We start from the raw sequence: 41,051 nt of genomic DNA on the forward strand, positions 1-41,051 counted from the left end.
GGAGTTCCTCGCCTGATCCACTTTGGCACGAGAGGAGGCCATCTCGGCGGCCTGGTCGGGGTCGATGGTGTTCCATCGGCGTAGCGCTGCGGAGTAGCCGGCCTCGGCCTCCTGTACTGCCGCCTCGACGGAACGTGTCTCGGCGCCCTGATCGCTGTCGATAGCGTCCCACTTGCGCTGTGCGGCGACCCGGGCGGCCTCTGCCTGCTGAACCTGGGCTTCTGTTGCCGCCAGTTCGGCAGCCTGGTCGTCCTTGACGGTGCGCATCCGCTCCTGGGCGGTATCGAAGGAAGCCTGCGCGGAGTCCCGCGTGTTCTCCTTGTCCTGGACGGTGCTCAGGGAGACGAAGCCCTTGTCGTAGAGCGCCTTGTAGCGCTTCACTTCGCGCTCTGCAGAGGTGAGGTCGCTGCGGGCTTTGTCCAGGGAGGCCTGGGCATCTATGACGGCCTGGGGGTGCGTAGCCTGCTTGAGGCGTGCGAGGTTCTGCTGAGCCTGGCGCAGCGCCGCGTTTGCCTGGTCAAGGCCGGAGCGCGCCTCCGCCCGTGAGACGGGATGGGTCGCAACCTTGAGCCGCGACAGGTTCTCCTTGGCCGACGTGAGCGCGGCCTTCGCCTTGTCCAGGTTCGTCCTGGCATCAGCGCGGTCTCGAGGCTGGGTCGCAGACTGCAGTCGCCGCAGATCCATCTCGGCGGCCTGATAGGAACCCGCAGCCTGTCCGATAGAGGCTCGCGTCATGGCGGGCTGCGCCTGTGCCTGCGCCTGAGCCGAAGTGAGCTGGGCCTGGCTGCTCTCCATCCCGGCCAGGGCCTGGGTGTATGCGGTCTGCGTATCGGTCGGGTCGATCTTCGCGATGAGGTCGCCCTTCTTGACCACATCGCCTACGTCGACCGCCAACTCGATGATCTTGCCGCCGGCGTCCGACTTCACCGATACGGAAGTGAGTGCCCGGAGGGTGCCGTCGGCCGTGACCGTCTTGAGCACCTTGCCCCTGGTCACGGTGGCCATCTCCGGCCCTTCGGCCTTTGGTTTGCTTCCAGCCCGGTGTCGCACGATCCCAAAGACGAGCAACCCCAGGAGGACTACTGCGCCCACAAGAATCAGTCTGCGTCTCATCATTCTCTCTCCGCCTTCGCAACCTCTACGCGTTCAGGCTTCTGACCTGTCCTTCGGACCGGGGAGCGTCCTGCCGTGAGCCCGGGCGTACTCCTGCGCGGCCTTACGCAGGGTCAAGAGGCTCTCACGAAGGCGCTCCAAGTCCTCATTGCTGAGACTCGACAGCACGGCTTCCAGTTGGGCACGCGACTCAGCCATATGTCGCTGGTGGTTCTTGCGCCCCTTCGCAGTCTCCTCAACACGCACTACACGCCTGTCTGACGGATCCCCCCAGCGCCGGACCAGACCGTGCGACACCAGGCCGTCCACCAGCACCGTGACCGTACTCGGATGTACATGCAGCTCTGCGGCGACCTCTGACATGGAGGGCTTGCCGAGGTGGGCGATCGCGCCCAGACAGTGCATCTGTCCCATCGTAACGTTCATGTCCTGGCTCGCAGGCATCTGCGGCCTCATGCTCTGCTCCAGGAACTCCCTCAGCAGGTCATCGATTGCGCCGATGGTCTCGTGCCGCGGCTTGTTACTAATCGGTATCACCGATTATCGCCCTCTCAAATAATTGGACTCACAAAGTATTATAGCACCAAGGTACCCACTGTCAAACACTGGGTTCGCGGCGGAGGGTAGAGGACCCGGCTCAGGGGCGACGGCCGGCTAACCGTCGCCCCAGTCAGGCACCTTGAGGGTCTCGCCGTCGCGCAAGGCCGACTGATGTGCAGCTACTCCCATGGCCATGTAGCGGACGGCGTCGAAGACGGAGATGGCAGGCCTGCGGTTGTGAGCCACCGCGTCGACGAACTCATGAGCCAGGTAGGCGTGGGAGCCGCCGTGGCCTCCGTAAGCCACAGTCTCGCCGTCGGTCTGACGCCAGGCCGCAGCGACCTCCGGCGGCAGCGGATCGCGCATCTCCTCGACAGTCAATTGCCGTGTCTCAAGTGGCTTGGCGGTCAGGGGCTCGATGCGATAGTTGGTCTGCCAGAGGCCGTCGCGATAGCTGCCACGAGTCCCGAGGACGCGGAAGGTCTCGTCGGCGCTGCGACCCACTTCACGGAACTCGCAGATGCGCACCGTCGCACCGTTGGACATCAGAAAGAGTGCCGTCTCGTTAGTGAAGGCGCTACCCGCGGAGAACGGATCGTTGGTCCTGTTGGCATAGCCGTAGCAGGTCACCTTCAGCGCATGGGAGTTCATCACCGACACCGGGCCGCTGGTCGAGTGGGTCGGGTAGTGCATCGGGCCGCCGCGCAGGCCCTTTTCGCGGTACTTTCTGCTTGCCTCAATCCACTCCTGGCCGGCCCGACTGGCCAGACGGCTCTTGTTGACCTCGCGCAGATTGCAGGCGTCATCCACGTCGTGGAAGTACTCACCTTCAGCATAGACGAAGTCACCGAAAGCGCCCGCGGCGGCCATCCGGCGACAGAACATCGTCTGCGGACGGTAGAAGGTCGTTTCGCCCAGCATGTAGTGCAGCCCGGTCCGTTGGCACGTTGACACGAGTCGGTCGCACCACTCGAGGATCTCGTCGTCGTCGGGGATCGAGATGATCGGCACCGCACTGTACACATGCTTTCCCGATTCCATGGCTTGGATGCACTGTGGGGCATGGAGCCAGGGCTGAGTGATGATGACCAGGGCATCCAGATCGGCACGACAGATGTCGTCGAGCGACTCATAGGCGTCGCGCGGGTCGAACTTGTCCTGCCAGGACTCCAGCTTGGCGAAGCGGGCGACTCTCTCCGGCTCACGGTCACACAAGGCGATGCGGTCGACCAGCGGATGGCGCTTGAACAGCTCGGCGAAACCGGAGCCGAAGCTCCCGAGACCTACAAGTCCCAGGCTGATTCCCATGGGGTACCTCTTCCTGTCTGAGAATGAGCGACGCCGGCAGCCCTCCAGGCTGACGGTCCCAATATCCGGGTAGCGTGCCGACTTCGCCCAGGCGTTGCTTTGTCCTCCTGGCGCAAGCAGGGGAGAAGGGAAGCCTCAGGCGCTGATCCAGCAACACCCGAGGCTTCCTGAGACTCTCCAGGGAGTGACTCGATCACGGCGCCGGCTGGGGGATACACTTGACGTTGTAGAGGATGCCGTCTCTCACCGCCAGGTACTCGAGCATTCCGTCCTCGTGGAAGGAGAAGTGCTCACCCCACATCTGGTCCCACGCCGGGCTGGCCATTGCATCGAGCGTCACCACGCACTTTGGGTCCTTGCGGAAGACCAGGGCCACATGCTTGCCGTCGGGGCTGAAGAGGGGAGGGTGGTCTGCGCTACCCCAGTAAGGCGGGTCGTAGTTGGTCGCACTGACGAAGGCACCATCCACCATGAGTCCTCGTCCGTCGCCGTAGAGGGCCGCTGGATAGGCCATGCGCTTCCCATCCGGGCTGAAGGCGATGGGGCCGACTGAGTAGAGCTTGTCGCCGGCAACGCCATCGACAACCAGGTACATTCCGTCGGGCACCTGGCCACCTGCGTAGGCCATCTTGCCGTCTGCGCCGAACTCGACTTCGCCGAAGATGTTGGGGAAAGGCGGCCCTGCCACGCCATCCACCACGGCGCACCAGCTGCCACCCTTCACGGCAGCCGCCTTGTAGGCGACGTGCTTGCTATCGCGGCTGAACACGGGGCACCGGCACATGCTCATGCAGTCGCAGGCGGGACCGGCGACGCCATCGACAACCGCGCAGAGCTTGCCCTGGAGGCTCGCCCGAAAGGCCACGTGCTTGCCGTCGGGACTGAACTGCAGGCTCCCCCCATCTACCAACCCGTAGGCGGGCCAGGGGACGCCGTCCACAAGGAGCAACTGCTTGCCGCCAATCCACCCCGCGTAGGCCACCCGGGAGCTGTCAGGGCTGAAGAGGATCGGCCAGAGACGAGGGGCAAGGGGGTCGCGTGCTATGTCCTCCAGATTCCCGAGTTGGTTGAGGGCCGGTCCTGCAACACCGTCCAGGTAGACGTGCGTCTTGTTGTCTCCTGTCGGAGCGGCTGCATAGGCGACCCGCTTGCTATCGGGGCTGAAGACTATCGGGCTTCCCTTCTGGTCGTATCTGGGGCCTGGGACTCCGTCCACCACCGGACTCCAGCAGGGAGCACCGAACATCCCCGTGCCGCCGCTCAGCTCGAAGGAGAACTCGACCTTCTCACCCTTGCGAAGCTTCTCAAGCGCCTCGGCCGTCTGGGCTGCTGTCAGGCCGGGAAGTGCGCTCTCGTCTTGCTTCCCGGGTTCCGGAGTCAGCTTTGCCCAGTAGGCGACGCGTTTGCCGTCGGGGCTGAACACCGGTCCCTCGAGATCGACCTCCTCGTAGGCCGGCGAGGGAACCCCATCAAGGACCGCACAGGCTGCCGCGCCCTTGCGGGCGGCATAGGCAAGATGCTTGCTGTCGGCGCTGAAGACCAGGCTGTCCTCTTCTACCTCGTCCCACGGCGGCCCCTCCCGGCCGTCGGCTACTACGAACCAGCGACCACCCTTCTGGGCCACGTAGGCATAGCGCGACTCGTCCGGAGAGAAGAGAATGAGAAACGAGACCTGGTCATATGCCGGGCCTTCGACGCCGTCCACCGTCGCGGTCCACTTGCCGTTGTGCTGCGAGAAGTATCCGAAGTGCCAGCCTTTGATGCCGAAACACCACCGCGCACCCTCCGGCGGCAGTGGTCCGATGCGGGTCTCCTTGTACGTGTAGCCCCCCTGCGCCCACACGTTGGCTATGCATGCAAAAGCGACGAGAAGCACGAGCTTCGCCGGCTTGCTCATAGGGAGCGCTCGCCTCCTCTACAGGGATGTTTTCGTGCCCCCCGAAGTGACGCCACCTCGTAGTTCGGCCCGGATAGGCCTTGCCACGCTCACCGCCGTTGTTCGCCATTCAGGTTCGGCTTCCTGTCGTCTATCCGCGAGGGCATCGCCGAGGGAGGCGCAGGCAGAAGGTGGCGGAAGGCGCAGCGCCTTCCGCAGAGAGGTGTTGTCGGGGATTGGGTCAGCGCTCGGGGATCGATCAGGCCCTCTCGGTCATCTCGAGGCCGGTGCCGGTGATCCACTGGGTGATGTCGCAGTGCCGTTCGACCTGGCTTCCCACGGTGTACTCATCCACTCGCTGGACGCCGGGCCTGCCTGCGGCTGCCTCGGCCTTCTGCACCGAGGCCATTCTGAGGGTAACGTGCATGGGCAGCGCGGGCTGGAAAGGCCGGCAGTCCCCGGCGCGAAGACGGTCGAGAGCCTCCGTCAGCTTCGCCGCTGTCAGGCGGTGAGCGGTCGCCAGGTCGGGGCCCTCGCAGGTGTCGTGGTCAACAGAGCGCTTGACCGCCGCCGTCGTGATGCCGGGGAACATGGCCTCGGCTTCCCGGCAAGCCGTCTCGTCGCCCTGGGCGAAGATCACCGGAATGCCCCAGTGGCCGGCGAAGCAGGCTTCGATGCCCATCTCTCCGACGCTTTCCCCGTTGATGCGGAAGTCGCCCCAGTCCCCGTTGCAGGTGTGAGGCAGGAAGGCTCCCGCTGTGCCCGCCATGGCGTGGTGTCCGGGGACGAGAAAGCCATCGACCGTCTCATCGAGCCCGGGCATCCACCGATACTTGCCGTCCTGATACCCCCGGGATCGCTCGAGGTAGGTGATTCGAGGGTCCTGAAGCATCTGGTCCAGCAGGATATTGCCGCCGCCACGATGGGTGTCGCACACGATCAGTTCATCGACGCCGGCCTCAAGGGCTGCGGCTGCGGCCGAGTTGATATCGGCGATGAGAAGGTGCTGGCCCTCGCTTGCAACTTCTTGCGGCACGCCCTCTTCCCAGAACCAGACTTGCTCGCGCCTGTGGATCCCGCTTACGCCCTCCATGTCCCAGTGCATGAAGATCCTCATGGACAGCGGCTCCTTCCGACCTCCCAGATTGGCGCCGGACAGGCCTCGGGCCATCGCGCGAACCACTTCGCCGGGAGCGAGATGAAGGCCTGCCGAGGCCTGACTCCTCCTCGGCCAGGTCCCACACGGTTGGGCCCAGATTTACACCCGCACCTTGCACAGTGTGTTAGAATTGGCCGTCGCAAAAACGATAGTAAGGACGGTGACCTGTAGTGCGTCGTGGCTTTACGCTGATAGAGTTGTTGGTCGTCATCGCCATCATCGCCATCCTGGCGGCGATCCTCTTCCCGGTTTTTGCCAGGGCTCGCGAGAAGGCCCGGCAGTCTGCCTGCACGAGCAATGAGAAGCAGATTGCTCTCGGTGTCATGATGTACGTTCAGGACTACGACGAAGTGCTTCCTGCCTACTACAACTTCGAGGCCTCTGTTCCTGCCGGTGCCCGGTACTGGCAGGAAGTCATCATGCCCTATGTGAAGAACAACCAGGTCTTCGTCTGCCCGAGCTACTCCAACCAGTCGATCACTGCCAGCTACGGCTGCAACTACAACTGGGCCTTCTCGAACTTCGAGGAGAGCGCGTGGCCGCCGGAACACGGTGACGCTCTGGCGAACATCACCCGTCCCTCCGAGACGGTCATGTTCCTCGACTGCACGAGCTATATCAGCACCTACGATCCGGGCGTCAAGTCCAGCTCCGGCAGCTACTACGGCAAGGTTGAGGGGCGTCACAACGAGCAGACCAACGTGGCCTTCTGCGATGGACACGTGAAGTCGTGTGTCCGGCAGGAGATCGCGAACCCCGCCAACGCGGCGAAGTACTGGAACACCCCTTAGGTGCATCTGGCCTCGGTCTCATGACCGGGTGGAACTCAGAAGCGAAGGAAGCGGCAGGCCCCCGGGCCTGCCGCTTGTCGTATCCGGTGGCTGGTGAGGGGAAGGATGGAACCGCTGAAGCACGAAGTGACTGGGGCGCTTGGAGCCGAGCACCACTGTTACGCTTTTCAGGGCATCCAGCGGAGGGCTGACGCATGGACGGCATGGCCAGGTTCGGTGTGCTTCCGGTTCGGCAGCAGGCGAGGATCCTGCGCGAGGTGCTTGCTGAGCGTCTGGAGATCGTGCTGCCTGCGGCGATGCGCAGCGCCGGTCTCGATATGTGGCTGGTCCTGTGTCAGGAGGATGATCTCGACCCGGTCTTCTCAACACTCCTGCCCATGGACAGCTGGTGCCCGATTCTGCAGATGCTGCTCTTCTACGATACGGGGGACCAGATCGAGCGCCTCAACCTGTCCATGACGAACACGGGTGGGCTCTACGAGGCGCCCTGGCAGGGACGCCGACACGAGGAGCAGTGGCCACTCCTGGCGCAGCTCGTCGCCGCCCGCGATCCGGCACGAATTGGGATCAACATCGGAAGCGTGCAGTGGGCTGCCGGCGGGCTCACGCACAACCTCTACAACCAGCTCACCGAAGCGCTGGCGCCCCGGTATGTCGAGCGGCTGGAGTCCGCCGAAGCCCTCGTGACCCACTGGGCGGCGAAGCTGTGCGATCGCGAGATCGAGCTGTACGGGCATGTGGTTTCGGTCGCGCATGGGCTGTTGGCCGAGTGCCTGAGTTCGGCCGCTATCGTTCCGGGGGTGACGACCACCGAAGACCTGGAATGGCACTACTGGCAACGGGTCGCCGATCTGGGGCTGGAGGTCGCCTTCAAGCCCTTCTTCAACACCGTCCGAAGTAAGGCCGACCGCGACAAGTACGGCCCCGGCGACAGGGTGATTCGTGGCGGCGACATCGTCCACTCCGACGTGGGCATCCGGTACCTGGGTCTGAACAGCGACCACCAGCAACTGGCCTACGTGCTGCGACCCGGGGAGCGAGAGGCGCCACAGGGACTAGGCGAGCTCGTCGCCCAGGCGAACCGGCTGCAGGACATCTTCCTGGGCCAGTTCGGCTTGGGCTTGAGTGGTAACGAGTTGCTTCGGCGCATCCTCACCCGAGCGCGAAGCGAAGCCATCCCCGGGCCTCGCGTCTACTCACACTCGCTGGGGCACTTCCTGCACGAGCCGGGGCCACTGATCGGGCTGCCCTGGGAGCAGACCTCGTGTCCCGGTCGTGGTGACGTGCGGCTCGAGCACAACACCAGCTTCACCATGGAGCTGTCGGTGACGGGGCCACTGCCGGAGTGGGACGGCCAGGAAGTCACGCTCTCGATGGAGGAGGACGTGGTGTTCACCCCGGAGGGCTGTCGCGTCCTCGGCACGCGGCAGACGGAGGTGTACCTGGTGTGACCCGCCACGGTGGAGGCCGACCTGACCTGTCCCATCTCCTTCGGTCGCGCACTCCGTTGTCTCAGCTACTCGGGCCGTCCGCCTCGCTGACCTCCCGGGGCAGCTTCGATCCGGAGCAGGCCGGCGTTCTCGAGCTTCCAGGTCGGGCCTTGCGTGCCGACCCAGTTGATCCACTCGCCCGGTTTGCTGCGATATACGCCCAGGTTGAAGGGCACCTCCGACTTCCCGGTGCCAAGGCCCAGCGCACTCAAGGGAATCGACCACTGAGCGCGCCAGCCACCCTCGCCGACGGTTGCCCGGAAGGTCGACGCGGCTGCGAGAGCCTCGACCGCCGCCTTCGGAGCACCGGCCTCGGTACTGCCTTCGAGGGTCCCGTCGGCGAAGCCATGCAGGACCCAGGTGATCGGGCTGCCGTCGGTGGTCTTCCCGCCGAGACAGACCTCCGCACCGTCGCTTACCCGCCACTCAGCGCCTTTCGCGATGGCGTTCGTAGGTGTTGGGATGTCCAGGCGCACCAGCAGGTTGCGACTGTCCGTGGCAAGTCGCGCAGAGCAGGGCTTGCTGCCGAGGGGATTGCCGTCAGGGGTCTCCTGCAGGGAGATGGCAGCAGGCCAGTCGGCGTCAGCCACCGTGCCATCAGGCGCAGGAGCCGTCTTCAGCGGTGCAGCAACGGCCACAGCTTTTTCCCTTGGCGTCGCTGCGCTCTGGGGGGCACGGAATATCGCGCGACCGCCACGGGTGAGGTCCCAGGTGTCGCCGAGGCTTCCGGCCCACTGGAGGAACTGAGCATCCTCGCTGCGGTAGGCGGTGACGTTCAGGGGCAAGGTCGCTCGATCGGTCGGCTTGAACCGCAGCGCCGCCAGCGGGAGGCGCCACTCCGAGCGCCAGACAGTCTTGTCCACGGCGGCACCGTAGCCCACTGCCTTCGCGAAGGCATCGGCCTCCGCCTGCGAGGCACCACCCACCGGAAGACTGCTGAAGGTGCCGTTGGTGAAGCCCCGCAGAACATAGGTCACCGGGGTTCCGTCTTCGCGTGTGCCCTGGACAGCGATCTCGACACCCTCGTCCGTGCCCCAGGTAGTGCCGGTCCTGCGGTCCTCCGGGAACATGCTGACGACCACCACGCCCACATACAGGTTCGAGGCGTCGGCACAGAGCTTCGCGGTGACGGGCGCTCCACGGGCTTTGCGCTGGTCGGGAAGGTCACCGAGACTGATGCCGCCGGCGGGCCACTCGTCACCCTCCATCTTGCCGTCGAGAGTCGGAGGCGTGGCGAGGGTGACCACGTTGCCATAGACCGGATTCTCGCGTGGCGTCCTCGCCGGGACGGGCATCGCGTCACTGATGGCCGGAGTGGCCCTCTCGCCCTGGATCACCAGGTTACCCGACCACTCGGCGACCGCGTCCGGATCGCCCACGTTCAGCTTCCCGTTGAGCTGGAGGGTGTTGCCAAGACAGCGGATGCCGGAGCTCCGTGCGAAGGATAGCTCCATGTCACCGTCGCAGAGAAACACGTTGTTCTGCACGGTGCAGTTGAGGGTCATATGGGTGAGAGTCGGCCGGGCGACGCCGATCGAGACATTCCCCTCGATCACGCAGTCGCGGCACTTCTCGTCGAGGTAGTAGGCCGAGACGCCGTAGCCCTCGCCCATCTTGACGACATCCCGCACCATGTTGCGGCGGAGCACATTCCCTTTAGCCCCGCTGACGTAGATGGCAGCTCCGTCCTGAAGTTCCTGCATGCACCGGTACAGCAGGTTCTCCTCGATCACCGTTCCGTTGCCGCCGATAGCCATGCCCGAGTAGGGCGTGTCATGAATCTCGTTGCGACGGATCAGGTACTTCTCCGGGCCACCTCCGCCGGAGAGAGCAATGGCGCTGGGGTAGATCAGCCCGACGTGGTCGATATGGTTGCCCTCGATGGTGCCGTTTCCGCCACCGGAGCGCAGACCACCGGCGCCGAGGTCGTGGAGGTGACAGCCCTGGATCAGCAGACCCTTCGTGCCGTACTCACGGATTGCGTGCCCGGCCGTGTTGGTGATCTCCACGTCGACGACTTGGAGGTTCTGGCAGGAGGTTGCCTGCAGAGCGCCGCGGTAGTTCGAGGCGCCGAATCCACCTGCCGTGCAGGGCGTGGTTGTGGTCGAGAGAGTCAGCGACCGGACCGTGACATCCTTGACGGGACTGCTTGCCTTGCCCTGCAGGTCCAGGAGGGTCTCCACCGTCGGCGCAACGACCAGCGCGGTCTCCAGGTTCTCCTCCGGCAAGGGCCAGTAGACGATTCGGCCCGCGTCGCGGTCCAGGTACCACTGCCCGGGCTGGGTCATGCCTTCGCGCACGTTCCAGACCACGTAGGTCTTGACGCCGAAGGCGCCTGGCGGATGTGCGGAGGGATTGGCGAAGGTGAGGGTGCGAGTGGTCGGGTCATGGCTTGCCAGCCCGATCATCGATTCGTCCCACATGTGGTAGACGGTGACCTCAGCGTTGCGCAGACTCAGCCAGGGCCCGAGGTCGCCGACCTTGTACTGCATGGTCGTGAGTTCCTGCCGGGTCGGCTTGCGCTCCCAGCCACCACCGGCGCTGCTCATCCAGCGCACCGGGAAGCTGGTCTCGTGAGTGAAGCGGCCGGTCTGAGGAAGGCGTGCGCGAGGGCACAGCCTGTCGTTGACCACCAGGGCACGGAAGTCCCAGGTGCCCTCCTTGACCTGCGGCACGTCGGCTGCCCAGAAGTGGTCGCCGTCCTTGTGCCACCCGGTGATCTGGCGTCCGCCATAGATAGTCGTCTTGCCGGCGCCGGCCCCCTGGAGGGTGAGACCGGAGTCTTTGGCGTCCAGTACGATCGGCTTGTCGAGGTAGTAGCGTCCGGCGGCGATGAGAATCTGCCGGGGTTGCTCGGGGTGCTGACGACTCGCCGCAAGCGCAGCCCCGAGCGTGGCAAAGGGACCGTCGGTGCCGTCCTGGTTAGGCGCTGCCTGCTGCCCGGACCAGGTGTCCTTGCCCTCCGGAGAGACATACCAGGTCAGCGTCTGGGCGTTCGCGCACATGACGGATACCCCCAGGATCAGTGTCCACAGACTCGGCTTGATGAGCGATACCATGCCAAGGGTCCCCTCCTGCAAGCTTGCGTGGGCGAAGGCAGTCTGTCGGTCGGCCTCAGTCGCCGCCTGAGAAGGGCATTCGCGCCTTGTGTCCCGACTCCTTCCACGCCCGGCGCGGTCAGAGGACCCGGGAAGGAGGCCGGCCAGCGTCGGCGAAGGAAGGACTTCGTGACGCACAGGCCACCGGCGGGGAGACGAGGCCCCACGAAGCCTGGTAGCCCACAGAAGGGGGCACTGCCACGATGGCCTTCCTCCGCCCCATGCTCGCATCCCTTTGGGTAGCCCTCTGGGTGCTCAGTGGTTTCCCCGCTGCACAGGCTCAGCCTGCGGACGATATCAAGCCCGTCGCGGCCTGGACCTTCAACCAACCCACACTCGGCCTTGCGCGGGACGTTGCTTCGCAGACTCACCACGCACATCTTCTATCGACGCCACGGTATGAGCCTTCGCCGGGCGGCAAGGCCCTGGTGTTCGCGGGTCCTGCCTCCCGGGTGGCAGTGGCCGACCATCCGACTCTCGTCATGACCGACAGCGTCACCGTGGACGTCTGGGTCAAGATCGATGACCTCAACCTGCCGGAGCCGCAGACCCTGGTGGACAAGGGTGGAGAGCGTTACCGTCTGCAGGTCGAGCCCGGCGGCGGCGTCCTCTTCGGACTCAAGAATGATACGGGACGTTTCGACCTGACCGGCGGCCGCATCGAGGCCGGGAAGTGGGTTCGCCTCACCGGTGTCTTTCAGCGACCGGCTGCCCGCCTCTACATCGATGGGGTGCTGGTGAAGCAGGGGACCTGGGATCAGCAGATCGGCCCCGGCGCTGACCTCAACCTCGGCTCGAAGGGCGGCGTGACCTACTTCACCCACGGCCAGATTGATGAGGTGCGCCTCTACCGCGAAGCCCGGGAGCCTCGGGCCGACGACAAGCCGGTCACGGGCACCGGCGGTGCACAGGCAGGTGAGGCCAGGATGACGGTGACCCAGGACCAGAAGGGCCTTCTGAGCATCGACACCGGGGCAGCGACCTTCACCGTGACGGCAGAGGGCATCGTATCGGGCATCTTCATCGGCGGCAAACGCGTAGTGGAGGGCAACACCGAGCCGCTGCTGGCGGCTCAACTGCTGGAGACGAAGGGGTGGTCGGGCTGGAGCGATCTGGCCCCCGGCAAGACCATCGAGGGCATCTACCGACCGGGCCAGTTGACCCGCAAGGAGCAGGAGGGACGCCTGGAGCTGACCGCGGACGGTCGACTGGACTTCGGCGACGGCGACGCGATCCTCACCCGGATGGTGCTGAGCTTCCAGGCCGGGAGTCCCTTCCTGTCGGCGACGGTGAGCCTCGAACCTCAGGGGGCCTTCCGGGATCGATTCCTGCGCTCGGTCGCGGTGCAGATGCCGCTGGCGCTGGACAAGCGCAAGCGGATTGTCCAGGGCGGCGACCGCGGAGTGCGCTGGAACACTCGGCACTGGTACCAGTTCATCGTCGACCCCACGGGCAAGCTGATGGAGGAGCCCGACCACAACCTCTGGCGCAACTTCGTCATCGATCAGGTCACTGACCATGACTACCACCTCTGGCGCTCCGAGAGCGACTTCACCTCGCCCCTGTCGATGCAGAGGGGGCTTGCTGCGCCGGGGTGGATCGCCGCCTATGACCAGCGTGCCGGACTCCTGGTGGGCTACCGTGACTTCGCCTTCAGGGCACCAAAGACGCTGTGGGTGGAAGCCGACGGTCCCGGCAAGGCCACGGTGTTCCTATGGAGTCCGACTCGTCCGGCCTTGTCGCCTGCCTCGCCCGAGGCGGCTGCTGTGTTCGGCAAGCCCCACATCATCGACTTCGAGCCCTTCGGCGACGACTTTCGCTTCAGCCAGCCCGACCTGCTCCTGCGCGAGCAATGGGGAAGGGAGGGCCTCGCGAGTGATGAGCCACCGCGAAACGAGATCCCGGCTGACGGAGTGCCGCAGTGGTCCGAGCCTGCGGCAGATGACCGGGCGCCTCTGGTGTCCGGCGGAGTGCCCTTCCCGCGAGGCGTGTTGACCGATCCGGGCAACGTACGGCTCATGAAGGGTGAGGCCCTTGTACCGCTTCAGACCAGGGCGCTGGCCTACTGGCCCGACAAGTCGATCAAGTGGCTCCTGCTCACCTTCCCGCCGGACGGTGGGCAAGTCTCGGACTCCTCGCCCGGCGACAAGTCGCTGAGCTTCGAGCTGACGCGGCGCTCCGGACCGGCGGATTCCTACCGGCTCGAGTACGGGGGAGAGGCGAGACCGGGTCGGGCTGAGCGGACACTCACAGCCGAGAAGTCGGGCGGCCTTGTGCGCCTCGACACCGGTCCACTCTCGGTCGAGCTCAGCACCGGCGAGGAGTGGCTCCGGAGCGTGAAGCTCGCCGGTCGTGAGATGCTGGCCGCAGGTGCCAAAAGCTACGTGGACTTCCTGCGTCCCGATAAGCCTGTGTCTTGCGGCAGGACGCACACCACCGGCCAGGTTGATCCCGGCACCTTCCTGCCGGAGAGCCTTGAACTGGAGGAAGCTGGTCCGCTGCGCGCCGTGGTGAGACTCGAGGGCATGACGAACTCCGTAGAGCCGCAGCGGCTGATCCTCCGACTGGAAGCCTACGCCGGGCGCAGTTGTCTGCGAGTGTTCCAGACGGTCGAGTTCCTGCACAAGGACCCCCGGGTCGCCTTCGTCCGCCGCATGGGAATCGACGTGCCCCTCGTAGGATCTGCCGAGGCGACCGTCTTTGCCGGCGGTCAGGAGGGACCCGTGGAGCTCGGTCGCGGGACTCCTGCAGGCCTGCGTCAGCACAGCCACCTGGGCTATCGCGCCTGGCGGCAAGACACCGGGCAGCGCTTCACCCAGACCGTGGAAAGCAAGGCTCGCAGTCGTGGCTGGGTCGATGTGTCGGGGCCTGAGGGCGGGCTGGCCGTCTGCCTCCGCGAGATGTGGCAGCAGTTCCCCAATGAGATCTCGGCCAACCTCCCGGCGGGCACCGTGACCCTGGGCTTCTGGCCCGAGAGTATTGCGCCGATGGACGTGCGGCGCTACTCGAACTACCCGCACCGGTCGCAGGGCGAGTCCGCCTCATCCCCGAGTTCCTGGGTGACCGACAACTGGTACCCCCAGGACTGCTTTGTGGGCGTCTCGAAGACGCACGAGGCGCTGCTGTACTTCCATGGCCCCGCTGAGAGTCCAACACAGGTCGGTGCTGTCATGGCCGACTTCCAGCGTCCGCCTCTCGTTTACGCGGGCAGGAAGTGGTACCACGACACCGGCGTCGTCCAGCCCGAGTTCGCGATGGCCGAAGAGCCCTCACTCGCGCGTTGTGATGCCAACCTGTATCACTTCGCCAAGTTTTGGCTCCAGCACCAGAAGCTCTGGGGCTGGTACGGACTGTGGGACTATGGCGACGTGGGCCACTACTTCAAGGGCGGCTATGGGAGCCTGTTCCCGCCCGACGTCCTACGCACCCTTCTGGCTGGCGGAGAGGCAGCCAAGAGCATCGACCTGACTCGTGCGCGGTTCCTCGATTACGCTCCGAACCAGGACTGGGCCTTCGATAACGGTCGCTGGGGCTGGAGCAACACCGAGGGCCTGACGAACCTGTTCCTGCAGACCGAGTACCTGCGCACCGGCGATCGCGATATCTTCTTCTTCCTCGAGGCCATGGCCCGGCACTTCCGGGACGTCGACATGCGCCACGACGGCAAATGGTTCGGCTATGGCACCCGCCACGGGGTGCAGCACTGGAGCGACGGCAACCACGAGGAGCGCCAGACGACCCACTCCGAGTTCCGCTACCACAGCTACCTCACCGGCGACCTGCGCAGCCGCGACTTCGCCCGCCAGCTTTACGAGCGCGTCTACAGCCGCCGGGATGTCACCATACACGCCGCCCACTCGGGGCGCATCCAGGGCCTCCTGACGCAGTGGGAGATGACGGGAAGCGACGAGGTGGCCGATATCCTCGCTCGCTACATGCCCACCTTCCACGTGCCGCAGGGGCTTGTTGAGTCTCCTCGCGTCAAGTTCCCCGAGGTCCTGCGTCTTGCTGCCGACGCCAACATCAATGAGGGCAACATGTTCTTCTGGACCTTCGGCGGCGGCCACGGGATGATCGAATACTACGAGCTGACCAAGAACGAGGACGTGCGGCAAGCGCTGATCAAGACCGCTGATGATGCTCTCGCAAGTGGCCGTATCGGGCTTCGTCTCAAGGCGGTGGCCTTCGCGGCCAGACACGCAGACAACCCCGAGCCATACCTGAAGGCAATCCGCGAGTGGGCTGCAGGCGATGGCCGTCGCTACCTGCTGCAGATCGTTCCGCACAACCCGGAGTTCTACGCCGGTCCACAGGGGCTGCTGCGGGGCTCCACGGCGGGTGCGCTGTTCACGATGAACGACCTGCCCTACGTGATCGGCCTGCTGAGCGAGGACCCGCCGATGGATGACGAGCTGCGGCGGATCGACGCAAGTGGCGGACCCTTCTACCGCGAGCCTGTGCTCAGTTGGCAGTCGGAGTACGACCTGCCGGAGTTCGCCGAGTACCTGCGCATCAAGCACCCCCAACCCTAAGGGTGCATGGAGGCGATGACGATGAGCGGCCCGGTCCTATCTGTGGCGACAGTCGCGCTGGTTCTGTGCTCCCTGCCTGTTGCGGCGCAGGAGCCCTGGGTTTGTCCGGAGTGCCGCTACCGCACTCAGATCACCGCGCCCACGGTGTCGCGGGAGGCAGAGTCCAGGCAGGTCGAATGCGCCCTTGACCTGCCGCAACTGTTGCAGCAGGCCGGGGTTGAGGGCAAGTTCGACCCGGCGTCCCTCCGCCTGGTCGAGGGTGGCAAGCAGGTGCCCTTCGTCTACCGCACCGAGTACAACCCTCGCCTGCGTCACGACGAAGCGTACCTGGCCTGGACGTCCCGCTCACGTCCTGGGGAGACCTCGACCTGCGATGTCTACTGGGACACGGAGGAGGCGGGCGTGAAGGCTCTTACCTTCGCCCCGGCCGCCTTGCCCGTCGAGAACCTGCTGCGGAACCCCGGCTTCGAGCAAGCCGAGGGAAACCGGCCCGTCGGCTGGGAGGTCAGCTCACCGGCCCTGGTCAGCCTGGGCTCCTGGGCGAAGGGCACCGGGCAGCGCTCGCTCCGGATCGCAGTGGACGACACCACGCCCGCCGAGGCCGACCGGACCCTATACCTCTCGCAGACGGTCGACGTGGCACGCTTCGCGGGTCAGGAGTTTCTCTTCGAGTGTGACCTCCTGGCAGAGCGGGCGGCCTACGGATGCCCGGTCAGTGTGCGGATCGAGCAGTACCGCGCCGACGGCTCGCGACTCGGGTGGTTCGCGATTCAGCCCAGGTGGCTCACCGTCGAGCTTGCGCAGGGCCAACTGGTGCAGCTCTCTGAGCGCGGCACCCTCAGCCCGCAGACAGCGACGATCAAGGTGAGCATCGCTCTGCGTTGCTACGTGAACGATGCCGACACCGGCCGTCGCGTTGAGGGACCGGAGTCACACTTCACGGTCCGGCTCGATCGCCTCGTTCTGCGTCCTGGTCAGCGCTGGCCCTGGCCTGGCCTGAGTCACGCCGGGTTCGTTGCGGGAGCACTTCCTTCCGCTCCGGTCAACCACGCCTTCGAGTTTCGCGGGAAGCGTCGGCTGGCTTTCAACGGGGGTTCTGAGGGCACTCGCACGAACAACCTCGAGGGTGACGCCTCCACCGTCCACTGGGGACTGGAACGCGGCACCCTTGAGCTCTGGTGTCGGCCGAACTGGGACGCTGAGGATGGCGTCGAGCGAACGCTCTTCTATGGACTCGCCTACAACCATCGCCTGCAGTCACAACTGCGCAAGCGTGGCAGTGACGGCCGGAATGCCCTGGAGTTTGCGATCGTCGATTCGGGCGGGACCCGTCGCAGTGTGAGCGCACAGGCCGAATTCCGGGCAGGAGTCTGGAGCCACCTCGCAGCGACCTGGGACTTCCCGCGGGCACAACTCGAGCTCTTCGTCAACGGACGGCTGATCGCCTCAACGGGACCGGGCGACACGCCCTGGCCTTGCAGCCGCGAGCATACCGTGGAGGGCATGGCTCCCGGAATCGGCATCTCAGAGACCGACACGCGCAGTCTGCCGATGCAGGCCTTCCTCGGCGGCGACCGCAACTGGGACGAGCCTGGATCGGCACAGGCTGCCATCGATGAGTTCCGCATCTCCGATAGCGTGCGCTACCAGGGAGACTTCACACCGCCACGGGAGGAGTTCGCGCTCGATGGAGCTACCCGTGCGCTGTTCCACTTCGAGGACGATGGCCAGGGCGTGCATGCTGCCGACGATGGCATCGTGGGTGGCTACCTGGGTTGCGATGTGGACCCCCAACTTGAGCAGGCACCGCTTGAGGTGCGCAAGGGCGACACGATCACCGAGCAGAAGGTGACGGTCAGGCCGCATGCCTCCGAGGCGCTGTTCCAGTCCAACCGTGCCGAGAACCGCATGAAGGTCACTCGGCCGGTTGAGCAACTCCCCGATCCGCGCTTCATCGACTTCCGCACCCGCAGCGTCGAGCGTGTGGTGAAAGGCAACGGCGAGGAGTTCCAGCTGAGCGTCGGCGGCGACTACCAGCCCTTGATGCGTGCGATCACCTTTGAGCACGCCGCGGCGGAACAGTCCAGGGCAACACTCCTGCCTCGCTGGCGGGCCAACGACAACGTGGTCCCCTTCAGCTTCCAGAGCCTTGCCCAGACGCTTGCGCCGGGGGCCAAGGACGATGCGGAGAAGGCCTTCGAGGTCTTCCGCTACGCGCTGCAGAGCACCAACTACTACGATGCCGGCTACTGCGAGACGCTCCCCACACGGCATCGCGAGCGGGTGTCCTACACCCTCCTCAAGCACCTGAACATCTATCCCTTCGACCAGTGTGGGCCGCTCAACTTCACGATGCGCAAGCTCCTTCTGGCCGCGGGCATCTCCTCCAACGACGCGCCCGGCACCCATCACCAGTTCGAGCAGGCCTTCTACGACGGCAGCCTGCGCCTGCTTGACCTTTCGCCACGCATGTACTGGCTGAACTGGGACAACAGGGCCCGACTGAGCCTGAGGGGACTCGAGGAGAACCCGTACCTTAAGGTCAGGCAGGGGGGAGATGCGAACGCGTGGCTCCCGGGACGGCGCAGTCAGGCCTCCTTCGGCACCGCAGAACGGCCCCACAACATGGACTTCAACCTGCGACCGGGGGAGCGTGCCAGTGTGTCTTGGCACAACGAAGGCCGCTGGTTCGAGTTGACCGAGAAGCGTGAGCCGATCCGCCTGGAGAAGATCCCGCCCTACTTCGGCAACGGGGCACTCCTCTGCGATCTGACTGCCGACGGTGGCGCCTGCGAGCGCACCAACCTCTCCGCTGCAACGACCCCGGAAGGACCTGCCCTTTCTCTTGCCCGAACCGACGCGCCCGGCGTCCTCCTCTACAGGGCGCAGTGCCCCTACATCCTCTCAGACGGCAAGCTCACGGGCGAATACTCGGCGGCGACGGCAGGGGACATCACGGTCTCCCTCTCTTTCGATGAGGGCAGGTCCTATCAGCAGCTATGGTCGAACCCCGGCGCAGCGGGCGCTCTGTCAGTGGACCTGCGCGATCAGATCATGGCGCGGTATGTCTACTGGCTGAAGCTCGAGCTGCGCGCGGGAAGCAAGGCCCGCGTCCTGAGCCCGCAGGTACGCAGCGTGTTCGTGGTGTCGCCGCTATCGCTTCCCGGGAAGCTGCAACTGGGCGACAACCGTATCCGCTTCGTGGCCGGGCCGGTGACCAGCCCCATCAAGACCTCGTGCCAATGGACCGAGCGCTACCTGACAGACCTGGGGATCGACCTCAAGGCTTTGAGCTACTACCACAACAGCGGCGAGGCGCTGCAGAATCTGTTCATCGTGCGGCCCGGCGAGACGTGCCCGGTCAAGGTGTCGCTGCTGGGACGTGAGGCGAAGGGGCAACTGTTTGTGGAGCCGCACTCGCGACTGCTTCAGGCCGGTGCGCCGCAGTCGCTATCGCCGGGCAAGCAGCAGGCCGAGTTCACGGTAAGCCTGCCGGACGCTCCCGAGGGCAGCATCGAGGCCTTCGACCTCGTGCTGCGTGAGGGAGACTCCGAGAGGCGAGTGACGGCGCAGGTGCTCGTCGCTCAGTCGGCCCTCACCTGTGAGGCCGAGGACGCCGCGAAGCTGTCTGGTGGCGCGCTCATCTCACCGCTGGCAGAGCTTGGTGGCGCGAAGGGTGTTCGGTTCGAGAGCCCGGGCGAGATGGCCTTCGAGGTAGACGCGTCGAAACAGGGGGAGTATGCGCTGTGGCTTCGTGCCCGCTGGGAGCCTGGGAGCAGGACGTCGATGACGCTGACTCTGGACGGCGGCAAGGCCCGCCAACTGCAGGCCGAGGCGATGATCGGGTTCAGCGACTGGACCTCGGAGTCCCGAGCCCACACCAAGATGTTCGCCCACTTCGGCGAGCAGTACGGGCAGTGGTCGTGGTACCGTATCGGCGGCGTCAACCTGACGCCGGGCAAGCACACGCTGGCACTCGGAGCGCAGAGTGGGGCCTTCTTCGACTGCCTGACTCTGCTCCCCGCGACTGACGCCATGGACCGGGCGGCGATGAACCTGTTCCAGAACTGGAACTTCGCGCCCTGGTGTGAGCCGCTCTAGTCCTAAGCCGACTTGGCGGCGGCTGCGAAGAGGCCCATCCCGAGCGCGACGGCGACGATGGCCCCATATTGCATCGGTGTGAGGCTGGACTTGAACAGCAGCGCCAGGGCGCCCTGGGCACACAGGAAACCGCCAGCGGTGCCCAGACCCAGCGCAAGATTCGGGTTCATGCACTTGTACAGCAGCATCAGGAGCCAGATGCTAGAGGCGCCGAAGACGTTGCCGAGGATGAAGCAGGGGACAAAACGCTGCGGGGCTGTGCTGCCGTAGTTGAAGATGATCTGGGCCGCGGCCTGCATGGCCCAGTAGATGACCAGCCAAAGGATGTACACGAACTGCCTCCGTGATGCGCTGCTGTTGTGATACATCGGCCGGGTCTGCGGAACCCACGGTAGCCGATCAAACTGCAAACCGCCTCGCACGTCAAGGGGCCGAAGTGCCCTGCGTCGTGCCGAGAGGGTCGTCGGGAGCCAGTATGCCCTTGTGTCGATGTGGATCAGGAGGGAACGGACGGTGTGTGACCTTCGTAGCCAGGCTCAGCCCTACCTCGACTTCGTCTGCCGCGAGTACGGCCACAAGGACAGGGCACATGACTTCCACCACATAGAGCGCATCGTGAGTCGGCTCCCCATGCTGTCCGAAGGCCTATCCCCGCAGTGGGATCGCCTCTACTTCCTGGCCTGCTTCCACGGGTTGCATGCACGGATCCAGAACGAGGAAGCCTTCCGTGAGCGCGTCGAGGCCTTTCTGGGTAGCTTGGGGTGGCAGGACACTGCTGATCTCTTGGCGAGCCTTGCGCGCCACCTGAGAGCTCCTGTGACCGTCGAAGAGCAGATCGTGCATGACGCGAACTACCTGCAGTTGCTCGGGGCCTTTGGTGTTGCCAAGGCCTTCCTCACCGGCGGGGCGCTGGGGCAGTCCTTCGAGGAGACAGCGGACATCTTCGAGCACCAATATCTCGATCGGGTGGAGTTTCTGACGCCTGTCGGCAGGAGGATGGCCGCCGACAGCCGGGCGTACACCAAGGACTTCCTGCGCCGTCTGCGCGAGGAATGGTAGAGGAGTACGCCCGTCTGCAGGTCGTGCGGGGTTACCTCTCTGTCTTCTGCGTCCGTCGGTCTTGCTTCGGAGGCGCGGGCTGACACTCCGGGCATGTGTAGACTGCGCCGCCCAGGAAGCTCTCCTTGAGGATCGCCGCCTTCCCGCAGGCGGGGCAAGGCTGACCGGCCGCTGCGGCGCTCAGCAGACGCGCATACCCACCGGTCTCGTCGAAGAGGTCATGCTCATCGGTCCGGCCTTTGAGCCCGATCGCGCGCTGGATCACTTGCACGACGGCCTTGTAGAGCGCAGTGCGCTGCGCCTTGGTCATATCTACCGCTCGGTAGCGTGGGTGAAGTCGTGCGGCCAGGAGGATGTCCTGCAGGTAGCCGTTCCCGATGCCCCAGGCGCCGGGCTCCGAGATCAGGAAGAACTTGATGGCCCGTTTGTCATCGGGCGTCAGATTCGCAAACAGGCTCTCGAAGTACTCTCGCGTGAATCCCTCATCGGTCGGCTCCAGTGACCGCTTCGCGTACCACGGGTACACCTCAAGCCCTTCCGGTGTGAAGAGCTGGCACGACCCCCAGCCCTGGACCTTGACGCTGAGGAAGGTGCCGTCGCTGAAGCTCAGCAGCAACTGGTGCTTCGCCGGCACCGTCTCTGCCGAAGCGTGATATAGGATGCGTTCCCCACCACCGCCGAGAAGCACCACATGACCGCTGCTGACGCGGACCAGAATCAGCGAGCCGCTCGCCTCGGACCCAAGCACCGACTGGCCCTGGAGGATGCTCGCGTACTCCTCCGGCGGGCGGTTGTAGAAGGCGAACTTGTGCGGCGAGTTGCCCCGCATCGCGGACCCAATCTTCTTGCCCGCCAGCGTCTCGGTGATCTGTCCGGCAAGGGTCACGGCTTCCGGGTGCTCAATCATGACGTGCCTCCACCAGGGACTGCTCGATATGAGAGACTGCCTGCGCATCGGAGTCGCGGATCTCAAGGAGGGTCTGCGCATACCGCTCGCGCACCTCAGGATCGAGGAGCCGTTGCTGAGCCTCCTGCGAGAAGTCGCTCTTCAGGATGTCCTCGAGCTGGTACCTCAACTCGCAGCTTCGTTCATAGCCTTCGGCGGCCAGAAGCAACTCTGTCCCGCCTCCGGGCAGCGCTTGGGCCGCATCGCGCAGGAAGGGAGCCGCCGAGGTGTGGTCGTCGAGCATCATGTTGTAGCAGAGCACACAGAGGTAGCGGAACCAGAGACCGTTGTCCTCCCGCTCCACTTCCTGGGCGAACTCCGGGTTGCGTAGGGTTGACGCCAGGACCTCATAGGCTTTGAGCCCGGCGTGGCGACCACCAATCTCCGGCGTGCGTACCAACTCCACGGCCAGTTGCAGGGCCTCGGTGTAGACGAGCGGCAAGGGCAGCGCTTCGCACTTCGCACCCAGGGTAAGGTACTCTCTCGTCTGCCCGTGCCAGTCCTTGATGACGTCATAGCCCCTGAACCTATTGGGCCCGCCGTAGGGACTCGACCCCAGGAGTATGTCGCCGCCGCTCTCATAGCCGGTGATGAGTACCCAATCGGAGGCGTCCACCACGTGCCCTCTCAGCATCACAGCAAGGCCGCGGCTGATGCTGTCGGTGATGCGCTGAAGGTCCTCGGCCCGGTTGCCCCTGGGGTGCCAGCGGTACCTGTAGCCGACCGCGTCGAAGGCACGGCGGAACAGGTCGTGCACATCGGCTGAGACGCTCTCGAACCCGTAGAAGCCAGGGTTCCACAGCTCATGGCCCATGGTGAATCGAAAGGCGACGCCGGTCACGCCCATGATGCTGTGGTACGGCACCTCCTCACCGACACACTCCACCATGCGGGTGAGAGCCGAGGCGAACTCGCACATCTCGCCAGTGCTCCAGTCCAGGGGCCTGACGCCCTCCAGGTACGTCCTGTTGCCCTCGGTCTTGAGGCTGATGGCTCGTGACACCGTGTCCCGCTCCTCTCTTGGTGTTGGGGCCTTCCCTCACAGGTGCCGTTGCCGGTGCTCCTCAGTGCTCCTCAGCCCGGTACTTCTCCAGGGCCTTGCGCACCCCCGTCTGCATCCAGCCGTTCTGGATCCACGGTATCGCCTCGAGCTGGCTGCGAATCGACTTCCCTCCGCTGCCGCAGTGGGGCTCGAAATCCGCCACCTCGCGGTCAAGCATCTCCGCAGGGACGCCAATCGCCTCGGCACAGGCCATGGCTGCAGCAACCAGGGCCCTCGCGATCTCTTGCGGTTGTTTCTGGTCGCATCCCAGCAGGGACCGGAGACGTATGATGTCCCGCTGGGCGCCCTCGGGGTAGTTCCAGAACCGGCTCAGGAAGTCGCCGACACACACATCCTCCTGGTAGTCGGACCTGGCCTCATACTCGCCTGCATACAGGTCGGGCTGCAACGCCTCCATCGTCTCGCAGGCATCCAAAACGCCGTTCATCACCGTCCGGAGGAGCTTCCAGTCCGTGCTCATCTGTCCTCACTTCCTCAAAGGTACGGGGACGCCGCCATCCCGCGGTCGCTACGCCGTCTCACCACGTAGCCACAGCCTGCCGCAGGGCCTCGATCCCTGCCCGTTCCTCCGCGATGCCCTGGTCCAGGAGCGGCAGCATCACCACGAGGTGCTCCGGGTCTCGCGCGAACTTGAGGACGTTGGTCTCCATGGGGTCACCGGCATGGGCTGCGACGCGGTAACGCTCATACAGCGCGAAGGCCTTCGCGTAATGCTCGGCGGCCTCAAGGAGCGGCTGTCGGGCGTCGTCGCCGAGGGTGTCGGCTGCTTGACGAAGCCACTCGGCGCAGCACTTGCGGGCACTGAGGCGTTCGAAGGTCGCCCAACAGAACCACTCCGCGCGCTTCTCGAAGCTCTTGCTTGAATCCGCAACGTCTCTGCGGTACGCCTCCAGCGCCGCCAGGCCCTGGGCCACACCCCCATGCTCATGAGGTGAGGCCTTCTGCAAGGCCCGCTGCAGGGCCTCCCTGTAGAGCTCCTTGTGCGGCCTTGGCTTGCCGGTGCGCTCAAGAACATAGACCCAGGCCGGCTGCAGGTCGCCGAGCGCAAGCCAGCCACGCCCGACGGGTGCCTCGAACCAAACCTGCCTCACGCCGTCTTTCTCGCGGTAACCAGTGAACAGGCCGCCGTCCCACTGCTCACTGAGGACAGGAGTGCCCGCGTCCACCTGCGGCTTGACGAAGGCCCAGAGACGATCGGCCTCCTTGACCGGCACACCCTTGTAGGAGTAACCGAGACGCTGCGTAAGCCAGCGGAAGACCTCGTAGGGGCCATCGGCCTTCGGGTTTCCGCACACACCGAGGAAGGCAGTCGGCAGGCTGTCATAGCCGTAGCCGAAGCTGAACGCCCAGCCGGTGCCCGCCGTGAACTCGGCAAAGGTGATCGGTGTTCCGGCGTGGTTGAGAGCTTGAACGTGCGCCAGTGGCACCCCGGCACCCAGATAGGGTACGCTCTCGTCCGTCAACTCACGGCCTGCGGGCGCCGACAACGCCTCGGGTCGCACCTGTCCCGGAAGCACCTCCGCAGCCGCCAGCGCCTCTTCCATACTCTCCGCGGCAGCCGCTAGCTCCTTGCGGAGGGGCACCAACACCTGCTCGGCGTGCGCCTTCTGCTTGTCGAGTCTGCCCACGAGCTGCTCCAGCCTCTCGCCACCCTCACCTGTCAGGGACGGGTGCAGAAGCGTCTGGGTTCGGTCGTAGTGCTTCGCCGTCGCCTCCAGACAGGGGCGCACAACAGCCGGGAAGCTCAGCGCTCGTTGCCGCAGGTAGGCCGAGACCGCCCGGGCACCGGCATCCATCCGGACAGCGTTGTCACGGGCATCGGTCCAGCCCTTCTGCGATCGCTGCTCACACTCGGCGCAGAATCCCGGCACCTCGGACATCTGCTTGATCCACAGGTCCATCGCCTTCAGGCCATACACCGCCTGCCGGGTGCGACCGAAGGGCCTCTCCCCACGTATCCTGGCGACAGCCAGGCGCAGCATCTCCAGGTCGGCATCGAGCGCCGGTGTCGTGGTCCGCGCCGGTGACAGCGCCCAGGCCCCCGAGACGTAGGACACCGGGTTGTCCAGGTAGCCATTGAGGCAGGCGCCGAGGAGCCTGCCCGTCTCGGGATCGGCCTCGGTGATGATCCCGGCCCAGGCCCAGGGGACAAAGCCATGGGGCCCCTTGGTCTCCCACTCGCGCTCGATAAGTATGACGTGGCCCGCACGCATCTCCTTGTGGAACACCGCAGCGACTGCTCGGCGATGCGCGAGCAGGGCCTTCGGGTCCGGGCTCTCTGCTTCGGGGAGACGCAGCTTGCGGGCAGTCAGCCCCAGACTCCTTGCGAGTGGGCGGATCGCAGGGGTACTCAGCCACGAGGCAACATGCCACCAGGACGTGCAGGGCTCGCAGGGGTCAAGACCGGGGCAGAAGGCACTCGCCGACCGACAGAAGACCGTCTGGTAGTCGCCGTCGCGACCAAGCAGCCTTGCGGCCGCCACGAGCGATAGCGACACGGAGTCTTGCGACATCCCTTCGCCCTTCAGGCTGAGGGAAGCGTAGTCGGGTACTGCCGATCCTCCATCACGGCAAGTCGAGTCGCCGCGAGCAGTTCCGCATACCAGGGCCAGAATGAGGACAGTGGCGAGAGCCTCGCACACCGTTACACAGGTTGTCACATCGCACCTCCCACTTGCGCGACACCGTGTGCCGCTTGCCCCCGCGCCTCCCTTGACGGGCGGCCAGGCAGTACCCTTCCGCGTCTGGCGTCTGCTTCCTGCCTGAGGAAGGGCCTTGCGGGGGACAGCAGGGGGCAAGGGCGTCGGAAGTGCACAAGGAAGAAGGAAGTTGAAGGACCTTCTCTCAATGTTACTCTGTATATGTGGTCAACGTAGCCCGGTGGCACTCAGCAGGTGCTGGAGTGGACGTGACCCGCTCTGTGGGCCTGACTGGGCTCTGGCCTCCGTGCGCGCTCTCGTGTTGAGGGTTCGCCTCTGTGTACATGCCTGCACAACCTCCAGCGCCAGTGCCCCTTCGGGAGTGAGAGCAATGAGTGCCACTCGCCTTTCACTGACCCTTGTGGCCATCTTCGCTATCGCCTGGACTACCGGGTGCTCTCGCGAGGAACAGCCTCCCGGACTCCAGCCCGAGGTCGCGAGCAACGGCGCCGAATCCTCTGCCGAGACCGGCGCGTCGTCTGGAGGTGCCTTGCCCGAGCAGCTCGCGGTCCAGGCGATCGCCAGCGGCAACGAAGGCGAGTTGCGCCGTCTCCTCGCTGGCGGGCTGGACGCGAACACTCCTCTTGGGGTGCGGAAGGGGACCCTCCTACATCAGGCGGCGATGTCGGGCAAGGTTCACCTTGCCGCCGTCCTACTTCGCGCGGGCGCCGACCCGAACGCCAAGAAGACCGATGGTCAGACGCCGCTCCAGGCAGCCGTGTGGGGTGGTCATCCGGAGCTCGTGAAGCTGCTGTGTGAGAACGGAGCCAGGGCAAAGGAGCGCGGGCAGTCCGGGCAGACGGCTCTGCACACAGTGGCCCTGCGGGGCAGGCAGTTGTGCGAAGAGGAACCCACGATCGGCAGACTCGCCAAGTCGGAGAGGAGCGCTCAGCACGCGGCTGCTGTGCAGGCCAACCTGAAGTCACTGGAGATACTGCTGGCTGCCGGCGCGGACGCCAACGCGGTCGATGCCGAGGGCAATACGCCGCTTGCCCTCGTTGAGCCCAGCAGCCCCTTGATGCGGCTGGACGCCTACACTCAGACCGTCAAGGCACTGCAGCAGTCGGGTGGCCGCAACTCCAACAAGTACAAGGACCTCAGCCCGACCGAGGCGGCCTGCGTGGCTGCAGGGACTGGCGACACCGACAAGCTCCGTGCCTTGCTTGCACAGGGCCTCGACCCAGACGCGCAGTTGCGCTCCTACTCTCAATGGGAGACCGTCCAGAGGAAGATCGATTGGCCCTCCACAGACCCTGTGCCGATGCACCCCCTTGACGCAGACAGGGAGGTCAGCCGGCCCCTGCACTGGGCCTGCGCGGCCGACCAGATCGGTGCCGTCCGCCTCTTGCTCGAGCATGGTGCGAAGGCGAAGGCCCTCGACACAGATTCCACGGCACCCCTTGGGACCGCTATCGATCACGGCAGCGTTGAGATGGTGAAGCTACTCCTCGCCCAGGGCGCCGACCCGAACACTTCCCGTACCAGTCGAGGCACTGCGCTGTGCAATGCGGCAATGGTGCGAGGAGACAAGGGCGTCGAGATGCTACGCGTGCTACTCGCCGCCGGGGCCGATCCAAACAAGCAGACCAGCGCGGGTGTGGCACCGATTCAGTTCGTCGGCGAGGGTAGATGGGGCCAGCGGAAGGCCGAGTTACTTCTGGACAAGGGGGCGCGACTGACCCTAGAGACCGCAATCGTTCTGGAGCGGACGGACGATGCACTCGACCTGGTCGCCAAGGGACAGGGCATCAAGGAGACCGTGACCCAGGCGCCCTACCCTCTGACGATGCGCGATTTGGCGCACCTGCATCACCAGCCCCAGGTGGCCGAGGCCCTCCAGAAGCGCGGAGTGCGGATGTCCATGATCTACGCCATCATGTTCGCCGGGGACGCGACGGAGGTCGAGAGGCAACTGCGCGCCGGTGCGGTTGCCCGGGGCTCTGCAGAGATGGCGGACTACCTGCGCGGGGCGATCCTCAAGGGCCACGTGGAGATAGTGCGCGTGCTCCTCGAGTACGGGGCCAACGTCAATGAGCCGGACCAGAACGGACGCACGCCGCTGGACTACGCTCGGCTGAGCAACAAGCCTGAGATGGTCGAGCTGCTCCGTAGCCATGGGGCCAAAGAGGGCAAGGGCCGGCGGCGCTAGCATCCCAGTTCCGCAAGCCGACAAAGCTCCGCCTTGGAGACACATGCGGGCCCGCTGCCAGGGCGGTCGGTTGCCGAACCGCGGGAAGTGGGCCCATGCCAGAGCGGATGCCGCGTCTGATGCCCCTGGCACCCTTTGAGGCAGTCGCCGTGACCGGCCGCGACTACGTGTGGTCGCGGAGCATCGCCCCGGACCCAACGTAGACCTGCCCCTTTCAGAACCGCAAGGGCCGCGGACACAGTCTCGGTACTCCTGCGGCCTTCCTCGCGTTGGGGGCAGCACGTGCTTGTCCTGCTTCCGCGTTCCGGTCTCGCGGTCTACTCGCTCTGCTGCTGTTCCTCCTTCTTCTTCTCGGTACCCGACAACTCTGCAGTAACGGAGCCGAAAATGTCGGTAATGTCAAAGGTCACGCCATATCCCAAGGCCGGACTCTCGCCGCCTCCAAAGGCGCCACCGGCAGTCAGGCTGAAGCGATCAGCGATGTGGCGAGCCACCCCTAGGTAGAATGGCCTGTCCGCGCCACCCATGCCGTACCCGGCGACTAGCCCCCATGTGGGCTCGCCTGGCTCGCCGGTCACGGTGAAGATGCCCTTGGCCGGGAGCGTGACAAAGGCCTCAACAAGGACTCGAGCCGGTGCGCCGTCACCAACGCTATACTCGGTGAAACGCCACCAGGTGGTGCAGGTGAGATCGGCCTCCGGATCCGGCGTGTAGATCGTGTGGCGCGATCGCGGTAGCCACGCGCCTATGCCGACCAAGACAGTGACGTCCTTGTCGACCACCACGGTAGCGAGCTCGAGGGGACTGTTGGGGCCAGCCAGTAGCTTAAGGAGCGAAGCACCGATCAACCCCCCGCTTCCTCCGGGGGAGGGCGCCCCCTCCCGCGTTCGGTCTGAGTAGCTGAAGGTGTAGTTGCCGCCCTTGATAGTCAGGATGCCGCCCATGTATCTCGTGGCCACGTCGACGACGTCTTTGGTCTTAGCGAGGTTTTCGCCCAGCTTTGTGACCGCCGCCGTCTTTGCGTCTCCCGTGTCGCCTCCCAGCGCGGTAAACTCATCGGGCCTGAGCGTCGGTGACGTCTTGCCCTTGCGCACTGCCGCACGTAGCACCTTCACTCCGCTGGGACTATCGGGCCACACGACCTGACTGAACTCAACCATCCCTCCCGGCAGGTGACGGATCACAATCGGGTTCGCGACCGGCTCCGCGACCGGCTCCGCATAGGCAGAAGCCACAAGAACAATGCAACACAGGCATACTATCAGGCAGATCCGCTCCACGACCATCACTCCCTCCAGATATGGGCCGAGCAAGGGTGTTCCGTATCTGTCCACGGGTCCGGCAGCAGGGCCTACGGCTACGACAGCACCGGGTTAGTCACTCTCGGCGGCAGGAAGGCGCAGGGCGGCAGTACCGTCGGCCGTGGTGGACCCAGGGGGCAGCAAGGTACCGGGATCTGGTCCTTCTGCTGGCCGCATACTGCCACGAACAGCGGTCGCTAACGGACTGTGCGGGCGAATAGAGGCTGGAGACATGGAGAGGTAGGACCATGAGGACGACGGGAAGACGCACATTTGGTCCACTTCACACCAAAACTGGTTCCTTCCGTCGCCGCCTATAATAGCGCAAACAAGCGCATAATGTCAAGATCGAGCGCACGTCGGCCGAATTGCCGTCACAAGACACTGATATACACGGAAATGCGCAGATCGCGCCCCTCGCCGTGGTGGCACTGCCTGACAACAGGCAGACATGGATGGCTGGCAGCTATCGGCCTGACGGACGGGTGCTGCGCAGACGGGCGTGAAGAAGGTGTCCCCGGCTCGGGAGGGAACACAGAGGCATGACAGCGGTTGCGATGCCGTGAGGCGCCGACCCAAAGCCTTGTGCAAGGCTCCAGAGGAGATGACTGTTCGTGAACGAGTCCGTCCGACGTGCCCGAGAGGTGGCCCTGGGAATCCTGCAACCCAGCGAGCGCGACCTGGCGCACGGTCTGGAGTTGCATGCCAACTCCGTCGTTGTTGATGCCTACGGCTTCTCGCCCAGTTCCGCCGTCGACGGGGAGGCCGTGAAGGCGGCGGTTGAAGCCGGTGCCTCAGACTCCGAGCTGCAGGACTTGCTCGAGGACATGAGGATGACCCGCTGCGTGACCGATGCCCGCGAGCGCGAGGAGTTTGTCGGCGCCTGGGAGGCGGCCGGGGTCAACTGCATCGTCCAGAACTCGGGCGAGGAAGGCCAGGCCGTCGACCGCCTGCTCAAGCGCCTGGCCCGCTTCACCTACCTCACCGACATGATGCCCGAGGTCGTGAGCAAAGCCGTGCGCCCGGCCGATATCCTTGCGACAGGCAAGGCCGGAAAGCGCTGCCTGTACTTCACGGGCAACGGCGTGCCGCTCGCGCAGAGCTGGGAGTCGGCGGAGTCCGAGCTAAGGTACATCCGCACCTTCTTTGAGCTCGGAATCCGGATGATGCACGTTACCTACAACCGGCGCAACATGCTCGGAGACGGCTGCGCCGAACCGGCGAATGGCGGGCTGAGTGATCTGGGGCGGATGGCCATCGCCGAGATGAACCGGGTCGGGGTCATCGTTGACGTGGCCCATTCGGGCTGGCAGACGAGCCTGGAGGCAGCGCGTGCCTCCAGCCGGCCGATGGTGGCGAGTCACTCGGGGTGCTGCGCAGTGAACGTCCACGCGCGCTTCAAGCCCGACGAGGTGATTCGGGCGATCGTCGATACCGGCGGCTACCTCGGCATCTGCTGCGTCCCCGCCTTCCTGGGGCGCAGTGGCGACATCAACGCCCTTCTCGACCACATCGACCACGTGGTGAAGACCTTCGGCGCCGACCACGTGGCCATCGGCACGGACACCGCCTACACCTCCTCCTTCGCCGGTGCTGAGAACGCCAAGATACCGGCCAGGCGTCGTCAGCGCAGCAGGTTCGAGAACTTCTGGCCGCCGAAGGACCCGCTCTTCTCGCCGGAGTGGCAGAAGCCGCACATGTCCCAGAGCCTGGCGTGGACCAACTGGCCCCTCTTCACGGTGGGCATGGTTCAGCGGGGCTACTCGGACGAGGATATCCAGAAGGTACTCGGCGGCAACGTGGTGCGGGTGGCGGAGGAAGTGCTTTCGAGCGGCGCCTATGCTCCGCTTCCGGCGGGCAAGGGAAACGCTGCCTCCGCCTGAGGTTTGCAGGGTCTGCGAAGTCGTCAACCCCGGGGCCGCTGAAGAGGCGACCCCGGGAAGGTCTCTGTCTCTGCTACAACGCAAATCGCCCCGACAGGTCGCCGTCGCCCGTGGAGAGCATCCAGGACAGCGCCTTCGGGGGCTCGAAGGACTCCCTTACAAAGCCCCGGTTCCGCACCTGCCGTATCTCCCACTCGACGCGGTCATCGTACACGCGAAGCATCCGGTACCCGTTGGGCCATTCGGCGAAGGCCGGGTTCACCAGGTGGTCCCGGTCGCCGGGCCGGTTGAACTCGGTCCAGTGAGTGTGCCCGCAGAGCGCCCCGCGGAAGTTGGGGGCACTATTGAGAGCCTCCAGGACCTCCTTGCCGACGGCACACTTGGGAATCCGGTAGCCACAGGAAGAGACGCCGGTGTGGTTGAAGAGCGGGTAGTGCCAGACGAACAGTGTCGGGGTCTTCGTGTCCGCCGCGAGGGTGTCGCGGAGCCACTGGATCTGCTCAGGCCTGGCGCACACACCCCGTGAGGTCTTCGGGTCGTAGAAGTTGCTGATCGTGCCATCGGCCTGGTACCAGTAGGAGCCATCGAGGACGATGAACCGCAGCGGGCCTTCCTGGAAAGTGTAGCTGGTGGCGTGACCGGGGAACATGCCCGCGCACAGTTCCAGCGCATCGTTGCGCGAGGAAGCCAGGAACCCGTCGTGGTTGCCGATGCAGCCGTACACCGGGATCCCGGCCTCGCTGCAGATGCGGCCCAGGCTCGCGAACTGGGGTTGCGTTCCGTTATCGGTCATGTCACCGGCGATGAGGGCGAAGCGGGTCTTCTCCTCGCCCAGGTCGGCCAGGGTCTCGGCAAGCTGCACCTGCGCCGGACCGTTGAGCTTGTTGTTCATCCAGTTCGAGCGCCCCGTGCCCAGGTGGGTGTCGCCGAGGAGTGCGAACTGGTACACCGGGTCTTGCACCGGACGGTTCAGGCTGCGCAGTTGGAGCCGCAGGAAGCGTCCCGCCGGTCGGAAGTGCGGACCGGCGACCATGATCGTGTGCCTGCCCTGGGGCATGAGCCAGGTGACGAGCTCGACGCGACTCGGTGGTCGGTCGCCGGTGCATACCGGGGCCGGTCCGGTCAGCGCATTGCCTTCGCCCTGCCAGCCGGGGGCGTAGTTGACCATCGGCGCAGCAATCACCGTATCGTCGCACAGTACCGTGGCCCGGAGACCGGGACGAAGATCGGCGTCCGGCTCAAGCTCCAGGGCACCGGTCACGTACATCGGCCGGGGTGCATCGACCGCGAAAGCCAGCATGCCGTCGGCCGGGATCGCCGGGCTCGGTTCGCCCGCCGACCAGTCCTCCGCAGACTCGAACCCCGCTGCCAGAACCCCCGACCGCCCATCCAGGGACAGCTCGCCTCCGGGCTGCAAGGTGACGGCGCGCCGGTCGGTCTGCGAGCGGAGAGTGGCGGCGATGACCGGGTAGGTCGTGATCGGCGGCTTCGGCAGACGGGTCTTGCGCAGCACCACATCGTCGAACCAGCTCTCGCCCGAAGTCACCATCGCCAGCATGACCTCGCGGTCTGTCTTCCGCCATTCCTCGCCGCGCAGGGCTCCCGTGATGAGTACCCAGCGGCCCTCGATTCCGCCGGAGGACTGGGCCTTCGTATGGCGCTGGCTGGTGCCGTCGCTCGCGGAGACGTAGAGCTGCACGCCTCCGGTCATCGCCGCCCACACCCAGGCTGAAAACACGTAGTCGGACTGACCGTCGACGATGCCGTCGAGGCGGAAGTACGCCCCGCCGGAGCCTTCGGTCGGGGTCACACGCAGGGAGTGCTCGCCGGTATGAGCGCGAATCGTGTCGCCTGCGTAGGCCGCACGGTAGGTGTGCAGGTCCGGAATCTGGCCCTCGAAGCCCTCGCTGAGGACGATGCCGGTGTCACTCTTCGTTGCGGCCTCAAGGGCGGGGTCGGCCTGGCTCAGGGCGGCCAGCAGACCGTCTCCCGTCGCGGCAAGGCCGACTACGGCGACCAGGTTCTTCCCGAAGGTTCGCCTGTCCACGAGCTATCTCTCCCGTCGCCCCCGATCGGCGGGGCTTTGCGTTGCAGCACGTCGGTCTTCGGTGCCCTAGACCGGCATCAGATGGGGCCGGTTGGTGCAGACGATGTCCGCGCCAAGATCGACGAAGCGCGGCCACAGGGCCGGGTTGTCTACCGTCCAGACGCAGAGGCGGACACCGGCTGCACGGGCCTTCTCGACCAGTGCCGCATCCACCTGGCGGTACTCGATGTTGAAGTAGGGCAAGCCCTTGTCGATGGTGGTCTGCAGGTCGGTGGCCTTCCCTGAGATCAGGGCCAGCAGCGGGACCGTCGAGTACTTGCGGACCTCAAGCACCGCCTGGAGGCCGAAGGAGGAGATCATGCTCTGCTCGAGGACGCCGCCCTTGCGCAGGATCTCGACCACCTTCTGGGCTGTCGCGGCATTGCCCGAGGACTTGATCTCCACGTTGATGCGAAGACGCTTGCCGAGAAGAGCGACGACCTCGGCAAGGGTCGGAACACGCTCACCGACGAACTCCGGCTTGAACCAGCTCCCGGCGTCGAGGGCCTTGATCTGGGCGAGCGTCATCTTGGCTATGGGGCCCGTGCCGTCGGTGGTGCGGTCGACCGTTCCGTCGTGCATGACGACGACCTCACCGTCGGCTGTGAGGTGCACGTCGAGCTCCACCCACTGCGACTTCGTCTCCAGGGCCTTCCTGAAGGCAGCCAGCGTGTTCTCCGGTGCAAGGGAGGAGGCGCCACGGTGGGCCATGAGTGCCGGCGTCTTGGCCTGAGGGGCCTGACTGAGCGCAAGGTCGGTGCCGGTCTTCGTTGCAGTCACGCCGACCGTGTCGGCGTGACTCAAAGCTGCCAGCAGACCGTCTCCCGTCGCGGCAAGACCCACTACGGCGACCAGATTCCTCCCGAAGGTTCGCCTGTCCACGAGCTATCTCTCCTGCTCCGCTAGACTGCGGGGTTATGTGACGTCTCGCGTCGGTTCTCGCTGCACTCTATCGAAGGAAGTACTCCTGGCTGGTCGGCTCCGCATCTGTCGTCATCACGATCCCCAGCTTCCGGAGTCCCAGGTTGTCGCCCGGTCCCGGCTGGTGCGTGAGATGCATCTGCAGGCCGCGCAGACGGGTAATCTGGTCAACGCCGGCCTTGGCAGCAGGGTTGGCGTCCGCGCTGATGCCCAGTGCAACCAGAAGCTCCTGGACATTCAGGCTCGCAGAACTCGAGGCCAGGCAGGTTCGCTTGAACTCGGTGAGGCTCCTTACCATGCTCTCGGGGAGCAGGTTGAGCCCCTCCGGCAGACCGGCAAGGCGCTTGATCCCGTTGAGAATCGCCGCCGAGGCCGAGTGCAGCAGGGGCGAGTTCTTGCCCGTGACCATCGTCCCGTCGGGCAACTCCAGGGCGGCGCCGCAGTAGAACCCGTCACTGCCCTTCTGGGTGCGCTCCGCCTCCTCAGCAGCATCCCGGGCCGGCTGGACCACACTCCGGTCCGTCGGGGTGAGAGACAGACGCACCATGAGCTTCTCGGCACGCTCCAGTACATGCCGCGACGCCAGGCCACGACGCGCTTCCCACAGGTGGCGGAAGTACCGGCGGATGACCTCCTGCTTCGAGGCCTCGCGGACCACCTCGTCGTCGGTGATGCCCGCTCCCGCCCGATTCACACCCATATCCGTCGGAGACTGGTACTGGAAGGTCTTGATACCGTGGGCGGTGATGCGGTCCAGAATCGCCTTCAGGATTGGGAAGGCCTCAATGTCCCGGTTGTAGTTGGTGGTTGTCTTGCCATAGGCCTGTAGGTGGAAGGGGTCAATGAGCACCAGGTCGTCGAGGTCCACCGTCGCGGCCTCGTAGGCGATGTTGACCGGATGGTCCACCGGCAAGTCCCAGATGGGGAAGGTCTCGAACTTCGCATACCCCGAGCGCCGGCCCTGACGGCAATCGTGGTAGAGCTGCGACAGACAGGTCGCCAGCTTCCCACTCCCCGGTCCCGGAGCCGTCACCACGACCAGCGGGGCAGAGGTCTCGATGTAGGGGTTCCGCCCGTAACCCTCCTCCGACACAATGAGGTCCACGTTGTTCGGATAGCCCTGGATGACCCGCTGCGGATACACCGGAATGCCCTTGGCGGTGAGCCGGCGCATCAGTCGCTCGGTGGTAGACCCCTCCTGAAAGCGGGTGATGGCCACCGACACCCGGGTGATGCCCCACTCGCGCAGGTCATCGAGTGCCTTCAGCGTCGCCCTGTCATAGGTGATGCCGAAGTCGCCGCGGATACGGCCCTGCTCCAGATCGCCGGCATAGACGCAGAAGATCACCTCGACCTTGTCCTTGAGGCCCTGCAGGAGACGCATCTTCACGTTCGGATCGTAGCCCGGCAGGACCCTTGCGGCGTGCATGTCAAAGGTCAGCTTGCCGCCGAACTCCAGGTAGAGTTTGCCTGCCGCTCGGTCCACACGGTCCAGGATCGCCTCGGTCTGCTGGTCAAGGTACTTCTGGTTGTCGAAGCCAACTGAGAACATCAGTTCCTCCTGCAAGGGCGTGTCTGCCCGGAGGTTCGTCCCTACGGGCGGGATACCTGCCCGACTTGCCGTCACGGCATCCTGCCTCAGATTCTCTGCGTCTTGCCGATAGGCCGGGAATGTCACTGCGGCTCGAAGGGCGAAATAGCACGGCGTGGCTACCCGGTCAGTGGTACGCCAAGCTCCCAGTATACGCTCTTTGACCAGACCACCTCATCAGGAGCCAACCATGCCTATCCTCAAAGCTGAACTGCCCGACCTGTTCACCTTCGCCGACGGCACGCATCTTCAGAAGGCCGCAGACTGGCCGCAGCGTCGTGCCGAGTTGTACGAGCTCGCCGTGGGCCTCGAGTACGGTTGTATGCCTCCGACGCCGACCGCCGTCCATGCCGAGTTGCTCCACCCGAGCACCATCAAGGCGCCTGTGAAGGCCGCCCACAAACAATACCGCCTGAACGTGGAGGGTGGCAAGCGCCCCTTCTGGTTCATCCTCGATCTGCTGATCCCGGAGGTCGAGGGTGGTGGCGACCACAAGCTCCCCGTAGTCATCAACGGTGACGGCTGCTGGCGCATGATCACGGACGAGATCGTGGCGGAGGTTCTGGGCCGCGGCTACGTCCTCGCCACCTTCAACCGCACCGAGATCGTGCCGGATGCCTACCGCAACGAGCGGGACACAGCCTTGTACCTCGTCTATCCGGACCTGGAGTTCAGTGCCCTCGCCGCCTGGGCCTGGGGCTATCACCGGGTCGTCGACTTCCTCCTCACCCAGGACTTTGTCGATCCCGCATGCCTCGCAGTGGTCGGCCATTCCCGGGGCGGCAAGACCGTGCTGCTTGCCGGGGCGACCGACGAGCGCATCGCTCTCACCGCTCCGAACGACTCCGGCTGCGGCGGGTCAGGTTCCTATCTGTGGCAGGGCGAGGGTTGCGAGAAGCTGGCCGACTTGATCCGTGCGGTGCCCTTCTGGCTTGGACCTCGCGTCGCCGAGTACGTCGACCGTGAGGAACTCCTGCCCTTCGACCAGCACTTCCTCAAGGCCCTGGTGGCGCCCCGGGCACTGCTGTCCACCGAGGCGCTCGGCGATCTGTGGGCCAATCCCTCCGGCACCTACCAGGTGCATCGGGCTGCTCGCGAGGCCTATCGTTTCCTCGGGGCAGAGGATCGCATCGGCATCTGGTATCGCGAAGGCGAGCACCGTCACGGAATCGTCGACTGGAAGGCCTTCCTCGACTTCGCCGATCTGCAGTTCCGTGGCCTGCCGACGAGCACACCCTTCGACATGAACCCCTTCCCTGAGATGCCGGCTGCTTTCTCCTGGTCGGCGCCGCTCTGAGGGACGAGGAACCCTTACAGTAGCGTCGGATAGAGGCGAGTGGCGCAGATTGCGCCGAGCCTCTACCTCGAGAGAAGCAGAGGAAGGAACCGCGGCGCATCCTTGTGGGTGCGCCGCTTCTTTTGTGGTGGATATAGCCCCTTCGGGAAGGTGTAGAGGTGGATCGTCACTAGACATCTTGTCAGCGAAACCACTTATGGTAGTAGTGTGAGGGAACCTTTTCTATATCTATATCCTTCATGTATATGGTACTGTGTACATGAGGGTCTGGTGAGGTTCGACGGCGTCCTCGTGTGTGCCTCTCCGCCAGACCCAACCGGGCGAGCAAGGTCTCCCTCGTCCCCTCAAGGTTCGGAGGTGGGTAGATGCGCAAGCGCCGTCGCCTACGCATCGAGGTCATAGTCTACGTGCTCGCCCTGGTGGCCGTGGTCGGCCCGCACTGTCTCGACAACTGGTCGAGAGTGGCACGCGTCGCCGCCTTCATGGGGGTCAGTCCGACGCAGGTCCGGCCTGACCGCCATTACGGCTGCCCGTATTACTGGCTCCTGACGCTTGCCACGCCCTTTGCGTATGAGGTGTTCAGCGAGGATGGCAGGACGGTGGCATCCGTCGACCTGTTCAGCACCAACGATGTCCTGAGGGTGGCGTTCGAGAAGGGAGCCGGCCCGACGATGCCGATGGAGCCCACACGAGCATCGGAACGTGGGAAAGAACTCCTGGCGCGGTACTATGGTGTGGCGCCTATAGATCTTGAAATCGTCAGTACTGACGTGGGAAATGGCTACACCATCGTGCAGTACCGAAACGTGGCCACCGGAGAGAAGTACAAGGTGGAGGCCTACGGAGGCCGGGCAATCAGCTTCTACAAACCCCGTCACTGAGGGGTGCCCTGGGCCGCCAGCCAGCCCTGAGCTCCGACCGCAAGCCTGTTGAGGACGCAGTTTCGATCCTTCTACGCTGTAGGGAGCGTGAACGGTATGACGAGTGCAAAGCTGGGCGTTCCTGTCGCAATAGCTCTTGTGTGTGCCCTGGGTGCCTGTCAGCCGCAGACGGGAGACCAGCCGGGACAGCCGCAAAGCCAGGCGACTGAGCCCGGCGGCGCTTCTGCGCAGCCCAACAACGAAGCGACCACGCCACAAAGCTCCACGGCAGAGCCAGCCGCGTCCGCGGCACAGGAAGGGACGCAGGCGACTTCGACGGCGAAGCGCTCTCCCGAGCAGATCGTCGCTGACTTCCTTCAGTGCAAGCCGGAGGACCTCACCCTCAAACGCGAGGAGGGAGGGGCCAAATCTAGCCCCTCGCACGGCGCCTTCCGATTCGAACTCGGAGCTGCCACACAGCAACGCGAGACCGGATCCGTTGTCGTCGACGTCGAGCGCGGGTTCGTGACCCAACTTCGCTTTGCAAGCCGCTTCCCGAGAGAGGCCGGTATGAAGTCCACTCCGGAACTGGATGTACGGTGCAGGAAGCTGGCAGAGCCTTGGCTGGCTCGCGTCTGTCCGCTGAAGCGTGACCGGCTGGGTGACGGCGAAACCACGGTCATGGGTGGGCGAACCTATTGCATCAGGTGGGAAGAGGGGGCCGGCGAGCCCGGAGTGTGGACCGGCAGCCGGGTCCTGATGGGCTTCGACATGACCAGGGGCCAGCTCGTGTCCTACCTTCTGCGCGTCGCTCCGACGAAGGTGCCGAAGCCGAAGCTCGGAGAAGCTGAGGCGCGACGGGAGGCCGAGGCAGTCGCCAGGAAGCTCGGTGAGCAATACAGCGTCGGCCCTGATGCGAGGCTCGTGCTGTCCAGTGCCTATGCGCCTGAGGAGGGGCCCACCTGGGAGTTCACGCTCCATCACGGGACCGGGACGGACGCGGTCGTCATCGATGCCGTCAAAGGTTCGGAGGTGAAGCCCGGATGGACAGCGCCCACCGTCCCGCGGTAAGGGTGTGGTGGTGGATCTGGATGATCCCACTCTGTCTGCTGTGTTCAGGGTGCCCACATCCCCTGCTGCCTGTGGAGGAGGAGCGGCTGTCCGTCCAGGAGGAGCGACTCGCTATCAGCAAGGCGCTCAACCTACCTCCAAGCCGTCTCATCGGCACCGGGGCGGTACTTGACGTGCCAACAGGTGGTCGCATGTGGGACATACAAGGGGTAGGGGAGAATGCCAAGCCTGTCGTCGGGACCGTCTTCACGCTGTTCTCGCAGGTCTGGAGCTACACTGTTCATCAGAGCGCGGACCCCAACAACAGGTGGCCTCTCATCGACAGCCCGCATCCTGTCAACTCTCAGACTGTGGTGCCTACCGCTCACAAGCTGGCTTCGCGTCTATGGGGTCTGCAGCCCAGCGATATCGAGAGGGAAGCGGTGCGCACCTCTTACGGTATGGCGCAGGACGGATCGCAGGTCCCCTATCTGAGTGTGAAGATGACCTTCCGACGTGAGTCGCAGCGGTCGCCCCTGCATGTCACGATCGACTTCGATGAGAGCACTGGTGCTTGCTTCAACGTGCAAGCGCTGTTCAGCGAGAAGGGCCCCTAGCGTCCATAGGTATCTCGCCTGCCTTCCTTGGTATGGCCGTGACGCGCGAGTTCCCTGCAACGAATCGCACCGCCACCACTCGCTGCGGAGCGCGAGCCAAAGGACTTGCCGGAAGCTGGGTTGTCGTGCGCTGTGCCGTGTCACAGGCCGGGAGGGCGCTGCCGTTCAACGCACTCCCAGGGTGCGGCGTATTCCCATCTCTGCGATGACTGCGAGGATGAGGAAGCTCACCGCGTAGGAGAAGGCGTTAGCCACGGCGGTCGCCTTCAGAACCAGCTTCGTGTCGCGGTGCTTGCCGACGGAGAGAACCAGCACGAAGGCCTCCACACACAGAGTCACCGCATAGGACCGCAGCATGAGCAGTAGTGCCCGGCCGTACTCGTGCTTGACCATGGCGGTCTTCCAGCCACCCTCGAAGGCGCCCGCTACATACCAGGCCAGACTCACGAGCGCCGAGGCGGCGTTCGCCAGTACGGCGTAACCGAAGCCCTGGCCGGTCGTGAGCGTCAGCATGGCCTTCAACACCCAGGCCTCCAGCAGCACCGTCACGAGCACGTACAGCCCGAAGCCGATCGCCGCCGCAGCGGCAGCGACGAAGGCCAGACCGAAGACGTCGAAGCCCGAGGAGAACCACATGTCGTCGGCATAGGCGACGGTGGCCGACAGCAGAAGACCTGCACCCACGCCGACGAGGAGGGCGGACTTCCACCAGAACGCCCGGCGACTACCGCCACCAGCCTGCTCAGAACCCACCACGGCTTCCACCCCCCAGGGAAGGGCGCGTTGTTGCATCCCTACTGTCGACGCTTCCGTGCCCACCGTCTCATGTCATTGCCCCGGAAGGCGCAGTGGGCGCATCGGGATCGTCTTTTGGAGCGCTCCGGCGCGCACCTTCACACTCACCGGTCTGCTCTTCGTGCCGATGGTGAGGGTGCCTGATCCGTCGGCCAGACTCGGCGATCGGACCACGTAGTGCCCTTGAGCATCCGTGCGGGTGAGGAAGGTCCTGCCGGCCACCGTCAGCGTCACGTACTTGTTGCGTGCAGGGCTGCCGTCCTCGTTCTGAGCAAGGCCATCAAAGATGGAGTCGTGCCCCGGCGCACCACCAGACTGGAAGGCCCAGGTCCCGAAGGCGCGGTCATAGTAGACATGGACCACCAGCCCGGTCGCAGAAGTCAGGCTCACGGTCGTCGAGAAGGACTGACTGCGCCGGTTGTTGGTCATGTAGGTGCACTTGGAGCTGCTGCGGATCGTCTTGTTCTCGCTCTCACCGATCCCCAGGAAAGACAGCCAGCCCTTGCTGTGCTTCTCGACGCAGGTCGTGAAGTTCGAGGAGCCAGTCCAGTCGCCATAGGTCACGGTATGGCTGGCGATTCTGCCGACGTTACCCCCGCCGACGGTGATGGGACTGTAGTTCGCCTCGACGAATCGCCCGGGCACCGTGTAGTCAAGAGGCCCGATGTTGGGCCCCCAGGTGAAGGGATCCTGCCTGACCAGCGACAGGATCGCGTCGGCCGAGAG

The 41,051-nt window shown here is 65.1% G+C and carries 28 protein-coding genes; 11 read left to right on the plus strand and 17 right to left on the minus strand.

Annotation, left to right across the window (positions count from 1 at the left end; genetic code table 11):
* The 5 genes from ABFE16_19005 to ABFE16_19025 all read right to left on the minus strand — a co-directional run.
* A partial coding sequence (locus ABFE16_19005) for a biotin/lipoyl-binding protein (protein MEN6347388.1) occupies nt 1–1,116 on the minus strand: 1,116 nt, incomplete at its 3' end.
* A 30-nt stretch (nt 1,117–1,146) separates the two neighbouring features.
* Nucleotides 1,147–1,650, minus strand: a complete 504-nt coding sequence (locus ABFE16_19010) for a MarR family winged helix-turn-helix transcriptional regulator (protein ID MEN6347389.1) — start codon at nt 1,648–1,650, stop codon at nt 1,147–1,149.
* 117 nt (nt 1,651–1,767) lie between these two features.
* Nucleotides 1,768–2,961, minus strand: a complete 1,194-nt coding sequence (locus tag ABFE16_19015) for a Gfo/Idh/MocA family oxidoreductase (protein ID MEN6347390.1) — start codon at nt 2,959–2,961, stop codon at nt 1,768–1,770.
* A 193-nt stretch (nt 2,962–3,154) separates the two neighbouring features.
* Complete coding sequence (locus ABFE16_19020) at nt 3,155–4,858, minus strand: hypothetical protein (protein ID MEN6347391.1); 1,704 nt, start codon at nt 4,856–4,858, stop codon at nt 3,155–3,157.
* Nucleotides 4,859–5,096: 238 nt separating this feature from the next.
* Nucleotides 5,097–5,954: a M55 family metallopeptidase gene (locus ABFE16_19025; protein ID MEN6347392.1), complete on the minus strand. Its 858-nt coding sequence runs from the start codon at nt 5,952–5,954 to the stop codon at nt 5,097–5,099.
* Nucleotides 5,955–6,166: 212 nt separating this feature from the next.
* Here ABFE16_19025 and ABFE16_19030 point away from each other — a divergent pair, with 212 nt between their 5' ends.
* Nucleotides 6,167–6,787 carry a DUF1559 domain-containing protein gene (locus tag ABFE16_19030; protein ID MEN6347393.1) on the plus strand — a complete coding sequence of 207 codons (621 nt, stop codon included), beginning with the start codon at nt 6,167–6,169 and terminating at the stop codon, nt 6,785–6,787.
* A 194-nt stretch (nt 6,788–6,981) separates the two neighbouring features.
* Nucleotides 6,982–8,238: a M24 family metallopeptidase gene (locus ABFE16_19035; protein ID MEN6347394.1), complete on the plus strand. Its 1,257-nt coding sequence runs from the start codon at nt 6,982–6,984 to the stop codon at nt 8,236–8,238.
* A gap of 65 nt (nt 8,239–8,303) precedes the next feature.
* Here ABFE16_19035 and ABFE16_19040 read toward each other — a convergent pair whose 3' ends face one another.
* Nucleotides 8,304–11,336, minus strand: a complete 3,033-nt coding sequence (locus tag ABFE16_19040; GenBank protein MEN6347395.1) for a right-handed parallel beta-helix repeat-containing protein — start codon at nt 11,334–11,336, stop codon at nt 8,304–8,306.
* A gap of 242 nt (nt 11,337–11,578) precedes the next feature.
* Here ABFE16_19040 and ABFE16_19045 point away from each other — a divergent pair, with 242 nt between their 5' ends.
* A complete protein-coding gene (locus ABFE16_19045; GenBank protein MEN6347396.1) occupies nt 11,579–15,907 on the plus strand; it encodes a LamG-like jellyroll fold domain-containing protein in 4,329 nt (1,442 codons plus the stop codon).
* A gap of 21 nt (nt 15,908–15,928) precedes the next feature.
* Complete coding sequence (locus tag ABFE16_19050) at nt 15,929–20,008, plus strand: LamG-like jellyroll fold domain-containing protein (protein MEN6347397.1); 4,080 nt, start codon at nt 15,929–15,931, stop codon at nt 20,006–20,008.
* A 2-nt stretch (nt 20,009–20,010) separates the two neighbouring features.
* On the opposite strand, the gene ABFE16_19055 is transcribed toward ABFE16_19050, so the two are convergent.
* On the minus strand, nt 20,011–20,340 hold the full coding sequence (locus tag ABFE16_19055; GenBank protein ID MEN6347398.1) for a hypothetical protein: 330 nt from the start codon (nt 20,338–20,340) through the stop codon (nt 20,011–20,013).
* Nucleotides 20,341–20,521: 181 nt separating this feature from the next.
* Here ABFE16_19055 and ABFE16_19060 point away from each other — a divergent pair, with 181 nt between their 5' ends.
* Entirely contained in the window at nt 20,522–21,067 is a 546-nt protein-coding gene (locus ABFE16_19060) for a hypothetical protein (GenBank protein ID MEN6347399.1), read from the plus strand.
* A 31-nt stretch (nt 21,068–21,098) separates the two neighbouring features.
* Here the strand turns inward: ABFE16_19060 and ABFE16_19065 are convergent, their stop codons facing one another.
* The 4 genes from ABFE16_19065 to ABFE16_19080 form a co-directional block, all read right to left on the minus strand.
* Nucleotides 21,099–21,974, minus strand: a complete 876-nt coding sequence (locus ABFE16_19065; GenBank protein MEN6347400.1) for a hypothetical protein — start codon at nt 21,972–21,974, stop codon at nt 21,099–21,101.
* Nucleotides 21,967–23,016: a hypothetical protein gene (locus tag ABFE16_19070; protein MEN6347401.1), complete on the minus strand. Its 1,050-nt coding sequence runs from the start codon at nt 23,014–23,016 to the stop codon at nt 21,967–21,969. Before ABFE16_19070 ends, ABFE16_19065 begins: the two co-directional genes overlap by 8 nt.
* A gap of 61 nt (nt 23,017–23,077) precedes the next feature.
* Nucleotides 23,078–23,536, minus strand: a complete 459-nt coding sequence (locus ABFE16_19075; protein ID MEN6347402.1) for a hypothetical protein — start codon at nt 23,534–23,536, stop codon at nt 23,078–23,080.
* 58 nt (nt 23,537–23,594) lie between these two features.
* A complete protein-coding gene (locus ABFE16_19080) occupies nt 23,595–25,736 on the minus strand; it encodes a hypothetical protein (GenBank protein ID MEN6347403.1) in 2,142 nt (713 codons plus the stop codon).
* Nucleotides 25,737–26,106: 370 nt separating this feature from the next.
* Between ABFE16_19080 and ABFE16_19085 the strand changes: the two genes are divergently transcribed.
* Nucleotides 26,107–27,924, plus strand: a complete 1,818-nt coding sequence (locus ABFE16_19085) for an ankyrin repeat domain-containing protein (protein MEN6347404.1) — start codon at nt 26,107–26,109, stop codon at nt 27,922–27,924.
* Nucleotides 27,925–28,241: 317 nt separating this feature from the next.
* Here the strand turns inward: ABFE16_19085 and ABFE16_19090 are convergent, their stop codons facing one another.
* The gene (locus ABFE16_19090; GenBank protein MEN6347405.1) at nt 28,242–29,210 is read right to left on the minus strand and encodes a hypothetical protein; all 969 of its coding nucleotides are present in this window, start codon (nt 29,208–29,210) and stop codon (nt 28,242–28,244) included.
* A 629-nt stretch (nt 29,211–29,839) separates the two neighbouring features.
* Here ABFE16_19090 and ABFE16_19095 point away from each other — a divergent pair.
* Entirely contained in the window at nt 29,840–31,108 is a 1,269-nt protein-coding gene (locus ABFE16_19095) for a membrane dipeptidase (protein MEN6347406.1), read from the plus strand.
* 73 nt (nt 31,109–31,181) lie between these two features.
* Here ABFE16_19095 and ABFE16_19100 read toward each other — a convergent pair whose 3' ends face one another.
* The 3 genes from ABFE16_19100 to ABFE16_19110 form a co-directional block, all read right to left on the minus strand.
* Nucleotides 31,182–33,155: a metallophosphoesterase gene (locus ABFE16_19100; protein ID MEN6347407.1), complete on the minus strand. Its 1,974-nt coding sequence runs from the start codon at nt 33,153–33,155 to the stop codon at nt 31,182–31,184.
* A gap of 66 nt (nt 33,156–33,221) precedes the next feature.
* Entirely contained in the window at nt 33,222–34,076 is an 855-nt protein-coding gene (locus tag ABFE16_19105; protein MEN6347408.1) for a glycerophosphodiester phosphodiesterase family protein, read from the minus strand.
* Between the two features lie 67 nt (nt 34,077–34,143).
* Entirely contained in the window at nt 34,144–35,667 is a 1,524-nt protein-coding gene (locus tag ABFE16_19110) for a DUF1846 domain-containing protein (GenBank protein ID MEN6347409.1), read from the minus strand.
* A gap of 229 nt (nt 35,668–35,896) precedes the next feature.
* Between ABFE16_19110 and ABFE16_19115 the strand changes: the two genes are divergently transcribed.
* The 4 genes from ABFE16_19115 (at nt 35,897) to ABFE16_19130 (ending at nt 39,530) form a co-directional block, all read left to right on the plus strand.
* On the plus strand, nt 35,897–37,003 hold the full coding sequence (locus ABFE16_19115) for a hypothetical protein (protein ID MEN6347410.1): 1,107 nt from the start codon (nt 35,897–35,899) through the stop codon (nt 37,001–37,003).
* A gap of 365 nt (nt 37,004–37,368) precedes the next feature.
* Nucleotides 37,369–37,884, plus strand: a complete 516-nt coding sequence (locus ABFE16_19120; protein ID MEN6347411.1) for a hypothetical protein — start codon at nt 37,369–37,371, stop codon at nt 37,882–37,884.
* A 96-nt stretch (nt 37,885–37,980) separates the two neighbouring features.
* On the plus strand, nt 37,981–38,934 hold the full coding sequence (locus tag ABFE16_19125) for a hypothetical protein (GenBank protein MEN6347412.1): 954 nt from the start codon (nt 37,981–37,983) through the stop codon (nt 38,932–38,934).
* Nucleotides 38,935–39,125: 191 nt separating this feature from the next.
* Nucleotides 39,126–39,530 carry a hypothetical protein gene (locus tag ABFE16_19130; protein MEN6347413.1) on the plus strand — a complete coding sequence of 135 codons (405 nt, stop codon included), beginning with the start codon at nt 39,126–39,128 and terminating at the stop codon, nt 39,528–39,530.
* Nucleotides 39,531–39,695: 165 nt separating this feature from the next.
* On the opposite strand, the gene ABFE16_19135 is transcribed toward ABFE16_19130, so the two are convergent.
* Together ABFE16_19135 and ABFE16_19140 are read right to left on the minus strand one after the other, a co-directional pair.
* Complete coding sequence (locus ABFE16_19135) at nt 39,696–40,283, minus strand: hypothetical protein (protein ID MEN6347414.1); 588 nt, start codon at nt 40,281–40,283, stop codon at nt 39,696–39,698.
* Nucleotides 40,284–40,358: 75 nt separating this feature from the next.
* Nucleotides 40,359–41,051, minus strand: a 693-nt coding sequence (locus ABFE16_19140) for a hypothetical protein (protein ID MEN6347415.1), incomplete at its 5' end; no start/stop codon positions are given.

The organism is Armatimonadia bacterium (assembly GCA_039679385.1).
GTDB lineage: Bacteria > Armatimonadota > Zipacnadia > Zipacnadales > JABUFB01 > JAJFTQ01.

Bases quoted from the DNA above. Each gene is read 5' to 3' on its own strand.
- ABFE16_19110 (MEN6347409.1), bottom strand. From the start codon at position 35,667: ATGTTCTCAGTTGGCTTCGACAACCAGAAGTACCTTGACCAGCAGACC.
- ABFE16_19025 (MEN6347392.1), bottom strand. From the start codon at position 5,954: ATGAGGATCTTCATGCACTGGGACATGGAGGGCGTAAGCGGGATCCAC.
- ABFE16_19115 (MEN6347410.1), top strand. From the start codon at position 35,897: ATGCCTATCCTCAAAGCTGAACTGCCCGACCTGTTCACCTTCGCCGAC.
- ABFE16_19040 (MEN6347395.1), bottom strand. From the start codon at position 11,336: ATGGTATCGCTCATCAAGCCGAGTCTGTGGACACTGATCCTGGGGGTA.
- ABFE16_19015 (MEN6347390.1), bottom strand. From the start codon at position 2,961: ATGGGAATCAGCCTGGGACTTGTAGGTCTCGGGAGCTTCGGCTCCGGT.
- ABFE16_19090 (MEN6347405.1), bottom strand. From the start codon at position 29,210: ATGGTCGTGGAGCGGATCTGCCTGATAGTATGCCTGTGTTGCATTGTT.
- ABFE16_19045 (MEN6347396.1), top strand. From the start codon at position 11,579: ATGGCCTTCCTCCGCCCCATGCTCGCATCCCTTTGGGTAGCCCTCTGG.
- ABFE16_19125 (MEN6347412.1), top strand. From the start codon at position 37,981: ATGACGAGTGCAAAGCTGGGCGTTCCTGTCGCAATAGCTCTTGTGTGT.
- ABFE16_19065 (MEN6347400.1), bottom strand. From the start codon at position 21,974: ATGATTGAGCACCCGGAAGCCGTGACCCTTGCCGGACAGATCACCGAG.
- ABFE16_19120 (MEN6347411.1), top strand. From the start codon at position 37,369: ATGCGCAAGCGCCGTCGCCTACGCATCGAGGTCATAGTCTACGTGCTC.
- ABFE16_19035 (MEN6347394.1), top strand. From the start codon at position 6,982: ATGGACGGCATGGCCAGGTTCGGTGTGCTTCCGGTTCGGCAGCAGGCG.
- ABFE16_19085 (MEN6347404.1), top strand. From the start codon at position 26,107: ATGAGTGCCACTCGCCTTTCACTGACCCTTGTGGCCATCTTCGCTATC.
- ABFE16_19020 (MEN6347391.1), bottom strand. From the start codon at position 4,858: ATGAGCAAGCCGGCGAAGCTCGTGCTTCTCGTCGCTTTTGCATGCATA.
- ABFE16_19130 (MEN6347413.1), top strand. From the start codon at position 39,126: ATGTGGGACATACAAGGGGTAGGGGAGAATGCCAAGCCTGTCGTCGGG.
- ABFE16_19050 (MEN6347397.1), top strand. From the start codon at position 15,929: ATGAGCGGCCCGGTCCTATCTGTGGCGACAGTCGCGCTGGTTCTGTGC.
- ABFE16_19075 (MEN6347402.1), bottom strand. From the start codon at position 23,536: ATGAGCACGGACTGGAAGCTCCTCCGGACGGTGATGAACGGCGTTTTG.